Genomic DNA, 54582 nt, shown 5'->3' with positions numbered 1-54582 from the left:
CAGGACTACGTGCTGCACCCTCACCTCGACGTGCACGACAACCTGGCCTTCGCGACCCGGCTGCGACGCGGTCACGACAAGGTCGAGCTGGCCGAGCGGATCGACGAGGTGGCGGCCTTCCTGGCGCTGGACTCCCTGCTCGACGCGAAGCCGGCCGATCTGGAGCCGGCCCAGCGCCAGCGGGTGGCGATCGGCCGGGCGCTCGTGCGCGACGCCCTCGGCTACCTGTTCGACGACCCGTTCAGCGCCCAGGCCGACCGCGTGCGCACGCACGTGCGGTCGGTGACCACCCAGTGGCAGCGCGACGAGCAGCGCACGTCGCTGTTCACCACCTCGCGCGCCGACGAGGCTCTGACCATGGCCGACCGCGTGGCCGTCATGCACCGCGGCACCGTCCACCAGACCGGCACGCCGGACGAGGTGTACGCCGATCCCGACGACCTCTTCGTGGCCGCGTTCCTCGGGCAGCCGCCCATGAACCTGCTGCCGGCCACCGTCGGCGACACGCACGTGGCGACTCCCGTGACCTCCCTGCCGCTCGACGACGCCCTGCGGGCTGCGATCGGCGAGCGCACGACCGTCATCGTCGGCATCCGGCCCGAGCACTGCCAGGAGCCCTCGACCGATCCCGCCCCCGCCGCGGCGTCGGCGGGCGAGCCCCTCACGGCCGGCGCCATCGCCGCGCAGGCCGAGGCGGGTCGACAGGTGACGGTGGCCGGTCGCGTCGACGACGCGGAGTGGCGTGGCGGCACCCAGCTCGTGTACGTGGGCTACGACCTCGACGAGGACGTCGAGGTGATGCTCGAGGAGATCGAGGACCGGCTCGACTTCGACCTGTTCCAGAACTTCTTCGTGGCCGAGCTGCCCTCGACCGACCGCCGTTCCGCCGGCCAGGACGTGCAGTTCGTGGTGCCGCGCGAGCGCGTGCTGCTGTTCGACGTCGAGACCGGCGCGCGGCTCCGTACGCCGTGACCGGCCACGACGTCGGCCGGCGGGAGCCGTCGCTCGACGGACCGGACGCCTCGGCGACGCCCGACGGCGGGGGTGGCGCGGTGCGCGGACCCTCGTCGGGCGGCTGGGTGCTGCCGGTCCTGTGGGCCCTCGGGTGCACCGCGGCCTACGCCGCCCTCTCCCTGCTGCGGTTCCGCCGGTTCGAGCCGACGTCGTGGGACAACGCCATCTTCGAGCAGGCGGTGCGGGGCTACGCCGGGCTCGGCTGGCCGATCGTCGACATCAAGGGACCGGGCTTCAACATCCTGGGCGACCACTTCTCGCCCATCACCGTGCTGCTGGCGCCCGTCTACGCGGTCGTCCCGGCGGCGCAGACCTTGCTCGTGGCGCAGGCGGTGCTGCTCGGCGTCTCGGTGCTGGTGGTCGGCAGGCTGGCGTCGCGCCACGTCGGGCCGTGGGCCGCAGGTGCCCTCACCGTGGCCTACGGGCTGTCCTTCGGCGTGTCCGCGGCGGTCAGGTCGGACTTCCACGAGGTCGCGTTCGGGGCTCCGCTCCTGGCGCTCGCGGGAGCGGCCTACGTGGACCGTCGGTGGCGGGCCGTGGTCGGGTGGTCGCTGCCGCTCCTGCTCGTCAAGGAGGACATGGGGGCCACGGTCCTCATGATCGGCCTCGTGCTGATGCTGGCGGGGGAGCGCCGTCGCGGCACGCTCCTCGCGGCCGTGGGCGTGGTGGGTGCGGCCCTCGTGGTGCTCGTGGTGCTGCCGTCGGTGAACCCCGGCGGCGTGTACGACTACGCGTCCAGCGTCGGCGGCGACCGTGGCGTGCTCGCCACGCTGCTCGACGAGCCGGGCAGGAAGCTGTGGACCGTGGTGCTCACGCTCGCGGTCACCGGCTTCGCGGCGCTCGGGTCGCCGTGGGTGCTGCTGGTGCTGCCCACGTTCGCGTGGCGCTTCCTCGGCGACAACCCGTTCTACTGGGGCACCGACTGGCACTACTCGCTGCTGCTCATGACCGTCGTCGTCGTCGCGGCGATCGACACGATGCGTCGGATCCCCGTCGCTCGATGGCTCGCCGTGCCGGCTCTTGCGTTCACGGCGGTGATGCTGCCGTCGACGGCCCTGTGGGCGCTCACCGAGCCGCAGACGTACGAGGTCCCGCCCCGGGCCGAGGTGGCCCAGCAGGTCGTCGACCTGGTGCCCGAGGGCGCCTCGGTAGTGACCGACATCGGCCTCATCACCCACCTCGCGACCGACCGCGACGTGTACTGGCTGGGCACGGTCGGGAACGGCGCGATGCCCACCGGCGACCCGCAGTACGTGCTGCTCGACCAGCTGGCCGGCGTCGGCTCGCCGCCGGACGCCCGGGCCTACGCCGAGGAGACCTTCGGCGGCTCCTGGGTGACGGTCTGGGACGCCGACGGCTACCAGCTGGCCCGACGCGACTGACGCCCACCGTTCGCGGAGAGGCCCTGACTGACAGGTCCGGAGAGTGCGCGGCATCGGTGGTCGAGCAGCGCTGGCCGCGAGGTACGAGCGTGCCCCGTGCGTATCGAGACCACGGCGAATGGTTCGTGGGGGCCGGTGCCGGGTGGTCTCGACACGTCCGGTCGAGCTCCTTCGTCGCCGTCCGGACTACTCGACCACCGGTGTGGGCTCGGTGATCAAGCAGCTGCTCGGCCAGCGGTCCTCGACTCGACGCCGGGGGGAGCGTCAGGGGTGGGTCATGCTCATGACGTCGAGGGCGGCGTCGAGGTCGGGCTCGGAGAGGTCGCCACGCTCGACGTAGCCCTCCTCGAGCACGACCTCGCGGATCGTCTTGCGCTCCTTGACCGCCTTCTTGGCCACGGCCGCAGCGTTCTCGTAGCCGATGTGGCGGTTGAGGGGCGTGACCACCGAGGGGCTCGACTCGGCGAGCTCGAGGCACCGCTCGACGTTGGCCGTGATGCCGTCGACGCAGCGGTCGGCGAGGACCCGGGAGGTGTTGCCCAGCAGCCGGATCGACTCCAGGACGTTGCGGCCGATGACCGGCAGCTGCACGTTCAGCTCGAACGACCCCGACGCACCCGCGTACGTGATGGTCGCGTCGTTGCCGATGACCTGCGCGCACACCATGAGCGTGGCCTCGGGCAGCACCGGGTTCACCTTGCCGGGCATGATGCTCGACCCGGGCTGCAGGTCCGGCAGGTTGATCTCGCCGAGACCCGTGCGGGGTCCGGATCCCATCCAGCGCAGGTCGTTGCAGATCTTGGTGAGGCTGACGGCGACGGTGCGCAGCGCCCCGGACAGCTCGACGATCCCGTCCCGGGCGCCCTGGGCCTCGAAGTGGTCGGTGGCCTCGGTGATCGGCAGGCCCGTGTCGGCCGCGAGCAGCTCGATGACCCGCTGCGGGAACCCGACCGGGGTGTTGATGCCGGTGCCGACGGCGGTGCCGCCGAGGGGAACCTCGGCGGCCGACGGCAGGGCGCGCTCGATGCGGGCGATGCCCTTGCGCACCTGGGCCGCATACCCGGCGAACTCCTGGCCGAGGGTCACGGGGGTGGCGTCCATCAGGTGCGTGCGGCCGGACTTCACGACCTCGGCGAACTCGTCGGCCTTGCGCTCGAGCGACTGCGCGAGGTGGTCGAGGTCGGGCAGCAGCTCGTTCGCGACCGACGCGGTGGCCGCCACGTGGATCGAGGTCGGGAAGACGTCGTTGCTGGACTGCGACGCGTTGACGTGGTCGTTCGGGTGCACGTCCTTCCCGAGGGAGCGCGTGGCGAGGGTGGCGATGACCTCGTTGGTGTTCATGTTGCTCGACGTGCCCGACCCGGTCTGGAACACGTCGATCGGGAACTGGCCGTCGTGGGCGCCGGTGGCGACCTCGGCCGCGGCGGCGACGATCGCCTCGGCGACGTCGGCGTCGAGGATGCCCAGCTCGGCGTTGGCCTTCGCGCAGGCGCCCTTGATCTGGGCCAGGGCCTTGATCTGGGCGGGCTCGATGGGCGTGCCGGAGATCGGGAAGTTCTCGACGGCGCGCTGCGTCTGGGCTCGCCAGAGGGCGTCGGCGGGCACCTTCACCTCGCCCATGGTGTCGTGCTCGATGCGCCAGGTCGTGTCGGTCTCGGTCATGCCTCCACGCTAGCGCGGACCCGCGCAGGGGCTACTCGGCCGAGCGGACCCGCAGCCCGGAGACCGGGACGGTCACGGTGCCGGACGGGTCGGTGAAGAAGTCGTTGCCCTTGTCGTCGACGACGATGAACGCCGGGAAGTCCTCGACCTCGATCTTCCAGACCGCCTCCATGCCCAGCTCGGGGTACTCCAGCACCTCCTGGCTGCGGATGCAGTCCTGGGCCAGACGGGCGGCCGGGCCACCGATGGAGCCCAGGTAGAAGCCGCCGAACGCGTCGCACGCCTCGGTGACCTGCTTGCTGCGGTTGCCCTTGGCGAGCATGACCAGGGAGCCACCGGCCTCCTGGAAGCGGCGCACGTAGGAGTCCATGCGGCCGGCCGTCGTCGGACCGAACGACCCGGACGCCATGCCCTCGGGCGTCTTGGCCGGTCCGGCGTAGTAGACGGGGTGGTCCTTCAGGTACTGCGGCATCGGCTTCCCGGCGTCGAGCAGCTCGGCGATCTTGGCGTGCGCGATGTCGCGGGCCACGACGAGCGGACCGGTGAGCGACAGCCGCGTCTTGACCGGGTACTGCGACAGCTGGGCGCGGATCTCGTCCATCGGTCGGGTGAGGTCGACCTGCACGACCTCGCCGCCGCTGATGTCCTCGGCCACGCCCGCGTCGGGCATGTACTGCGCCGGATCGGTCTCGAGCTGCTCGAGGAACACGCCCTCGGGGGTGATCTTGGCGCGGGCCTGGCGGTCGGCCGAGCAGGAGACGGCGATCGCCACGGGACAGGAGGCGCCGTGGCGCGGCAGCCGCACGACGCGGACGTCGTGGCAGAAGTACTTGCCGCCGAACTGGGCGCCGATGCCGAACGACTGCGTCAGCTCGAAGACCTGCTGCTCCAGCTCGACGTCGCGGAACCCGTGCGCGCTCATCGAGCCCTCGGTGGGCAGCTCGTCGAGGTAGTGCGCCGACGCGTACTTGGCGGTCTTGAGCGCGAACTCCGCCGACGTGCCGCCGATGACGACCGCCAGGTGGTACGGCGGGCAGGCCGCGGTGCCGAGGCTCTTGATCTTCTCGTCGAGGAACTCCAGCAGCCGCGTGGGGTTCAGGATCGCCTTCGTCTCCTGGTACAGGAACGACTTGTTGGCCGACCCTCCGCCCTTGGCCATGAACAGGAACGAGTACTCGGGGGTGGGCTTGGTGCCCGGCGTGGAGTACAGCTCGATCTGCGCCGGCAGGTTGGTGCCGGTGTTCTTCTCCTCGTACGTGGTGAGGGGAGCGAGCTGGCTGTACCGCAGGTTGAGCGTCGTGTAGGCGTCGTGCACGCCCCGGCTGATGGCCTCGGCGTCGTCGGCGCCGGTGAGGACGCCCTCGGACTTCTTGCCCATGACGATCGCGGTGCCGGTGTCCTGGCACATGGGCAGCACGCCGCCGGCGGAGATGTTGACGTTCTTCAGCAGGTCGAGCGCCACGAACCGGTCGTTGCCGGAGGCCTCCGGGTCGTCGATGATGCGCCGCAGCTGGGCGAGGTGCGCGGGCCGCAGGTAGTGGCTGATGTCGTGCATCGCCTCCGCGGTGAGCCGGCGGATCGCCTCGGGCTCCACGTGCAGGAAGGTGCGGGTGCTGCCGTCCGGCAGGGTGACCTCGGACGTCGAGACACCCTCGGTCGTGACGAGGCGGTACGGCGTCTCGTCGGGCCCGGTCGGGAGCAGGTCGGTGTAGAGGAAGTCTGCGGCTGCCACGGGGCGACCATAGCGTTCCGGCTCAGCGGGCGTGGCCGGTGAGGACCCAGTAGTGCTCGGCGCGGCCCTGGAGGTCGACGGGCACGGCGACGGCGCGGACGTCGTCGAGCACCTCGCCGAGCCGCTCGCGCAGGGGCGCGGAGTCGGCCATCGACCACACGGCCAGCGTCCCGCCCGGCCTCAGTGCACGGGCGCACGTGCGCAGCCCGGTGGCGTCGTAGACGGCCGCATTGGCGTCGTGCACGAGAAAGTCCGGCCCGTTGTCGACGTCGAGGAGCACGGCGTCGAGCGACGCCGCGGGCTGGGCCGTGACGACGTCGAGCACGTCGCCGACCACCACGGTGCAGCGCGGGTCGTCGAGCACGTCGGGACCGGCGCCGGCACCGTCGCGCACCGCCCGGACCACGCCGTCGTGCAGCTCCGCCACCACCAGCCGCTCGACGCGTCGACCACCCTCGGCCGCGAGCAGCGCGCGGGCGGTGAACCCGAGTCCCAGGCCTCCGACGAGCACCTCGCGGGCTCCGGCGTCGAGCGCGTGCTCCGCGAGCACCCGCTCGGAGGAGGTCTCGACGTCGTCCATGACGAACACGCCGTTGACGCGCAGCTCCGTGGCACCGTCGGCCCGCGTCCGCACCACCACCTCGTCGTCCACGTCGGCCAGCCTAGGACGGTCGTCGCGGGCCGGGGTGTCGGTGGTCGGGGCTAGCGTCGCGGTCATGACGCACACCCACCACGGCATCGACTACGTCGAGCTCCCGGCCCCGGACCTGCAGGCGGCGAAGGCCTTCTACGGTGCGGCCTTCGGGTGGTCCTTCACGGACTACGGCCCGGCCGACGACCCCGCCTACGTCGGGATCCAGGCGCTCGACGGCGACGGTGAGGTCGGCGGACTCGACCCGTCCGGGACCCCGGGGACGAGCGGTCCGCTCGTGCAGATGTGGTCGGCCGACCTCGAGGCCACGCACCGCGCGGTCCTCGACGCCGGCGGCTCGGTGGTCGACGACATCTTCGCCTTCCCCGGGGGGCGGCGGTTCCACTTCACCGATCCCGCGGGCAACCAGCTCGGGGTGTGGAGCGAGTCCTAGGACGCGTCAGCGCCGGGACGACGCACGGTCGGCCGTGCGCACGACCGCGTCGATGATCGTGTCGTAGAGCTGGCTCGGCAGGTCGTGGGCCATGCCGGCGATCTCGAGGTGCTCCGAACCCTTGAGCGCGGCCGCCGTGGCGCGGCCGCCGGAGCGGTGCACGAGCGGGTCCTTCAGGCCGTGGATCACGGTCGCCGGCACGTCGAGCGCCTCGAGGTCCACGGTGCGGTCGGGCTGCGTGAGGATCGCCATGAGCTGGCGCGTGACACCGCCGGCCGACCAGCCGCGGTCGTACGTCTCGTAGGCGCGGTTGCGGGCGAACTCCTCGTCGGTCGGGAAGTCCGGCGACGAGATCATCGACGTGCCGCGCAGGGAGCGGGCCACGTACTCGTCGCGGGTGTGGCCGGCCTTGCTCAGCAGCGCCGGGAGGATCTTGGGGTTCTGGTAGCCGACGGTGCGCTTCCCGGTGGTCGACATGATCGACGTCAGCGACAGCACGCGGTCGGGCTCGGCCACGGCCATGGTCTGCACGATCATCCCGCCCATCGACACGCCCACGACGTGCGCGGCGTCGATGCCGAGGTGGTCGAGCAGGCCGAAGGCGTCGGTGGCCAGGTCGCCCATGGAGTACGGCGCCTTCGCCAGGCCCGCCACCGCCTTGAGGATGTCGATCCGGCTGACCCGGTGCTGGCGCAGCTTGGTGGAGCGGCCGGTGTCGCGGTTGTCGTAGCGGACCACGAAGTAGCCGCGGGCCACCAGGCGCTCGCAGAACTCGCTGTCCCACCAGCCCATCGGACCGCCCAGGCCCATGACGAGCAGGACGGGTGGATCGCCCGGGTCACCGAACGTCTCGAAGCAGAGGTCGATGCCCGAGGGCAGGTGCGCGAACTGTTCTCCAGAACCGGCCATGGACCCGATCGTACGGTTTCGGGACCAGCCGAGCGCGTGGAACCGTCGCGCGCCCGGACCGCCGGGCGGCCGGTCTAGGGTCGGTCCATGGCCACTCCGGAGGAGATCGTCGCGTTCGCCGAGGCCGAGCCGCCGCCCGGCGCAAGCCCCTGGGTCGGTGGTGCGGGACCGGGCCGCGAGGTGGCGGTCGTCGACCCGGACCCGACCTGGCCGGAGCAGGCGGCCGGCCTGGTCGCGACCGTGCGCGCGGCGCTCGGGCCGACCGCCGTGAGCCTCGAGCACGTGGGGTCCACGTCGGTGCCCGGGCTCCCGGCCAAACCGATCATCGACCTGCTCCTGGTGGTGCCCGATCCCGCCGACGAGGACGCCTACGTCCCGGCGCTGGAGCAGCAGGGCTTCGTCCTGACGGTGCGCGAGCCGTGGTGGTACGGGCACCGCCTGCTGCGCCACGGTCGGCCGCGCACCAACCTGCACCTGTTCGAGCGCGACTCGGCCGAGGCGGAGCGGATGCTGATGTTCCGCGACTGGCTGCGCAGCCACCCCGACGACCGAGAGCTGTACGCCACCGCCAAGCGGGTGGCAGCGACGGCCGCGGCCGAGGCGGGCGAGCACGTCATGCAGTACAACGCACGCAAGCAGACGGTGGTGCGGGAGATCTACGCGCGGATCTTCGCCGCCGCGGGCCTGCCCCGACCCCGCTGACGGCACCTCACGGGCGGCGGAAGAGCGCGGTGAGGAGGAACTCCTCGCCGAACAGCGCCGTCTCCGGGCCCTGGGCCATCATCGGCCGAGCCTCGACGGGCTCGAGGTCCTGGAAGATCCAGCGCAGCGACTCCGGCGTGAACGCCAGCCCGCCCTCGAGCCCGCCGCGCACGTACAGCTCGGCGTCCGGCACGCTCGTGCCCATCCGCCCGTCGGCGAAGCAGACGACGCCGAGGACACCGCCCGGCGCGATCACGCGGTCGAGCAGGCGCAGGTAGGCGATGCGTCGGTGCGGGGGCAGGTGGTGCAGGCATCCGGAGTCGTAGACGAGCTCGTACGGTCCCGTCAGGGCCGCGCCGGCCTCGCCGAGTGCGTCGCCGACGTGGAAGCGCGGTGCTGGTCTCTGGGCTGGCTCTCGGGCTGGCTCCTGGTCGGGTGCGTGCTCGCGGGCCCACGCGACGGCGGTCTGCGACAGGTCGATCCCGTCGACCTGGAAGCCGCGCGACGCCAGGTGGCGGGCGTTGCGCCCTGCGCCGCAGCCCAGGTCGAGCGCGCGGCCCGGAGGAACCAGCCCGGCGTCGAGCCAGGCGACCAGGTTCTCGTCGGGCTTGTCGACGAAGAACGGCACCGGGCGCGACCGGTCGGCGTAGAAGTCGTCCCACCAGGACCGGCCCGCCCCGTCGGACCACCGGTCGGCGGTCGACTCGAACAGGGTGTCCATGAGGGCCAGCACGTCGTCGACGCTGCGCACGTGGCGAGCGCGTCCCTCGTCAGACGTCTCCACGGATCCCCCGATCGTCGGCCACGCTGCGTTCGGCGCAGGCTCAGTGCTCGTAGTCGATCGACGAGTAGGCCTTGAGCTTCGTGAGCTGGTGCTCGCTGGTGATCTTGCGGATCGTGCCGCTGCGCGAGCGCATGACGATCGACTCGGTGAACGCCTTGCCGGCCGAGTAGCGCACGCCGGACAGCAGCTCGCCGTCGGTGATGCCGGTGGCCACGAAGAAGCAGTCGTCGGCGACGACGAGGTCGTCGGTGAGCAGCACACGGTCGAGGTCGTGGCCGGCGTCGATCGCACGCTGCCGCTCGTCGTCGTCGGTGGGGGCGAGGCGGCCCTGGATCACGCCGCCGATCGCCTTGATCGCGCACGCCGTGATGATGCCCTCGGGCGTGCCGCCGGTCCCGACGAGCAGGTCGACGCCGGAGTCGGGCTGCACGGCCACGATGGCCCCGGCGACGTCGCCGTCGCTGATGAACTTGATGCGCGCGCCCGCGTCGCGGATCTGCTGCGTGAGGTCGGCGTGGCGGGGTCGGTCGAGCACGCAGACCGTGACGTCGCTGTTGCTGATGCCCTTGGCCTTCGCCACGCGGGCGATGTTCTCGGCCACCGGCAGGCGGATGTCCACCGCGTCGGCGGCCTCGGGGCCCGCCACGAGCTTCTCCATGTAGAAGACCGCCGACGGGTCGTACATGGAGCCGCGGGGAGCGACGGCCATGACCGCGATGGCGTTGGGCATGCCCTTGGCGCACAGCGTGGTGCCGTCGATCGGGTCGACCGCGACGTCGCACTCCGGGCCCGTTCCGTCGCCGACGTGCTCGCCGTTGAACAGCATGGGGGCTTCGTCCTTCTCGCCCTCGCCGATGACGACGACACCGTCCATCGCGACGGTGTTGATGAGGCTCCGCATCGCGTTGACGGCCACGCCGTCGGCGCCGTTCTTGTCCCCGCGCCCGACCCACCGGCCGGCGGCCATGGCGCCGGCCTCCGTGACTCGGACGAGGTCCAGGGCGAGGTTGCGGTCCGGGGCTTGGGCGGCGGGCTGCAGGCTGTCCACGAGTGCACCCTACCGGCGACGGGCGTCGATCAGAGCCCGTGGACCTGGACCTCGCTCGCCTTGACCACCAGGTGGACGCGTCGGCCGGGCTCCAGTCGCAGCTCGGCGACGGCGTCGACGGTCACGTCGGCGCTCACGACGTCGGTCCGCACGAGCGCGCGACGGCCGCGCGGCTCGACCGCCGTGACGGTGGCGGGCCACACGTTGCGCGGGCTCCCGACGGGTGCGTCGAGGTGCACCGCGACCGCCGCCGGGTCGAGGACGGCCACGGCCGGGCTGCCGTCGGTCAGCGCGGCCGTGGCGGCGTGCACCACGAGCCCGTCGTCGCCGTGCAGGCCCGGGCCGGTCGCGGTCCCGCGCACCAGGTTGAGTCCGGCGAGGTCGGCGGCGAACCTGCTCCGTGGCTGCTCCAGGACGCGAGCCGTGGGGCCGACGTCGACCAGGCGACCGTCCTCGACGACCGCGAGCCGGTCCGTCAGCAGCAGGGCGTCGAGCACGTCGTGGGTGACCAGGACGGCCGTCCCGCCCTCCTGTCGACGTCGGCGAAGCACCTGCGCGAGCGCCGAGCGCAGCAGCGGAACGGTGCCCGCGTCGAGGGCGGCCATCGGCTCGTCCAGCAGGAGCAGACGCGGGTCGGGGGCCAGCGCCCTGGCCAGGGCGACCCGAGCGGCCTGCCCGCCTGACAGGGTGCCGGGCCGGCGGTCCGCCAGGTCCGCGCAGCCCAGCTCGCCGAGATGGTCGCGGGCGGTCTCCCGTGCCGCGGCCCTCGAGGCCCCCGCGCTGCGCGGCCCGAAGGCCACGTTGTCGAGGACGCTGAGGTGGGGGAACAGCAGCGGCTCCTGCGCCAGCAGGCCGACGCCGCGCTCGTGCGGGGCTCGCCACGTGCCGGAGGTGGTGTCGAGCAGCACCTCGCCGTCGACGACCACGCGTCCGTGGTGCGGACGCAGCGTGCCGGCGAGCGTGGCGAGCACGGTCGACTTCCCGGCACCGTTGGGCCCCACGAGGCCCAGGGTGGTGCCCGGCTGGACGTCGAGCTCGAGCGTGACGCCGCGGTCGGGGGCGTCGACGACCAGCTGCACGCTCACAGCGAGGACCCCCGTCCGCGGACCAGCGCGATCACGGCCACCGCCGCGACGACGAGCAGCAGCGACAGCGCGACGGCGGCGTCGGGATCGGTCTCGCGCTGCAGGTAGATCTCGAGCGGCAGGGTGCGCGTGACCCCCTGCAGGCTGCCGGCGAAGGTGATCGTGGCGCCGAACTCGCCCAGGGCACGGGCGAACGCCAGCACGGCGCCGGAGAGGAGGCCCGGGAGCACGAGAGGGACGCTGATCCGGCGCAGGACCGTGGTGGGGCGTGCCCCGAGCGTCGCGGCCACCACCTCGTAGCGGCGGCCCGCCGTGCGAAGGCTGCCCTCCAGGCTGATCACCAGGAACGGCAGGGCGACGAACGTCTGCGCCAGCACCACCGCGGTCGTGGAGAACGCCACCTGGATGCCCAGCACGTCCAACGACTCGCCGAGCAGTCCCCGCCGACCGAACGTGGCCAGCAGTGCGATGCCACCCACGACCGGCGGCAGCACCAGCGGCAGCAGGACGAGCGCGCGCAGGAGCGCTTGGCCGGGGAACCGGGCGCGCGCCAGGACGAAGGCCATGGGCACGCCCAGCACGACGCACAGCACCGTTGACACCGCCGCCGTCCGCAGGCTCAGCCAGAGGGCCGACCGCGCCGACTCCGACGTCAGCAACGACGGCAGGTCGGCCCACTCGACGCGGGCCAGCAGGGCCACGAGCGGCAGCACCACCAGGGCCGCGCCGGCCGCAGCGGGCACCCAGATCCAGCCGGGCAGGTCGCCGGAGGTGGGGGAGCGGTCCTCGCGGGCCCGGCCCGCCTCACACCGCCCCGCGGTGGCCTGCGCGGGAGTCGGTGTGGTCACGGCGGGCCGAAGCCGGCGTCGTCCAGCACCTTCTGACCCTCGTCGCTCGTGACCCACTCGATCCAGTCCTGGGCGAGCCCGGGCTGGCGGGCGTCCGCGAGCGCCGCGATCGGGTAGGTGTTGACCACGTCGTCGGCGCCGGGGACCTCGACGGTCTCGACGTCGTCGCCCGCGGCCTCGGCGTCCGTCACGTAGACCAGGCCCGCGTCGGCCTCGCCGGCCGCGACCTTGGCCAGCACGTCGGTCACCGACTGCTCCTCGCTGTCGGGAGCCAGCGTGACACCGGCCTTCTCCGCGAGCTTCTCGGACGCGGCGCCGCACGGCACCTGGGGCGCGCAGACCACGACGTCGAGGTCGGGGTTGCCCAGGTCGGCCAGCGAGGTGACGTCGCCCGGGTCGTCCGGAGGGGTCACGATGACGAGCGTGTTGGTGGCGAAGGCCTCCGGCTCGCCCTCCACGAGGTCCTCGTCGACCAGCGTCGTCATGTTCCTCTCGTCGGCCGAGGCGAACACGTCGGCGGGGGCACCCTCGGCGATCTGCGCGGCGAGGTCGGACGACCCGGCGAAGCTCAGCTCCACGGTGACGCCCTCGTTCTGCTCCTCGAAGCGGTCGGCGAGCTCGGTGAACGACCCCTTCAACGAGGCCGCCGCGAAGACGGTGAGCGTGCTGTCGACGTCGGCCCGGGGGTCCACGGCGTCGCTGTTGCCGCAGCCGGACAGGCCCAGGGCGAGGGCCGGGACGAGCAGGGCGAGACGCTTCACGGTGTGACCTCCAGCGAGACGTTGGTGGACTTGACGGTGGCCCAGGCGATGGCGCCGGGCTCCAGGCCGAGGGCGTCGACGGACTCGCGACTGACGAGGGAGACCACGCGGTAGGGCCCGCAGACGAGCTCGACCTGGGCCATCACGGTGTCGGCCGTGACCCGGGTGACGATGCCGCGCAGCCGGTTGCGCGCGCTCGTGTGCTCGGGTCCGTGGTCGGGGGTCGCCGCGTGGTCGGCGGCGAGCCTCGCGAGGTCCACGCCCTCGATGCCGGCCCGGCCGTCGACGTCGACCGGGTTGAACCGGCCCTGCTGCTGCCAGCGTCGTAGGGTGTCATCGCTGACGCCGACGAGCGCGGCGGCGTCGGAGAGCCTGTGCACGACCATGCCGGGCAGCCTAGCCGCACTCGCGGCCGAATACCGACGAACAAGCCGCAGGTGCGGCAGGAAAGAGCAGGGGAGGACGCATGGCCGGCTCCAGTCGGGGCAATCCCAAGCTGGGGGACATCCTCCGCTCCGTCGGAGTTCTCGGCGCAGCCCTGCTGTTGGTCTGGGCCGCGACGCAGTTCCTGTTCGGCAACACGCCCGACACCCCCGACGTGCCCGAGGTCGACTACGCCGCGGTGCTGCCCGGCGCCGAGCGCGAGACCGGGGCCGACCTGTTGGCGCCCACGTCGCTGCCGGAGGGCTGGAAGGTCACGTCGTCGCGGGTGCGCGACGGCGTGTGGAGCCTGGGGACGCTGACCGCCGACACCGACTTCATCGGCCTCACGCAGGCGCCCGAGGGCGAGGACGCCGCCGTCGACGAGTACGCCGAGGGCAGCGAGCGGGCGGACGACGTGCAGGTCGGTGGCCAGACCTGGACCCGCTGGACGTCACCGGGTGGCGAGACCACCTACTCGCGCGAGGTGGACGGCCCCGAGCAGCGCACCACCGCCGTCGTGACCAGCGACGTGGACCGCGAGACGCTCGAGCGCTACCTGGCCTCGCTCTCCTGAGCGGGAGGGGCGCCGGGTCAGGCCTCGTCGTCGTCGCCGTCGTGCCCGGCGGCGCGGTCCAGCCGGGCGCGGGCACCGTCGAGCCACCGCTGGCAGACGGCCGCCAGGTGCTCGCCGCGCTCCCACAGGGCCAGCGACTCCTCGAGGCCGACGCCACCGTTCTCGAGCCGCTGGACGACGCTGACCAGCTCGTCGCGCGCCTGCTCGTAGGAGAGCTCCTGCCCGTCAAGTTCCGTCTCGGGGGCGGGGTCAGTCGTCATGGCGGGTCTCCTCGGTGCGGTCGGTGGTGACGTGCGCGCTGCCGTCGGCCAGGCGCACGACGAAGGCGTCGGGCACGTCGTGGACCGACGTGAGCACGTGCCCGTCGGCGGTCTGGGCCACGGCGTAGCCGCGCTCGAGCGTGGCCAGGGGCGAGAGCGCCCTGACCCGCGCGAGGTGGTGGCCGACGGCGTCGCGCTCGCGATCGAGCCGGTGCCCGAGCGCCCGGTGGGTGCGTTCGCGCAGGTGCACCAGGGCGTCCTCCTGGGCATCGACGAGCGTGAGCGGCGCGGCGAGCACTGGGCGGGAGCGCAGCTGGGCCAGCGCGTGCGCCTCGTGCTCGACGAAGCCCGAGACGGCCCGGCGCAGGCGGGCGCGGGCACCGGCGAGCCGGTCGTTCTCCTCGGCGGCGTCGGGGACGACCCGCTTGGCGGCGTCGGTGGGAGTGGACGCGCGGACGTCGGCCACGAGGTCGAGCAGCGGGGTGTCCTGCTCGTGGCCGATGGCACTCACCACCGGCACGCGGCAGGCGTGGACGGTGCGCACCAGGGCCTCGTCGGAGAACGGCAGGAGGTCCTCGAGCGACCCGCCGCCGCGCGCGACCACGATGACGTCGACCTGCGACGCGAGCTCCTCGACGGCGGCGGCCACGGCACGGGCCGAGCCGCTGCCTTGCATGAGGGCGTGCCGGACCTCGAACGTCACCCCGGGCCAGCGCAGCCGGGCGTTCTCGAGCACGTCGCGCTCGGCGGCCGAGGCGCGACCGGTCACGAGCCCGACGGTGCCGGGCAGGAACGGCAGCGGCTTCTTGAGCCGGGCGTCGAACAGGCCCTCGGCAGCCAGCAGCTGCTTGCGGCGTTCGAGCTGGGCCAGCAGCTCGCCCTCGCCGGCGGGCCGGATCTCGCGGATCTGCAGCGTCAGCGACCCGTTGGGCTCGTAGAACTCCGGCTTGGCGTGCACGACCACCCGCGCGCCCTCGGTGACCGGGGCGGGGGACGCATCGAGCACCGAGGCGTGGCAGGTGGCCCGCACCGAGAGGGTGGCGCGCAGGTCGCGCAGGACGAGGAAGCAGATGCCGGGGCGACGGGTCAGCTGGGCGACCTCGGCCTCGACCCACACCGGCCCGAGCCGGCCGACCCACTGCCCGATGAGCGTGGAGACCTGGCGCAGCGGCGCGGGGGAGTCCGCGCTCGTGTCCAGGCCCATGGCCCACACCCTAGGAGGTCCCCCCGACGCGCCGTGCCACCCACGGCCTCCCCGTCCGGCTCCGTCGGAGGTAGGTGAGGCACCGAACGGGCCGTCAGAGGTAGGTGAGGCACCGAACGGGCCGCCCGGAGGTAGGTCTGGCACCTCATCGACCGCCGATGGGGTGCCAGACCTACCTCCCGGGCCGGAGGGAGGCGGCGGACGTCCTCGACGTCTGCCCCCGGTCGTTACGATGAGGTCATGACGACCAACGTGCACCTCGGCATGCCCCCCGTCGGCGGGAGCGTCCTGCTCGCCGACCCGCGCGGCTACTGTGCGGGCGTCGACCGCGCCGTCATCACGGTCGAGAAGGCGCTCGACCTCTACGGTGCGCCCGTGTACGTCCGCAAGCAGATCGTGCACAACAAGCACGTCGTCAACACGCTGGCCGACCGCGGCGCGATCTTCGTCGAGGAGCTCGACGAGGTGCCCGAGGGCGCCACCGTGGTGTTCTCCGCCCACGGCGTGTCGCCGATGGTGCACGCCGAGGCGGCCGAGCGGAGCCTCAAGACCATCGACGCCACCTGCCCGCTGGTCACCAAGGTGCACCACGAGGCCCGCCGCTTCGCCGCCGACGACTACCGCATCCTGCTCATCGGCCACGAGGGCCACGAGGAGGTCGAGGGCACCGCGGGCGAGGCCCCCGAGCACATCACGCTCGTGCAGAGCCCGGCCGACGTCGACGACCTCGAGTTCCCCGAGGGCACCAAGCTGTCGTGGCTGTCGCAGACCACCCTGAGCGTCGACGAGACCATGGAGACGGTGCGCCGGCTGCGCGAGAAGTTCCCGCAGCTGGAGGACCCGCCGTCCGACGACATCTGCTACGCCACGCAGAACCGTCAGGTCGCGGTCAAGGAGATCGCCAAGGACGCCGACCTGGTCATCGTCGTCGGCTCGTCGAACTCCTCGAACTCGGTCCGCCTCGTCGAGGTCGCGCTCGAGGCCGGCGCCAAGGCGTCGTACCGGATCGACGACATCAGCGAGATCGACGAGGCCTGGCTCGACGGCGTCGAGACCGTGGGCGTCACGTCCGGCGCCTCGGTGCCCGACGACCTCGTGCAGGACGTGCTGACGTACCTGGCCGAGCACGGCCACCCCGACGCCGCCGCCGTCCGCACCGCCGACGAGACCCTCACCTTCGCCCTCCCGCCCGAGCTGCGCAAGGACATGAAGGCCGCCGGCCTCGTCTGAGCGGTCCCACGATTCCCATCACTTGATGGGAATCGCCCACTTACCTCGGTGTTCCCTCCATGGTGAGTGGGGGAGAACCATGGTGAGTTCGTGATTCCCATCAGGTGATGGGAATCGCCAGCCCGGGCCGGCGCGCTCAGCGCCGCCGGTCGGGCTTGACGACCAGGGCGGTGCCGCCACCGCGGCGCTCGGGCTCGGCGACCGCGGTGAGCCGACCGCGCCGGTCCTGCTCGATCGCGGCGGCCGCGCCGATCTCGGCCTGCGAGGTGAAGGCATCACCCGACGGCGTGAGCTGCTGGCCGAACGGGGCGAGCAGCGAGCCGTACTGCTCGATGAACGCGGGCTCGGCGGGCGTCACCGCGACGTTGCGCTGCGATGCCCGCGGCGCGGCCACGGCCTGGGGCAGGGTCATGCCGAGGTCGATCCGGTTCACCAGCACCTGCAGCACGGTCGTGATGATGGTGGCGCCACCCGGCGAGCCGACGACGTACTTCACCCGGCCGCGGTCGAGCACGATCGTCGGCGACATCGACGACCGAGGACGCTTGCCCGGCTCGATGCGGTTGGGGTCCTTCGGGTCGTAGACGGCCGTGAAGTCGGTCAGCTCGTTGTTGAGCAGGAAGCCGCGGCCGGGCACGGTGATGCCCGACCCGCCGGTCTGCTCGATCGTGAGCGTGTACGAGGCGGCGTTGCCCCACCGGTCGACGACGGACAGGTGCGTGGTGGAGATGTTCTCGGTGTCGGGCTTCTCCTCGTTGGCCACGGTCTCGCAGCCCTTGCCGTCCAGCGCGCCGGCGGCGACGGGGCGGGTCGACGCCTTCGTGGGGTCGATGGTGCAGGCCCGCGCGTCGGCGAAGCGCTGGCTGAGCAGCGTCGACGTCGGCACGCCCGGCACGTCGCCGACGTAGGCGGCGCGGTCGGCGAACACGCGGGCCGACGCCTCGAGGAACAGGTGCAGCGACGTGCCGAGGCGCTGGCCCCCACCGAGCCGGAACCCCTCGAGGACGTTGAGCGCCTCGCCCACCGCGATGCCACCGGAGGACGACGGCGCCATGCCGTACACGTCGAGACCGCGGTAGCGGGCCCGCGTCGGCGCCTGACGGTCCACGCGGTACCCGGCGAGGTCGCGCTCGGTCATGGAGCCCGCGGGTGCGGGCAGGTCGGAGGCAGGGTCCTTGGGGGGCGTCTGCACGGTGCGGGCGACGTCGCGGGCGAGCGCACCGGTGTAGAAGGCGCGCGGTCCCTTCGCCGCGAGGAGCGAGAGGGTGCGGGCGAGGTCGGGGTTGCGGAACGTGCTGCCGACCTTCGGTGCGTCGCCGCCCGGCAGGAACAGCTTCGCCGTGGCGGGGAAGGCCGCGAAGCGCTCGGCGTTGTCGAGCGTCTGGCTGCGGAACGTCTCGTCGACGCGGAACCCCCTCGAGGCCAGGGCGATGGACGGCGCCAAGGCCTTGCGCAACGACCACCTGCCGTGGTCGCGCAACGCCGCCTCCCAGGTGGCCGGGGTGCCGGGGACACCGACGGCGACGCCGGACGAGACGAGGTCGGGCGTGAATGGGTAGGGCTCGCCGGTCGCGGGGTCGATGAACGCGTCACGCGTGATGCCGGCCGGTGCGGTCTCGCGACCGTCGATCGTGGAGACCTTCTTGCGCTTGGCGTCGTAGTAGACGAAGTAGCCGCCGCCACCGATCCCGGCGCTGTAGGGCTCGGTGACGCCGAGCGCCGACGCGGTGGCCACGGCGGCGTCGGCCGCGTTGCCGCCACGCTTCAGCACCTCGAGGCCCACGCGGGACGCCTCGGCGTCGACGGACGACACGGCTCCGCCGGAGCCGACGGCGGTCGACGAGGCGGCGGGTGGTCGCGGGGCCGGCTTGCGGGCCTCGGCGGCCGACGTCGTGGCGACCAGCGCGGTGGTGGCCAGGCCGGCGGCGAGCAGGCCGGTGGTGAGGCGGACGGACGTGCGTGCGGTCATGGCGCGACCTGCTTCCCCCGAAGTCGGCCCTGGCTGGGCCGGGTCGCTCCTACGCTAGGCAGCACCCGTGACCACGGCAACCCCGGAGCGAGCGTCCGAAGGGCCGCCGCTCCTGAGGAGGACCCATGACCGAGCTGCGCCTGTCCACGACGCTGGAGCCACGTGGGCCGGCAGCGGCCGTCGTGCTCACCGACGATGAGGTCGCCCAGCTGGGCGACGGCAAGGCGTTCCCGGTGACCGTGACGATCGGCGGGACGACGGTGCCCTTGCGGCTCGCCCGGATGGGTGGCGAGAACCTGGTGGGCCTCAGCAAGGCCGCTCGCGCCACGTTGGGCGTCGAGGTCGGGCAGACCGTCGACGTCGTGATCCGGCGCGACGACGCGCCGCGCGAGGTCGAGGTGCCACCGGCGCTGGCTGAGGCGCTGGGGTCCGCCGGTCTCCGCGCCGCCTTCGACGCGCTCGCCCCGTCGCGGCGCAAGGAGCACGCGCGCAGCGTGGCTGACGCGAAGGGGGACGACACCCGGGCTCGCCGCGTGCAGAAGGTGCTGGACGCCCTCAGCGCCTGAGGCTCGCCACGACCGTGAAGCTGGCGGCCAGGCGCTCGGGACGATCGCTCAGCCGTACCTCGCCCGGATGGTCGGGGTGCGGCGTCATGTGGCCCGGCAGTGCCACCCACGGCACGCTGTCGTGCTCCAGCACTGTCTCGAGGACCATCCCGTTGGCCATGAGCGCGGTGAGGATCTCCGCGAGACCGTGCGCCCACTCCCGCGACGGCAGCCCCGGGAGCGAGTGGTCGGTCGGGTCGACGTAGGACGCGGTGTCCTCGAAGACGAGCGGCTCGACGTGCTCGGCGTACGGGTAGACCAGCTCGATGCGGTCGTCGACGACGTCGAGGGTGCCGAGCATGGGGTGGCAGTCGCGGAACACCAGCCGACCGCCGGGACGCAGGAGCGCCGCCACGGTGGCGGCCCACCGGTCGATGCTGGGCAACCAGCAGATGGCGCCGATGCCGGTGTAGACGAGGTCGAAGCGTTCGCGGCCCAGGGCCTCGGGTGCGTCGAACACGTCGGACTCGACGTAGCCGATGTCGGCGCCCACCTCGGCCGCGAGCGCGCGTGCCTCCGCGAGCGACGCGGGGGAGAGGTCGAGCCCGGTGACGGTGGCCCCGAGTCGGTGCAGGCTGAGGGTGTCGGTGCCGATGTGGCACTGCAGGTGGACCGTGTCGAGGCCGCCGACGTCGCCGAGACGTGGGAGGTCGAACCGGACAACGTCGCTGATCGCCTCCGGGTCACGGCGGTAGCGGTCGAGGTCGTAGGACGCGGAGGCGGCATGGCGTGCCGCGCGGCTGTCCCACATCGCGCGGTTGAGCCGCAGGTACTCCTCCACGGCTCAGGCCGGGGGCCGGGCGGTGCGGGCGACCCGGGTACGGCGGGGATGACGGGGGTCGGTCACGATGCGAGCCACGACCGCGGCGAGGGCCAGTCCGTGGCCGACCATGAGCGTGACCCCGCGGTCGATGACACCGGTGAGCGTGCGTCCGAACCAGCCGGTGCCCTCGGGCAGGCCGGAGACCTCCACCGCGTCGGGTGATGCGGCCGCCACGACGCCCACGAACACGAGGAGCAGCACGGGCGGCAGGACACCGGCCGGCAGCAGGGAACGGACGTCGACCGCGAGGGGCACCGTGACCACCACGAGCACGAAGCCCACGGAGAAGATGAGGCCGAGGCGACCGTCGGTGACGACGTCGAGCGTGGTGATGGCGGCGAGGGCCATCGTGGCGAACAGGATCGACTGCCGGGCCCCGAGATCGTGACGGGCCAGTCCGGCAGGCGAGGATGCCACAGAGGCTGCCATGCCAGCGACGCTAGGGCATCGGACCGACAGAGTCGTGGCGGCGCGCTGGAACGGCGGGTCTCAGGCGGGGTTGCCGGTCGATCCTCCGGCGACCTGGTAGGACCAGACCTCGCTGTGGGTCGAGACCGGCTTGGGCGCGTCGCCGCCACCGCGCTCGGACTCCGACCGGTGGCCGTGCGCGAACGACGGCGACGCGAGCCAGGCCTGGAAGGCGTCCTCGTCGCGCCAGCGGGTGATGACGAGCCACTGGGTGCGCTCGTCGGTGGGCTGCAGCAGCTCGAAGCCCTCGAACCCGTCGGCGTCGTCCACGGCCCCGGCGCGGGCGGCGAAGCGGTGGGCCAGCTCGTCGCCGGCGTCGTCGGGCACGGTGATGGCGTTGATCTTGATGACGGTCATGCGGCCATCGTGGCACCCGGGTCCGTACGCTCGGGCGCATGTTCGCCGGTCAGCCCTTTCCCGATCGCGTCGAGACGGCCCGGCTGGTGGTGCGTCGCTTCGCGGACGCCGATGCCCCGAGAGTGCTGTCGATCCTGTCGCGGCTCGACGTGATCCGGTGGCTCGACAACCCGCCGTTCGTGCCCATGGCCGACCTCGACCAGGCGCGGCAGTGGGTGACGAAGGTCAACCGTCGGGAGGTCGACGACCCGCTGCAGGCGTGGCGTTGCCTGGAGGTGCGGGAGACGGGCGTGATGGCCGGGACGGTGCTGGTCCCGCGGTTGGAGCGTATCGACGGTGGCTTCGTGGGGGAGTACGAGCTGGGCTGGCACCTGCACCCCGACAGCACGGGCCGCGGGTACGCCACCGAGGGTGCCGCTGCCCACGCGCGCAGCGCCTTCGCCGCCGGGCACACGTCGTTGGTCATCGGCATGTACCCCGACAACGCGCCGTCGGCGGCCGTGGCACGGCGACTCGGCGCGGAGGACCTCGGCGAGGTGCCCGACGACCCCTGGTACGGCGGGGTCAGCCGACACTTCACGCTGCGTCCCGAGCACCTCGACGCCACCCAGGTGCGGGAGTAGGTTCGCCGCATGAGCACGTGCGTGCAGTGCGGCAGACGTCCCGGCGCCCACGAGACCGTGTCGGGGCGGGTGCTGTGCGGCGACTGCTACCGCCGGCTCGCCGAGTTCTCGGGTGCGGGCTCGGCCATGGTGGGCGGCGCGTCGCCCGAGCAGGCCGTGGGCACCGGGCTGGCCACGGGCGGGTGGGCCGGCGCTGCGGACGGGGAGACCGCTGCCCTGCGCCGACGTCGGGCCAAGCTGGCCGCCACCGAGGGCTTCTGGCGTCGCCTGTGGGTGTGGGTCTGGGGCTGACGCGCGCCGTCGGACCGCGCGAGCCGGACCAGTAGGCTGGTCTCTCGTGGCACTCAGCATCGGCATCGTCGGACTCCCCAACGCGGGCAAGTCGACCCTCTTCAACGCCCTGACCAAGAACGACGTCCTCGCGGCGAACTACCCGTTCGCGACGATCGAGCCGAACGTCGGCGTGGTCGGCGTGCCGGACTCGCGGCTCGAGAAGCTCGCGGAGATCCACGGGTCGGCCAAGATCCTCCCGGCCACGGTCCAGTTCGTCGACATCGCCGGCATCGTCCGCGGCGCGTCGGAGGGCGAGGGCATGGGCAACGCCTTCCTCTCGCACATCCGTGAGTCCGACGCGATCTGCCAGGTCACCCGGGTGTTCCGCGACGAGGACGTGACGCACGTCGACGGCAAGGTCGACCCGAGCAGCGACATCGAGACCATCTCGACCGAGCTGATCCTCGCGGACCTGCAGACCGTCGAGAAGGCGGTGCCGCGGCTCGAGAAGGAGTCGCGCAAGGACAAGTCGCTGGCGGCGCAGCTGGCCGAGGTGCAGAAGGCCCAGACCGCGCTCGAGGCCGGCACGGGCGTCCTCAACGCCGGGCTCGACCTCGCGCTCCTGCGCGACCTGCACCTGATGACCGCCAAGCGGTTCCTCTTCGTCTTCAACTGCGACGCCGACGAGCTGGCCGACGAGGCCCTCAAGCAGAAGATGCGCGACATCGTGGCCCCCGCCGAGGCCGTGTTCCTCGACGCCAAGAGCGAGGCCGAGCTGGTCGAGCTGGGTGACGACGAGGAGGCCGAGGTCATGCGGGCGGAGATGCTCGCCGAGATGGGCGTCGAGGAGCCGGGCCTCGACGCGCTGGCCCGCGTCGGCTTCGACACCCTCGGCCTGCAGACCTACCTGACCGCCGGGCCCAAGGAGACGCGCGCCTGGACGATCCCGAAGGGTGCCACCGCCCCCGAGGCCGCCGGCGTGATCCACACCGACTTCCAGAAGGGCTTCATCAAGGCCGAGATCGTGTCCTTCGACGACCTCGTCGAGGCCGGGTCCATGGCGGCGGCGAAGTCCGCCGGCAAGGTCCGCATGGAGGGCAAGGAGTACGTCATGACCGACGGCGACGTGGTGGAGTTCCGCTTCAACGTATAGCCCAGGCGCTCGCTCGGCGTGTCAGGCCGCCCTTCTCTACGCCTAGGATCGAGCGGTGCCACGGATTGACCTCTTTACCGAGATCCCAGTGTTGCCCGAGAAGTGTTTTGAGTTGAGCCTGTCCGTGGACGCGCATCAAGTGTCGATGTCTGGCTCCGGGGAACGCGTCGTGGGCGGCGTGAAGTCAGGCGTTATGCGGCTGGGCGACACGGTGACGTGGAGGGCCAGCCACTTCGGGATCCCGTTCACGATGACATCTCTCATCAGTGCGTACGACGCTCCCCGACGATTCGTCGACGAGCAGACGTCCGGGCCTTTCCGGCACTGGTGGCACGAGCATCGCTTTGAAGCGACTCCCAGTGGCATGCTCATGACCGATGTCGTTGAGTTCGAATCGCCGGTCGGTCCCGTGGGTCGGTTGGTGAACCACCTCGTCTTGACCCGGTACATGACCCAGCTTCTGGAGAAGCGGAATGCGTGGTTGGTGGATGCCCTTTCCTGTCCGGGCTCATAGCTTTTCGGCACCTGACCCGGTGGAGTTCCGCTTCAACGTCTGACCGGCCGCCCTCAGGCGTGGATGCGGACGTTCACCACGTGACCACCGATGTCGCGGTGGAGGACGACGGACGCCCCGCGGCTCGGACGTGAGCGGCTGGACGACCTCCGGCCCGGGCGGCAGCGGGCCACGGTGGACCGCCCCGGCGCCGACGTGTGAGGGTGTCGGCATGAGCCGTCCGGAGGTCGCCGCGGTCCCGATCCTGCGCGTCGCTGACGTCGACGTGTCGCTGCCGTGGTGGGCGCGGCTCGGGTTCGTCGAGGAGTTCCGCCACGTGTTCGAGTCGGGGTTCCCGCGATTCGTGGGCATCGTGCGCGACGGTTGCCGGGTGTACCTCTCCGAGCACACGGGTGACGCGCCCGGACCGTCGCTCGTCTACCTGTGGGTGCCTGATGTCGACGCGATCGCGGCCGACCTCGGCGCGGAGGTGGAGGACAATCCGTGGGCACGCGACTGCGAGGTCGCCGACCCCGACGGCAACCGGGTGCGGGTGGCGACGGCTCCGTGACCACGCCCGGCGTCGTTCGCCCGGAGGTGGTGGCCCTGCGTCGCTACCCGGTGAAGTCGATGGGCGGCGAGGCGCTGCGCAGCGTCCAGCTCGACGCGCGCGGTCTGGTGGGTGACCGCTGGTACGCCGTGGAGGACGAGGACGGTCGCTTCGCGTCGGGCAAGGACAGCCGTCGCTTCCGTCGCCGCGATGCGGTGTTCGACCACGCGGCGAGGACCACGGACTCCGGTGAGATCGTCGTGTCGAGCGGTGCTGGAGCGTGGACCGTCGGCGAACCGGCTCTCGACGCCGAGCTGAGCACCGCCATGGACGCGGCGGTGCGGGTGCTGCCGGAGGCGGGTGTCGGGCACCAGGACCAGGGGGCGGTGTCGCTGGTCGGCACGGCCACCCTCGCGTGGTGCGCGGAGCGGTGGGGCCTCGACGCGGACCCGCGTCGGCTGCGCGTCAACGTCGTCGTCGACACGGACGAGCCGTTCGTCGAGGAGGCCTGGGTGGGTCGTGCGCTCACCGTCGGGGGTGTGGGCCTTCGCGTCGCCGAGCGGGTCCCGCGGTGCCGGATGGTCGACGTCGCGCAGGACGGGACGTCCGCCGAGGGGTCGTTGCTGAAGCACCTCGGCGCGGAGCGCGACCTCTGTCTGGCGGTGTACGCCGACGTCGAGACGCCCGGCGTCCTCGCGGTCGGAGACACCCTGCACCTCGCCTGAGGGATGCGGCCGCGGGCAGTGCTTCTTCCTTCACGCGGCACGGTCCACGCGAAGGGAGAAGCCCTGATCGCGCAGAGGGAGAATCGTGCGTGGGTCGCGGGTCAGCCGAGGGCGAGGAGCGACAGGACGAGGCCGGTCCACGCGGCGGCCGTGCGGGCCAGGTCGGAGCGCAGGAGTCGGCGCAGGAGGTCCGGGGTGGGACCGTCCGACCCGAGCCGTCCGTGGGTCGGGGCGGCGACCGAGGCCGTGACCAGCAGGGCGACGCCGTGCGCCGCCACCGCGGCCAGGACGAGCGGACGCGAATCGGCCAGCGCAGCCCACCCGCCCACGGCGAGGAGAGCGGCGTAGAGCGGGGCGACGAGCGCGACGATGCGCCGCGAGTGCGCGTCGTGCGCGGCGGCGAACCCCTCGTCTCGGACTGCGGCCAGGGCGGGGTAGACCACGACCGACACGGTCGTCTGGAACGCAGCGTGGGCGGCGCCGACCACCGCCAGGGCGACGACGGGCTCGACCACGCTCAGTCCGTGCCGACGGGGCGCTGCGCGATGAGCTGCTCGACGAGGATGTCGCCGTGCCCGGCGTGCCGGGCCAGCTCGGCGATCATGTGGCCGTAGACGTACCGCAGGGAGACCGGCCCGTCGTGCCACGGCCAGGTCTCGTCGAGGTCGTGCTCGGCGGCCACGACGCGCGAGCGGTCGCAGGCGTCGTCGTAGTCGGCCCGCACCGACTCGATGGTGTCGCCCTCGGACAGCTCGAAGCTCTCGGCCGGCGTGCGGGGCAGCCGTAGGTCCTCGCGCGGCACGCCCGCCACGCGCGAGTGGAACCAGACCTTCTCCACGAACGTCGCGTGCTTCACGAGGCCCAGGACGGTGGTCATCGACGACACGAGCCGGGTGCGCGCCTCGGCGTCGTCGAGCTCGTCGAGCAGCAGGGCGATCTCGGTCCGCTGCGCGTCGAGCAGACCTTCCAGGACGGTGCGCTCGTCGGCGGTGTGCAGGCTCATGACCGCCACGCTACGCGCCCCGGCGGTGCGCACCCCGTGTGCGACCGCCGGGTGCGAGGATGGGCCCGCCATGTCGACCGAAGCCCCGCAGACCGCCGTCGTGATCATCCACACCGACGGGGGCTGCACGCCGAACCCGGGGCCGGGCGGCTGGGGTGCGGTGCTGCGCTACGGCGAGCACGTGCGCGAGCTGTGCGGCGGGGAGTCGGGCTCGACGACCAACAACCGGATGGAGCTGACCGCGCCGATCATGGCGCTGGAGATGCTCAACCGACCGAGCACGGTGCACCTGCACACCGACAGCACCTACGTGCGCAGCGGCATCACGTCGTGGCTCGCCGGGTGGGAGCGCAACGGCTGGCGCACGGCGGCGAAGCAGCCGGTCAAGAACGTCGACCTCTGGCAACGGCTCAAGGCCGCCTGCGACCGGCACGAGGTGGAGTGGTTCTGGGTGAAGGGTCACTCCGGGGTCAGCGACAACGAGCTGGCCGACCAGCTCGCCACCCGCGGCATGCGCGAGGCGATGGGTGTACGACGAGCCTGAGGCTCAGGCGCGGCGGGAGCCGGACCGCAGGGCGTCGAGGGCCTGGGCTCCCATGAACGCGTAGAAGCCGATCGTGCTCGCGAGGATCGTGCGGGCGGTCTGCATCCCTCGACGGTAGGGCCCTTCGTCCCGGGCCGCCTCCCGAGGACCGCGACTGGGACGACCGTCCCAGGACGAGGACGTCGAGGAACCGGGTCGACCGGACGCCGTCAGTCGGGCGTCGGAGGACGGGAGATCCGGATGGATCGGGGCGACCCGTCGGGGTTGCGGCGCACCTGGCCGTGGCGCTCGTCGTCGTCCTCGTCGGGCGACGGCATGACGTGGGCGGCGCGCTTCTGCCGCTCGAGCTCCTCCTTGGCGTCGGCACGTGAGGGGCTGAAGAAGTTGTCCATGACGCCCATGCCGTTGCCCATGGTGCCCAGGCCCTCGCGGCCTCCGGGCTTGTCGAGGGAGCGCTGGAACAGGTACAGCGCCAGCACCAGCACGGCCAGCACGCCCACGGCGAACAGCACGATCCCGACCCACTCCATGTCCTGAGCGTACGCACGCCACCGCGCCACGGCTGGCGTCCTGACGCCTTCGCGTCGGTTCGTCCGACGCAGATCGACCTGAACGCGTCGAGACGCGGCGTGGGAAGGGTGGGGTGGGGGAGTCAGGCGCTGGCGCGGCGGTGGCCGCCCGCATGCTCGGGCTCGTCCTCGGCGGCGGGGGCCAGGGCGACGGCGATCGCGGTCGTCACGGGCACCGCGAGGACGAGTCCGATGGCACCGACGAGGGTGCGGACGATCTCCTGGCCCAGCTCCTCGGTCGACGCCATCTCGCCCAGAGGCCGGGAGTAGGCCGTGATGAGCAGCAGCACCGTCATCGCAGACCCGGCGTACGCGAACACGAGCGTGTACACGCTGGAGGCGATGTGGTCGCGGCCGATCCGCATGGCCGACGTGAACAGCTTGGCCGCGTTCGCGGTCGGCTGGAGCGCGCGCATCTCCCACACCGCGCTGGCCTGCGTGACGGTCACGTCGTTCAGCACGCCGAGCCCCGCGATCACCATCGTCGCGGCCACGACCCCCGACATCGACAGGTCGGGCACGGTGGCCACCAGCGTCCGGTCGTCCTCGGAGCCGATGCCGGTCAGGCTCGACCAGTCGGTGGCCAGCGCGCCCATGACCGCCGTGGCCACGATGCCGAAGTACGTGCCGAACAGGGCGCTGGTGGTGCGGATGCTCACCCCGTGGGCGAGGTAGAGCACCAACGTCATGATGACCGTCGAGCCCACGATCGCGACCGGGAGCGCCGACCTGCCGGCCAGCAGGGCGGGAAGGATGAACTGCATGAGCGCCAGCAGCGTGACGCCGATGCCGACGAGCGCGAACAGGCCACGCCAGCGGGCGACCGCCACGACCAGCACGGCGAACGCGATGGCGAGGGCCAGCAGCGGGAAGCTGCGCTGGAAGTCGTAGAACTCGAACGTCGCCTCCTGGCCCGCGGGCGCGATGCGGATGACCTCGATGTCGTCGCCGACGTCGATCCCGGCCTGGAAGCGCGCGGAGTCGAGCACGAAGGAGGCGTCGCCGTCGTCGGTCTCGGCGGTCACGTTGGCGCAGTCGCCCGCCACGGTCGGCAGGTTGTCCGGCCCGACCCCGCCCGAGCCGCAGTCGAACGGCTTGACGGCGGTGACGGTGGCGTCGACCAGGGTCACACCCTCGCCGCTGAGCGGGTTGGCGTCGCGGGGGACCTCCGACGCCGACGGCCACAGGATGACCATGGCGACGACCGCCACGAGCGAGATGGCCCCCACCACGACGGCGAGGGTCGCGGCCAGGCCCCGGCGGGGCGGGCCGACGTCGAGGTCGTCCAGGGAGCGCGCGTGTCCGTGAGCCACGGGAGACAGCGTGCCACGATGGGCCACGTGAACGACGCACAGGACACGGGACCGGACGACGGAGGAAGCCCCGACGTCGAGCACCTGCCGGGTGCCGTCGGGGGAGCGATCCGCATCGGACGCACCGTCCGCCGCCCCACCGGACCCTGGACACCGGCCGTCCACGCCCTGCTCGACCACCTCGCCGCGGAGGGCCTGGGCGGCGTCCCACGGGTCGAGGGCCTCGACGAGGAGGGCCGCGAGGTCCTCAGCTACGTCGAGGGTCGCGGCGTGCCGGTCGACCAGGAGGTCGTGCTCGACTCGGTGCTGGTCGAGGCCGTCACGTGGCTGCGCGAGTACCACGACCTGGTCGAGGGCTTCCGTCCCGACGAGCCGCTGCGGTGGCGTGGCACCGGCGACGAGCCGGTGCTCCTGGAGGCCGACCAGATCATCTGCCACCACGACCCCGGCGCGTACAACTGGATCATCCAGAGCGGCCACTTCGTCGCGATGATCGACTGGGACATGGCGGGCCCGGGGCGCGCGATCGACGACCTCGCCTTCCTCATGTGGACGGGCATCCCGCTCTACCGCGACATCGGCGCGCAGGAGACCGCGCGACGTCTGGACCTCGTGGTGGAGGCGTACGGGGAGTGGGGTCCGGTGACGCTCCTCGACGCCGTGGTGGCGCGGATGACGACGGCCAGCGAGCGCATCGCCGCGGGCATCGCCCGAGGGGACGCCGGCATCGCGAACCTGCAGAAGGTGGGCGAGCCGCAGCGCACCCGCGACCGCGTGGCGGCCTTCCGGGAGCGGATCCCCGCGATCGTCGACGCCCTTCCCTGACGGCCGGCCGCCGGTCCGCGCGTCGGAGCCGTGCCCGGAGCGCCGCCCCTGATGTGACCCGCATCACTCCTAGGCTTCGGCCATGGACTCCGCGCTCTCGACCGTCGGGCTGCCCATCGCGCTCGGGATCATCATGTTCGGGCTGGGCCTCTCGCTCACGCCCGAGGACTTCCGCCGCGTGGCCCGCCACCCGAAGGCGGTCACGGTGGCCCTGGGGTGCCAGCTCGTGCTGCTGCCGGTCGTCTGCTTCGGCCTGGTCACCGCGTTCGACCTCGACCCGCTGCTCGCCGTCGGCATGCTGCTGCTCGCCGCGTCGCCGGGCGGCACGTCGGCCAACCTCTACAGCCACCTGTTCCGGGGCGACGTCGCCCTGAACGTGTCCCTGACCGCGATCAACTCGATCATCGCGATCGGGTCGTTGCCACTCATCACGAACCTCGCGATCGCCCACTACGGGCTCGACGACGAGGTGTCGCTGCAGTTCCGCAAGGTCGTCGAGGTCTTCGTGGTCGTGCTCGCCCCCGTGCTCGTGGGCATGCTGGTGCGGGCGAAGAGCCCGGGCCTCGCCCAGCGCGCCGACAAGCCGGTGCGCATCGCGTCGGCCGTGATCCTGCTGGTCCTCGTGCTCGGCATCCTGGCCAGCACCGGCTCGGACGCAGGTGACTACCTGGCGCAGGTCGGCGTGGCCGCCACGCTGTTCTGCGTGGTGAGCCTCGTGGTGGGTTTCTTCGTGCCGAGGCTCGTCGGCCTCACGCCGGCGCAGGCGGTGGCCAGCTCGTTCGAGATCGGCGTGCACAACGCCACCCTGGCCATCTACGTGGCGGTCGAGGTGCTCGACGACACCGCCATCTCGGTGCCGGCGGCCGTCTACGGGCTGCTGATGTTCCCGCTCGCCGCCGTGTGGGGCGTGGTGCTCACCCGCGTGCTGCTGCCCGGCGAGGGACGCCGCCGCGCGGAGTCCCGAAGGTCGTGAAGGTGCCCTCGGACCACAGCACCGACGTCGGCTCCGTGGCCGCCAGGCCGGGAAGGCCGGCCGCCTCGACCAGGGTGTCGTCGAGCGAGACCAGCTCGGCGCGGTGCAGCGGCCACGCCCGGTGCGTGTTGGGCACCCACCAGGTGCGGCCGAGCACCCGGGTGTGCAGCCCGAACCGGGCGGTCACGAAGTGCTCCAGCTCGCTCGGCTCGTGCAGCGGCTCGGTGGGGCGCACCTCGATCCGCCCGCCGGCGCCGCGCGGACCCGGCCACCGACGACGCGACGTGTAGCGGTGCCGGTCGTCGTCCTGGTCGACCCGCATCCGGGCCCAGGTGTACGGCGTGCCGAAGACGATCCTGGCCAGGGCCGACACGAGCAGCCGTGAGGACTCGAGCGACAGGAACACCACGCCGTGGCGCCCCGCGTCGTCGACGGAGTAGAGGCGCACGTTGGTCTCGTGGAACGTGCCCAGCCACGGCACCGCGGGCCCCACCCCGAACCCGGCACGCTGCATCCGGAAGGGGATGAGGCCCACGTAGGTGCTGCCGTCGAGCACGTCGGGGCGCACCCCGGGCGGCATGAACCGCTCGACGGTCGACGGGTCGACCGCCCAGTGCACGAAGGCGATGTCGGCCCACGTCTGGCGCATGATGCTCGGTCCGTCCAGCGGGGGTCCGTCGGGGTTCACGCTCCTAGTCTCGTGCGGGTCGCACCGGCCCGCTGGGCGACGGGAGCGTCACGCGACGGTCGAGCTCGAGCTCGTCGAGGAACCGCTCGTCGTGGCTGACCACCAGGAGCGCCCCCCGGTAGCCGCGCAGCGCCTCCACGAGGTGCCCGACGCTCACGAGGTCCAGGTCGTTGGTCGGCTCGTCCAGGAGCAGCAGCTGGGGCGCGGGGTCGGCCAGCAGCACGCACGCGAGCGCCGCGCGCAGCCGCTCGCCCCCGGACAGCGTCGACACGATCCGCTCCGCCGCACGTCCGCGGAACAGCAGCCGCGCCAGCTGGGCCCGTACGTGCTGCGGGTCGGCCTCCGGAGCCACCCGACGCACGTTCTCGACGACGGAGGCGTCCTCGTCCGGGAGCGTCGGCCGCTGGGCGAGCCTGCCGACGGGCACGCTCACGTTCGCGGACCCGGCGGCCGGTGCGAGCCGGCCGAGAGCCACCTCCAGGAAGGTGGTCTTGCCGCTGCCGTTCGGCCCCGTCAGCGCCACACGCTCCGGCCCCCTCAGGTGCAGGACCACCTCGGTGCCGACGTGCGGGAGCACGAGCCCCTCGGTGACCAGCACGTCACGGGTGCGCGGGACGGCCGTGTCGGGCAGCTCCAGTCGGATCTCGCGGTCGTCGCGGACCCGCTCCTCGGCCGCTTCGAGGTCGGCGCGTGCGCGGGCCACGTGCTCCTCGTGCGCCCCGCGCAGCTTCCCGGCCGACACCTCGGCCGACATGCGCCGACCGTGGGCGACGATCTTCGGCACCCGCTTCTCTGCCTCGGCCTTGTGCGCCGTCCGCTTCCGTTGGGCGAGCTTGGCACGGGCCTCCACGAGCTCACGTTCCTGACGCCGCACGTCCGCCTTGGCGTCGCGGACCGCACGCCCTGCCGCCTCCTGCTCCGCCGCCACCACCTCCTCGTAGACGGAGAACCCGCCCGTGACGGTGCGCACCCGTCCGGCGTGCACCTCCACGATCGTGTCCATGCCCTCGAGGAGCTCGCGGTCGTGGCTCGCGACGAGGGCCACCCCGCCGAAGGCACCGAGCGCCGACGTCAGGTGCGCGCGGGCGCGTCGGTCGAGGTTGTTGGTGGGCTCGTCGAGCAGCACCACGTCGGGCCGGCGCAGCAGGCGGGCGGCCAGCGCCAGCAGCACGAGCTCCCCGCCGGAGAGGCTCGACGCCTCGCGCGACAGGCCGAGCGAGCCGAGCCCGAGCCGAGCGAGCCAGGCCTCGGCTCGTTCCTCGACGTCCCAGTCGTCCCCGACCCGGTCGAAGTCGGCCTGGTCGGTGCTGCCCGCCTCGATGGCGCGCAGCGCGACGAGCGTGTCGGCGACGTCGAGGACGTCGGCGACGGTGAGCCCCTCGACGGTGCGCACCGGGTCCTGCGGCAGCAGCTCCAGCGACCCCGTGGCCAGGACGGAACCGCTCGTGGGGACGAGGTCGCCGTGGGCGAGGCGCAGCAGCGTGGACTTGCCGCTGCCGTTGCTGCCGACGAGCCCGTGCAGCCCGGGCCCGAGGTCGAGGTCGACGTCTGACAGGGCGGGTGCGCCGTCGGGCCAGGTGTGGGCGACGTGGTGGAAGGACAGGGATGCAGCCATGGGGGCCTCCTGAGGGTCGTGGCGGGCTGGAGCGGTGTGAGCCGCGCGAGCGCGCCGTCAGGAGGACACGACGTCAGGACGTCCCGAGCGTCCGGGCAGGACCCGGATCCGCGGAGGAGACCGTGAACGAGGTCGACGAGGCGCGCAACGTCGAGCGGACGCGCGCAGGGCTCGGACCTCAGAGCTTCACGGTGGCAGATCACCTCACGGATCGGGGACCTCCAGGCTACTACCGTGCGGCCATGAGCTCCACCCCCTCCGAGGCACCCGCCACCGCACGTCGGCTCGGTCTCGAGCCCCATCCCGAGGGCGGGTGGTACCGGCAGACCTGGCGCTCGCCGGTCGACGTCACGCTCCCCGACGGACGGGTCCGCCCCACCGCGACCCTCATCTGGTTCCTGCTTCCTGCCGGCGAGTCGTCGGCGTGGCACCGCGTGGCGTCCGACGAGTTGTGGCTCGCGCACACCGGGACCGTCGTGCTGGAGCTCGGGGGCGACGGCCAGGCGCCCGCCGCGGGGGAGCGGCACCACGTCGGCGTCGGGGCGGGGGAGTCGAGCCAGGTGCTCGTCCCGGCAGGGTGCTGGCAGCGCACGGTCCCCGCCGCCGAGGAGGCGCTCGTCAGCTGCATGGTGTCGCCGGGCTTCGACTTCGACGACTTCACGCTGCACCGCGGCTGAGCCACGCCCCGCCGGACCCCGTCCTACGATCGTCGCCATGAGCGAGATCTGGTTCGACGAGCGCGACGACGCCGACGAGCTCGTCAAGGCGCTGGAGGCCGAGGGCTACACGGTGACCGCCCGACGCGAGGGCTTCGCGGGCGAGGACGACGCCGAGGACCACGCGTGGGCCGTCGTCGTCGAGCCCTTCGACGAGCGGGTCGTCGAGATGGTCGACGTCTACGGCGGCTGGCTGCCGGGCGACGAGCGGCTGTCCGGCGATGCTCCGGCCCCCGACCTCCCCGACGGCCCGAAGCGGCTGAAGCGGGAGGGGTAGGGGTCGTCCTTGTCCTGGGGCTGCGCTGCCTCGGTCGTCGCTCGTCCTGCGGCTGCGCTGGCGCGGCTTCTCCGTGGAGGAGGGTCCCGAAAGGGCCTCGTCCGGGGATCTGGGTGCGTCGTGGCCTGGGTTCTCGGGCCTCCGGGGCGATCGGAGGTAGGAGACGCACGGAACGACAGGGTCAGAGGTAGGCCTGGCACCTGTCCGGGCCGCTGTTGGGTATCAGGCCTACCGCCGTGATCCTCGACAGGTGCTGCACCTACCTCTGACCCTCCACGACGGGCGGCCGGGCCCGGAGTGATCGCCGAGCCGGGCCCAGCCGCCCGGTCGAGGCCTTTGCGGAGCGCAGGTCGAGACGGAGCCGCGCCGGCGCAGCCGCGGGTCGAGCCGCAGCCGCAGCCACGACGCCGAAGCCCGCGCCCAGCCTCAGGCGCCGAGGTGCGTCCGCAGGAAGTCCACCTGCAGCACCTTGAGGTTCTCGGCCACGACCTCCTGGGGCGTCATGTGCGTGACGCCCGACAGGGGCAGCACGGTGTGGGCGCGGCCCGCGGCGAGCAGCGCCGACGACAGACGCAGGGTGTGCGCGGCGACCACGTTGTCGTCGGCCAGGCCGTGGATCAGCATGAGCGGACGCTCCAGGCGCGGGGCCAGCGGCAGCAGGGAGTTGCGGTCGTACACGTCGGGCCGCTCGTCGGGGTGGCCGAGATAGCGCTCGGTGTAGCAGGTGTCGTACAGGCGCCACTCGGTCACGGGAGCGCCGGCCACCGCGGCGTGGAAGACGTCCGGCCGCGCCAGCACGGCCAGGGCGGACAGGTAGCCGCCGTAGGACCATCCCGTGATGCCGACGCGCGAGGTGTCGACGTCGTCGGGGAACTGATCGGCCACGCCGGCGAGCGCGTCGACCTGGTCGGCCAGGGTGACCTCGGCGAACGCGTCGAGGATCTCCCGCTCCCACACGGCCCCGCGACCAGGCGTCCCGCGACCGTCGGCGACGATCACGCAGAAGCCCTGGTCGGCCAGCCACTGCGCCTCCAGGAACATGCGGGCCGAGGCGAGCACGCGCTGGGCGTGCGGACCGCCGTAGGGGTCCATGAGCACCGGCAGGCGGCGTGAGCCCCGCACGTGGTCGCGCGGGAAGAGGACCGCGGCGCGGAGCTCGCGCTCACCGACCGACACGACGGTCACGTCGGGCTCGAAGGGCGCCGGCTCGGCAACGACGGACAGCTGCGTGGTCGCGTCCGTGCCCTCGCGGTGCACCGTCAGGGTGGTGCCGACGACGTCGAGCGCGGAGCGGCTCACCACCGTGGTCCCACCACCGACGACCGCACCGTGCACGGCCTGGCCCGACGTGAGCGGCTCGACGTCGGACGTCCCGCCCAGGCCGACGCGCAGCACCTGCACCTCGGTGGGCTCCGCCGACGCGGTCACGACCACCGCGTCGGGGTGGGTGCTGACGATGCCGCGCACCTGCCACTGCGACGACCCGACGGGCGTGCCGTCGACGACGAGCCGACGCGAGCCGTCCACGTCCTCCACGGTGACCAGGCGGCCGCCGGGCGCACGGCGCGGCGCGCTCGTGACCTCCACCCACGCCGCGTCGGAGAGCTCACGGAGCGTCTCGGTGGAGCCGTCGCCGACGTCGACCGACAGCACCCGGGCGCTGCGCTGGTCGCGGCTCATCACCTGCACCACGGGGGCGCCGTGCTCGGTCCACGTGACGCTCGACAGGTACTCGAACCGCTCGCGGTCCCACTGCACCTCGGTGCGGGTGCCGTCGAGCGTGACGTGCCAGAGCGTCACCTCGCTGTTGGGGGTGCCCGCGGCCGGGTAGCGCTGGGCGACCGGCTCGCGGTCGGGGTTCTCGGGGTCGGCCACGTGCCAGACCTGCACCGGGGCGTCGTCGTAGCGCTCCACGAGCAGCGAGGCGCCGTCAGGGGCCCACCAGAAGCCGCGGTACCGACTCATCTCCTCCGCGGCGATGAACTCGGCCTGGCCCCAGACCTGGGTCGCCGTCTCCGGAGCCGCCAGCACCTGCTCGTCGCCCGTCCTCTCCTCGCCCTGCAGGTCGACGACCCGGAGGGCGCCGTCGGCAGCGGCGTGGGCCACCCGACGCCCGGTGGGGTCGACCCGCGGGTCGATCACGCCGTCGACGGTGGGCAGCTCGTGCACGGCACCGGCAGCCAGGTCCACCGCCCACGCCTTGCCCGAGAGGGCGAAGGAGGCCCACCGTCCCGCCGTGTCGACGGCGTAGTCGACCACCCCGGCGCCGGTCTCGCGCGAGCGCTCCCGTCGGGCACGCTCGGCCGCCGACAGCTGCTCGCCACCGGCGAGGAGGGCGTCGGGGTCCACCAGGACCCGCTCCTGGCCGGTGGCCACGTCGTGGGCCCACAGGGCGCCGGTGCGGCTGACGCCGTCGGCGGTGCGCACGAACCACACGGTGCCGCCGTCGGGCGAGACCGTCACGTTGCGTGGGATGCCGAGCGTGAAGCGTGCGGTGCGGGCGGCGAGGCGAGGGTAGGAGACCGTCATGCCACCCATCTCACCATCCGTGTCCGCGCGCCCCTCCTGCGCTCCCGCGCCCACGCTCGTGCCGCGTCGATACGCTGGCACCATGGCCCTGCCCGCACGTCGTCTCCTGCTCGTCCACGCCCACCCCGACGACGAGACCATCAACAACGGCGCCACCATGGCGAAGTACGTGAGCGAGGGTGCCCACGTCACCCTCGTCACCTGCACCCTCGGCGAGATGGGCGAGATCCTCGTCCCCGAGCTCGAGCACCTGGCGGCCGACCAGGACGACGGGCTGGGCGCGCACCGGCTCACCGAGCTCACCGACGCGATGGGGATCCTGGGCGTCACCGACTTCCGCCGCCTCGGTGGCGACGGACGCTTCCGCGACTCCGGCATGAAGTGGGACGAGAACGGCAACGCCACCGCCGCCGACGAGATCCACGCGAACGCGTTCTGGCACGCCGACCTGCTGGAGGCCACGAACGAGCTCGTCGCCGTGATCCGCGAGATCCGGCCGCAGGTCCTCGTGACCTACGACGAGTTCGGCAACTACGGCCACCCCGACCACGTGCAGGCCAACCGCGTGGCGCACTACGCCGTCGCCCTCGCGGCGGCCCGGTCCTACCGCCACGACCTCGGCGAGGCCTGGGACGTGGCGAAGGTCTACTGGACGGCGATGTCGGAGTCGGCCATGCGCCAGGGGATCAAGGAGATCCGCGAGGCCGGGGACCTGCAGTTCATGGAGGGAATGGACCCCGACAACCTGCCGCCGTTCGCGATCCGCGACGAGGACCTCGATGCCGTGGTCGACGGCAGCACCTGGGTCGACGCCAAGCTCGACGCCATGCGGGCCCACGCCACGCAGATCGCCGTCGACGGACCCTTCTTCGCCCTCTCCAACGACGTCGCCCAGCGCGCGTGGGGCACCGAGCACTACCGCCTCGTCAAGGGTGTCGCGGCGCCGGCGCCGGGCACCACGTTCGAGGACGACCTCTTCGCCGGCACCGGGGTGTGAGCGCGGCGGCGGCCCTCGCCCGCCTGGTCGTGGTGCTGCTCGGCGTCTGGGTGGGGGTCCTGGGGTCCCTCGTGCACCGCACGACCTTCGAGGTGGTGGGGGCCGACCTGCCCGGCGGCCTGGTGCTCAGCCTGGCCACCGTGGCGCTCGTGGCCGTGGCCTGCGGCCGCGTGGTGCGGGTGGGGGCCGCCTGGTTCGGGCTCGGCTGGACCCTGGTGCTGCTGCTCCAGCAGCTGCAGCCGTCGGGCTCCTACCTCGTGGCCGCCGACGTGATCGGCTGGACCTGGATGATCGGGGGCCTGGGGGTGTGCGCGGCCGCGGTCCTGCTCGCTCCTAGGCTGGAACGATGACCACGTCCGTCGACCAGCGTGCCTTCCGCGACGCCCTCGGCAGGTTCGCGAGCGGTGTCACGGTGGTCACCACCGTCGTCGACGGCGTCGACCACGCCATGACGGCCAGCGCCTTCTGCTCGGTGTCGTTGGAGCCCCCGATGGTGCTGGTGTGCTCGCACCGGACGAGCCGCTTCCACGACGCGGTGCTCACCACGGGCACGTGGGGCGTCTCGATCCTCACCGAGGAGGCGCGAGACGTCTCGGCATGGTTCGCCGACCGCGGCCGACCGCTGGAGGACCAGCTCGCCGGGGTGCCGTTCCACCGCGGCGTCAACGGGGCCGCGCTGCTCGACGACGCGCTGGCCTGGCTGGAGTGCACGACGCACGCCGTGCACGACGGTGGCGACCACTCCGTCATCATGGGTGCAGTGACGGGCGCTGCGGTGCGCGACGCAGTGGACGACCCGTTGCTGTACTACCGATCGCACTACGGGACGATCGTGCGGTCGCCCCTCAGCGAGAAGACCATCCAGGAGAAGGCATGAGCGACGAGCGACCTGAGCGGCCGGACGTCGAAGGACCCGACTCCGCACCTCGACAGGCTCGGCGACCGGACTCGCACCCCCTCGAGGGGGAGACGACCGAGCAGGAGGCGTTCGAGGCGACGGGAGACCGGCACCTCGACGACACCTTCACCGACGCCGAGCCCTTCGCCGAGCACGACGACGCCGAGCTCGACCTCGGTGACGCGACCCCGGCGGACGACACCGGCGTCGAGGCGCAAGAGGGCCCCGTCCTCGAGACCCCGGACGAGGTCGTCGCCGACGACGACCCGGAGGGGGAGCCGCTCGAGGACGAGGACGACCTCGACGAGGACGACGTCGACGACGACTCGGTCCCGCCGCCGCACGCGATCGACGCCGACCCCGCCGAGGACGAGCAGGACGACCCGCACGAGGACCCGGACGCTGACCCGGACGCCGGCCGTCGTGAGGAGACGCGCACGCGATCGGCCGTCGCCGCGGCCCTCGCCGGCTCGGCGCTGAGCACCCCGCCGCCGGACGAGGAGCTGCGGGACGAGCCCGAGGACGAGGTGTTCCCGCTCCACGGCGGCCCGCACGAGGAGTCCTCCGCGGACCACCACAACGGGGACGCCGGCATCCCGCCGGCCGGGGGAGAGGGGTCGGCGCAGGACCGCCCGCGCCGTCGGGGTCGCTGGGCCCTGCTCGCCGCCGCCGTGGTCCTGGGCGGCCTCTACGTGGGCGGCTACTTCCTGACGGGCACCCGCATGCCCGCCGACGCGAGCATCGGCGGCGTCGACGTGGGCGGGCTGTCCCCGGCCGCCGCCCGCGCTGCGGTCGACGAGGAGCTCACCCCGCGTGAGGGCGACCCCGTCACCCTCACCCACGGCGACGAGTCCTTCGAGATCGACCCGGCGGAGGCCGGGCTGGCTCTCGACGTCGACGCGTCGGTCGACCAGGCCGGTGGTGCCCGCAGCTGGGACCCCCGCGACATGGTGGCCCTGTTCTTCGGCAGCCACGAGCACGCGCCTGCCCTCGACGTCGACGACGCAGCCCTGAAGGCAGCCGTCGACGGCGTCGCCGAGGCCGTCGACGTGCCGGTCACCGAGGCCCTCATCACCTTCCCCGAGGCGAAGCCGAAGCCCCGCGCACCCAAGCCCGGCCTTGTGGTCCGCAAGGGCGACACCGCCCAGCTCGTGCAGGACCAGTACCTCGTGCAGACCGACCCGGCGAAGGTCCCCACCGCTGTCGTCGAGCCCGCGGTCGACGAGGACGGTCTGGAGCGGGCGATGACCGAGGTCGCCGAGCCCGCGGTCGCCGAGCCCGTGACCATCGAGGTCGGCGACAAGGACGTGGACCTCCCGGTGACCGCGTACGCGCCCGCGCTCACCGTCGAGCCCGTGGACGGAGCGATGGCCCCGGTCATCGACCCCGAGAAGCTGGCCGAGCCGCTCACCGACGCCACGACCGGCATCGGCAAGAAGGCGGTCGACGCCACGGTCGAGATCCGCGACGACAAGCCCGTCGTGGTGCCCGGGAAGGAGGGCGTCGGCCTCCAGCCGCAGGAGATGGCCGAGAAGCTCGTGCCGGTGCTCACCGAGACCGGCGACCAGCGCACCGTCCAGGTCGAGGCCAAGGTCGTCGAGCCGGTGTTCACCACCGAGGACGCCAAGGCGCTCAAGATCGTGGAGAAGATCGGTGAGTTCACCACCGAGTACCCGCACGCCGAGTACCGCAACGTCAACCAGGGCCGAGCGGCCGAGATCCTCAACGGCACCATCCTGAAGCCGGGCGAGACGTTCTCCTTCAACGACACCGTCGGCGAGCGCACCGCGGCCAACGGGTTCACGACCGGCTCGGTCATCAACAACGGCCGCTTCCAGGACGAGCTGGGCGGGGGGGTGTCGCAGGTGGTCACCACCACCTACAACGCAGCGTTCTTCGCCGGCCTCGAGGACGTGGAGCACCACCCGCACGCCTTCTACATCGACCGCTACCCGGTGGGTCGCGAGGCAACCGTGTACTTCGGCTCGCTCGACCTGCGCTTCCGCAACAACCTGCAGAGCGGTGTGCTCATCCGCGCGTTCGTGGAAAAGAGCAGCCCGGGCGGTGTCGGTCGCACCACGGTGCAGATGTGGGGCACCAAGGAGTTCGAGGTGAAGGCCGGCCAGTCCGAGCGCCGCAACTTCCGTGCTCCGGCCACGCGCTACGACGACTCCGACGACTGCGTGCCGCAGGCTCCGCTCCAGGGCTTCGACATCGACATCTACCGCACGCTCAGCAAGGGCGGGAAGGTCGTCAAGCGCGAGACGAACACGGCCAACTACCAGGCGGCGGCGCGGATCGTCTGCGGCGAGGAGCCGAAGGACGACTGAGGCCCGCCCGCGGGTGCCGCACCACCCTCGGCGGTCAGATCGGGACGCGCAGGGAGGCGGTGTAGCCGCCGGCGACGGAGCCGCTGACCTTGGCGAGCTGCAGGGAGTAGCCGTCGCTGAACACGTTGTCGGAGTCGAGCGAGACCTGGGCCAGGTTCGAGACGCTGCGCTCGTACCCGTCCGTGGCGTACACGTCGCTGCAGACGTCCGCGGGGAAGGCCAGCTGCGAGGTCCGCAGCCGGTTGCTCGCCGACGTCGCGTCGTCGAGGCTCGGGTACACCTCGAAGTGCACGTGCGGCCACCGCCCGGTGTAGCAGGCCGGGAAGATCGACGTGAAGGTCACCGTGCCGTCGGCGTCGGCCTCCTGCACGCCCCGCAGGTAGTTCTCGTCCGCCACGTCGTCGGAGTACATCGAGTACCCGCCGTCGCGGTCGCAGTGCCACACGTACACCGCCGCACCGGCCGCAGCGGTGCCGGCGTCGTCGGCGCTGCTCACGTCCACGACGGTGAGCGTCAACGTCAGGGGAATGCCCTCGGCGACCCCGCTCGCACCGCCGAAGCTCGAGCGGATGTCGCTGCGCACGATGCCCGACTCGGTGAGGACGTTCACGCCGTTGGTGCCGTCCGCGGGGTAGGGTCCGTTCGTCTCCTCGGGGATCTCGCCGTCGCCGACCTCGGCCGAGCTGCCGGCTCCGCCGCCCGGGGGTGGCCCACCCGACGGTGCGCCCGTGGCGGTCGTGGATCCCGTGGAGTCGGTGGAGCAGGCGGCCAGGGCGACCGCCGCACCGGCGCCGCCGAAGAGGCCGAGCAGGCGGCGGCGGTGCCACAGGGTCGGGAGGTCGTGGGAGAGGCCGAGGTCGTGGTCCTCGACCTCGTCGTGGTGGGTGCTCATGCGGTCACGCTAGGCGCCGGCGCTGTGAACCCCGCTGGATCGGCTGTGGGCCTCCTGTGAGGGCTCCAGGTAGCGGTACTCGTGGTGGGTGACGAAGCCGTGGGGCTCGTACAGGCTCAGCGCAGCCGTGTTGTCGGGCATGGTCTGCAGGTACACGCGCGTCGCGCCGCGCTCGTGCGCCCACGCCAGGCACGTGCGCACGACGGCGTCCGCGAGGCCGCGGCGCCGGTGGTCGGGAAGGGTCTCCACGGCGGCGACACCGGCCCACTCCCCGGTCACCACCACGCGTCCGACGGCCGCAGCAGGCACCCCGCCGTCCTCCAGCTCGGCGAACCCGACCGTGCGCGGCCCTTCCAGGACGGCTCGGGCGGCAGCGGCGTCGGCCACCCGCCCGTAGCGCGAGAGCCAGCGGTCGGACGCGGTCCCCACCACGTCCACGCGAGGGTCGGCCTCGGGTGCGTCGACGAGGTCGGCGACCTGCACCACCGCGCCACCGCGGTAGCCCGCCCTCGGCACCCACCCGGCATCGAGGAACCGGCGCTCCCAGTCCGAGTCGACCACGACCTGGGCTTGCGGCGGCAGTCCGCGCGCGGCGTAGAACGCCAGGACACGAGCCATGGCCTCCGCGGGTGGCAGGCCGGGCTCGCCCACGACGGCCACCGAGTTCGCGCGCCCGGTGAACGAGCCCGCGGCCCTCAGCTCCCAGTCGCCGATGTGCTCCACGTCCGGCGCCGGCCACCCTCGCGACGTGACACGGACCAGCTCGTCCACGCCCACGTCGAGGGCGCGACGGCTCCGTGCGGGCCGGGGCGGCACGACCTTCAGCGCCACGACGCGGTCGGCGGCGACCACGACCTCGGACCCGTCACGACGCTCGACCGTCACGCCCTGCGGACCGGCCTCGACGACGCGCCCGACCACGTCGGTGGCACTGCCGTCGTCGAGCCGGTGGCGCAGCGTCACGCGCTGCCCGACCAGGATCTCCGCGTCGCTCACGGCAGTACCGTCTCATGAGGCAGACCTGGGTGCGGACGCCCTTGCCCGAGGCGCGATACTGGTCGTCGGCCTGCCCGTGAGCCCTCGGGTCGTGCAGCCCTGCTCGTGTCGAAGGAGTCTCCCGTGACGTACGTGATCGCCCAGCCGTGTGTGGACCTCAAGGACCGCGCGTGCGTGGACGAGTGTCCCGTCGACTGCATCTACGAGGGCAAGCGGATGCTCTACATCCATCCCGACGAGTGCGTCGACTGCGGTGCCTGCGAGCCGGTGTGCCCGGTCGAGGCGATCTTCTACGAGGACGACACCCCGTCGGAGTGGAAGGAGTACTACGACGCCAACGTGAACTTCTTCGACGACCTCGGGTCTCCCGGTGGTGCGGCGCGCACGGGCGTCATCGACAAGGACCACCCGTTCATCGCTGCGCTCCCGCCGCAGAACCAGGAGTGATCCGCGGCCGATGAGCAGGCAGTGATGGAGCGGCCCCGGCTGTCCGCGCGGTTCCCGGACTTCCCGTGGGACACGCTGGCCGACGCGAAGCAGCGCGCGAACGCCCACCCCGACGGCATCGTCGACCTGTCGATCGGCACGCCCGTGGACCCCACGCCCGCGGTCGCCCGCGAGGCGCTCGCGGCGGCGTCGGACGCCCCCGGCTACCCGACGGTGCTCGGACCCGACGCGGTCCGCCAGGCGGCGGTCGACTGGCTCGGCCGTCGGCTCGGTGTCACGGGACTCGCCGCCGACCAGGTGCTGCTCACCGTCGGCTCCAAGGAGCTCATCGCCAACCTGCCGACCCAGCTCGCGCTGGGGCCGGCCGACACCGTCGTGCTGCCGTCGCTCGCCTACCCCACGTACGAGGTGGGTGCCCGCTTCGCCGGTGCCCGCGTGGTGCTCGGTGACCCGGTCGCCGACGGGCTCACCGACGTGCCGTCCCTCGTGTACGTGAACTCCCCGGCCAACCCGCACGGTGAGGTGCTCGGTGCCGAGCACCTGCGAGCGGTGGTGCGCTGGTGCCGTGAACGAGGCGCGCTCCTCGTCTCCGACGAGTGCTACGCCGACTTCGGCTGGGACGCCGAGCCGGTCTCGGTGCTGCACCCCGACGTGTGCGAGGGCAGCCACGAGGGCCTGCTGGCGGTCCACTCGACGTCCAAGCGGTCCAACCTGGCGGGCTATCGCGCCGGGTTCGTGGCAGGCGACCGCGCGGTGGTGGCCGAGCTGCTGGCGGTGCGCAAGCACCTCGGCTTCATGGTGCCCACACCGGTGCAGCACGCCTTCGCCGCGGCGATCGCCGACGACGAGCACGTGGAGCTGCAGCGTCGGCGCTACGCCGAGCGCCGCGACGCCCTGCGCCGCGCCCTGGAGTCGGCCGGCTTCACGATCACCCACTCCGAGGGAGCGCTCTACCTCTGGGCCACCCGCGGCGAGGGTTGCCGCGACACCGTGGCCTGGCTCGCCGAGCGCGGCATCCTGGTGGCACCCGGTGACTTCTACGGCGAGCGCGGTGCGCACCACGTGCGGGTCGCGTTCACCGCCACCGACGAGCGCATCGCCGCCGCCGTGGCCCGTCTCACGGCCTGAGGTCACGCGGCGTCAAGAACGCGTCAAGAGCCGTCAGGGGCTCGTCAGGACGGGCGGCAGGACGCCACGTCGGGTGTGGGCTGGGGGCATGTCCCTGATCACCGCCCTCCAGCTGCTCGGCGTCCTCGCCGTGCTGGTGTACCTGGTCGCGGCGCTCGTGCGCCCCGACCGGTTCTGAGCCGCCATGTCCGACACCCTCTCCGGGCTGCTGACGATCGCAGCCCTCCTCGGCCTGCTCGCCCTCGTGTACGTCCCGTTCGGTGACTACATGGCGCGGGTCCTCGCGTCCCCCCGTCACCTGCGCGCCGAGCGCGTCCTCTACCGCCTCGGCGGCGTCGATCCCGACGCAGAGCAGAGCACGCGCGGCTACGTGCTGAGCCTGCTGGCGTTCTCGGTGGCCGGCATCGTCCTGCTTGTCGCGATCCTCCTGGGGCAGGCGGCCCTGCCCTGGGACCGGGGGCTTCCCGGCGTGCCGTGGGACATGGCCGTCAACACCGCCGTCTCCTTCGCCACCAACACGAACTGGCAGTCCTACGCCGGCGAGTCCACGCTCGGCTTCGCGGCGCAGGCGCTCGGCCTCGCCGTGCAGAACTTCCTCTCCGCGGCCGTCGGCATCGCCGTGGCCGCGGCCCTCGTCCGCGGGTTCACCCGCACGGAGTCGAGCACCCTGGGCAACTTCTGGGTCGACACGGTGCGCGTGACCGTGCGGATCCTGCTGCCGGTCGCGGCCGTCGCGGCCGTCGTGCTGCTGCTCGGCGGCGTCGTGCAGAACCTGTCGGACGTCACCGTGCGCACGCTCTCGGGGGGCAGCCAGGTCGTCCCCGGCGGCCTCGTGGCCAGCCAGGAGGCCATCAAGGAGCTGGGCACGAACGGGGGCGGCTTCTTCAACGCCAACTCCGCCCACCCGTTCGAGAACCCGACGGCGTGGACCAACCTGCTCGAGATCTTCCTGCTGCTCGTCATCCCGGTCTGCCTGACGCGCACGTTCGGCACCTTGATCGGCAACCGTCGCCAGGGGCTGACGCTCCTCGGGGCCATGGGCTTCCTGTGGGCGCTCTCGCTCGCGGTCGCGACGTGGGCCGAGGTGAGTGGGCAGGGCCAGGCGGCGCAGGCTGCCGGCGCCGCGATGGAGGGCAAGGAGACCCGGTTCGGCGAGTGGGCCTCGGCGCTGTTCGCCGTCTCCACCACCGGGACCTCGACGGGAGCGGTCAACAGCGCCCACGACTCGATGTCACCACTGGGCGGCGGCACCGTGCTGGCGAACATGATGCTCGGCGAGGTCTCGCCGGGCGGCGTCGGCGCCGGCCTCTACGGCATCCTCGTCGCGGCCGTGCTCGCCGTCTTCGTGGCCGGGCTGATGGTCGGCCGCACGCCGGAGATCCTCGGCAAGAAGATCGGCTCGCGCGAGATGACCTACGTCGCGCTGCACACGCTCGTCGTGCCCGCGCTCGTCCTCGTCGGGGTGGGCGTCGCGATCGCGCTGCCGTCCACGGCGGACGCGATGGGCAACCCGGGGGGCCACGGCTTCACCGAGGTGGTCTACGCCTTCACGTCCGCCGCCAACAACAACGGCAGCGCGTTCGGCGGCATCACGGTGACGTCGACGTTCTTCCAGCTGGCCCTCGCGCTGGCCATGCTGCTCGGCCGCTTCCTGCCGATCGTGCTGGTGCTGGCGCTGGCCGGTTCGCTGGCGAAGCAGCGCCGTGTCCCGACCACCGCCGGCACCCTGCCCACCGACACCCGGTTGTTCGCCGTGCTCGTCGTCGGTGTCGTGGTGCTCGTCTCGGCGCTCACCTTCTTCCCGACCCTCGCCCTCGGCCCCGTGGCCGAGGCCCTGACAGGAGCCTCGCGATGACCCGCTCGTCCGCCGCGACCCCGTTGTCCCGGCAGCTCGTCGCGCAGCTGCCCTCGGCGCTGCGCAAGCTGGACCCGCGCCACCTGTGGCGCAGTCCTGTCATGTTCCTCGTGTGGATCGGCTCGCTCGTCACGACGGTCTCGGCCGTCGTCGACCCGAGCGTGTTCGCCGTCGCGATCGCCGTCTGGCTCTGGCTCACGGTGGTCTTCGGCAACCTCGCGGAGGCCGTGGCCGAGGGCCGCGGCAAGGCCCAGGCCGACTCCCTGCGCGCGGCCCGGACCGATGTGACGGCCCGCCGGGTCGGCGACGACGGCACCGAGTCCGTCGTGGCCGGCACCGAGCTGAAGGTCGGCGACCGGGTTCGCGTCAGCGCCGGCGAGGTCATCCCCGGCGACGGAGACGTCGTCGAGGGCGTGGCCACGGTCGACGAGTCGGCCATCACCGGCGAGTCCGCCCCGGTCGTCCGTGAGGCCGGTGGTGACCGGTCCGCGGTCACCGGCGGCACCCGGGTGCTGTCCGACGAGATCGTCGTCCGCGTCACGGCGGCACCGGGCGAGACGTTCCTCGACCGCATGATCTCGCTCGTCGAGGGCGCCGAGCGCCGCAAGACGCCGAACGAGATCGCGCTGTCGATCCTGCTCGTGAGCCTGACGATCATCTTCCTGCTGGCCGTCGTGACCATCAAGCCGATGGCCGAGTACGCCGGCGCCCCGCAGTCGACCGTCGTCCTGGTGGCCCTCCTGGTCTGCCTCATCCCGACGACGATCGGCGCCCTGCTGTCCGCGATCGGCATCGCCGGCATGGATCGGTTGGTGCGGGTGAACGTGCTCGCGATGTCCGGCCGTGCGGTCGAGGCCGCCGGCGACGTCAGCACCCTGCTGCTCGACAAGACCGGCACGATCACCTACGGCAACCGTCGCGCCTCGCGCTTCGTGCCTGCCGAGGGCGTGACCCTGGCCGAGCTCACGGAGGCCGCCCGGGTGGCCTCGTTGGCCGACCTGACGCCCGAAGGACGCTCGATCGTCGACCTCGCGGTCGCCGAGACCGGCGGCAGCGGCACGGGCCCGGCCCTGCCGAGCGGCGCGGAAGCGGTCGAGTTCACGGCGCAGACCCGCATGTCCGGTGTCGACCTGCCCGACGGCCGCTCGCTGCGCAAGGGTGCGGGCAGCGCGGTGACCGCGTGGGTCGAGACGCCGCTGTCGCCGACCGTGACCGAGACGATCGACGAGATCTCCCGCTCCGGTGGCACTCCGCTCGTCGTGGCCGAGCGCCACGGTGAGGACGGCCCGGCCCGTGCTCTCGGTGTCGTCCACCTCAAGGACGTCGTCAAGGAGGGCATGGTCGAGCGCTTCGCCGAGCTGCGACGCATGGGCATCCGGACCGTCATGGTCACGGGTGACAACGCGCTCACGGCCCGGGCGATCGCGGCCGAGGCAGGCGTCGACGACGTGCTGGCCGAGGCGACGCCCGAGGACAAGATGCGCCTCATCCGCGAGGAGCAGCAGGGCGGTCGGCTCGTGGCGATGACGGGCGACGGAACGAACGACGCACCTGCGCTCGCTGCTGCCGACGTCGGTGTCGCGATGGCGTCGGGCACGTCGGCGGCCAAGGAGGCCGGCAACATGGTCGACCTCGACTCCGACCCGACGAAGCTCATCGACGTGGTGCGGATCGGCAAGCAGCTGCTCATCACCCGCGGCGCCCTCACGACGTTCTCGATCGCCAACGACCTCGCGAAGTACTTCGCGATCGTGCCGGCCATGTTCGTCGCGGCCTACCCGTCGCTCGACACGCTCAACGTCATGCGGCTGGCGACGCCGGAGTCGGCCATCCTGTCGGCCGTCATCTTCAACGCGCTCGTCATCATCGGGCTGATCCCCGTCGCCCTGCGCGGTGTGCGGACCCGCGCGGCCGATGCCGGCACCGTCCTGCGGCGCAACCTGCTCGTCTTCGGGCTCGGCGGCGTCGTGGTGCCCTTCGTCGGCATCAAGCTCATCGATCTCGTCGTCTCCACCATCCCAGGAATCGGGTGACCCCCATGATGCGTGACCTCTCCCGCCAGCTCGTCGCAGCGGCGCGCCTGCTGCTCGTCCTCACCGTCCTGCTCGGCGTCCTCTACCCCGCCGCCGTGTGGGCGGTCGGACGGGCCGTGCCCGACCGGGCGGACGGCAGCCTCCTGCGCGTCGACGGCACCGCCGTCGGCTCCCGACTCCTCGGCCAGGGCTTCGAGGGCGACCAGTGGTTCCAGAGCCGGCCGTCCGCCGGCGACTGGGACGGCCTCGCGTCGGCTCCCTCGAACCTCGGACCGTCCAACCCGGACCTGCTGGAGGCCGTCGACGAGCGTCGGGCCGAGGTGGCCGAGCGCGAGGGCGTCGACCCCTCCGAGGTGCCGCCGGACGCGCTCACGGCGTCGGCGTCCGGCCTCGACCCGCACGTCAGCCCGGAGTACGCCGACCTGCAGGTGCCGCGGGTGGCTCGCGAGCGAGGGTTGTCCGAGGACACGGTGCGCGCCCTGGTGGACCGCGCGACCTCCGGCCGCGCCCTGGGGTTCCTCGGTGAGCCCGCGGTGAACGTGCTCGAGCTCAACGCGTCGCTCGAGCGGGCAGAATAGGACTCGTGGACGATCGCGAGCGGGGGCGGCTGCGCGTCTACCTCGGAGCCGCTCCCGGGGTGGGCAAGACCTTCGCGATGCTCGACGAGGGCCGGCGGCGGCTCGAGCGAGGCACCGACGTCGTCGTCGCCATCGTGGAGACGCACGGCCGCCCCCGCACCGCCGAGCAGCTCGAGGGGCTGGAGGTGGTGGCCCGGCGTACGGTGCAGCACGGCGCGACGGAGCTGACCGAGCTCGACCTCGACGCCGTGCTCGCCCGTGCACCCAAGGTCGTCCTCGTGGACGAGCTCGCCCACACCAACGCGCCGGGGTCCCGCAACGTCAAGCGCTGGCAGGACGTCGACGAGCTGCTCGAGGCCGGGATCGACGTCGTGACGACGGTCAACGTGCAGCACCTGGAGTCCCTCAACGACGTGACCGAGGCGATCACCGGCGTGCGGCAGCGCGAGACGGTGCCGGACGCGTTCGTGCGCTCCGCGGAGGCGATCGAGCTCGTCGACATGAGCCCGTCGGCGCTGCGACGCCGCCTCGCGCACGGCAACGTCTACCCGGCTGACCGCGTCGACGCCGCGCTCTCGCAGTTCTTCCGCGAGGGGAACCTGGCAGCGCTGCGTGAGCTGGCGCTGCTGTGGCTCGCGGAGCGGGTCGACGAGGGGCTGGAGCGCTACCGCGAGCGGCACGAGATCGACGCGACCTGGGCCACGCGCGAGCGGATCGTCGTCGCGGTGACGGGGGGCCCGGAGTCGGAGCCGCTCATGCGACGGGCCGCGCGCATCGCCAGCCGCGCGCGCCCGGGCGACGACGGCGCGCCGTGGACGGCGCTGTACGTGTCCCGCGGCGACGGCCTGCGCCAGACCGGTCCGGCCCGGCTCGAGGAGCTGCGGCGGACGGCCAAGGAGCTCGGCGGCTCGTTCCACACGGCCGTCGGGGACGACGCGGCGACCGCGATCCTCGACTTCGCGCGGGGACGCAACGCCACGCAGGTGCTGATCGGCGCCAGCCGACGGGGCCGGCTCTCGACGCTGCTGCGCCCAGGCATCGGGGAGACGATCGTCGCCGAGTCGGGAGACATCGACGTCCACATCGTCACGCACGACGAGGCCCGGCGCCGGGACGCCCGGGTGCGCGAGCAGTCGGCGCTCGGGCCGCGCCGCACGGTCGCCGGCTTCGTCCTGGGCCTGCTCGGTCCGTTCGTCCTCGCGAGCGTGCTCCTTGCGACGTCGGACCTGCACGGCCTGCCCACCGAGGCGATGCTCTTCATGGTGCTGGTGGTCGCGGTCGCGCTGCTCGGCGGGTTGTGGCCGGCCGTGCTCGCGTCGTTGGTGAGCGGCGGCGTCCTCAACTACTACTTCACGCCACCGACCAGGACCCTGCAGATCGCGAGCGGCGAGAACGCCGTCGCGGTGGTGCTGTTCGTCCTCGTCGGCATCTCCGTGGCCCTGGTCGTCGACCGCGCGGCCCGGGTCGCGGGCCTGGCCGCGCGGGCGCGTCAGCAGGCCGACACGCTGTCGGTGCTCGCGCACCGCCTGGTGCACGCGGGCAACGACCTCGACCGGCTGCTGCGCAGCACCGTGGAGCTCTTCGGCCTGCGAGGCGCTGCCCTCCGATCGAACGATGGCGCGGTGCTGGGTTGCCACGGCGACCCGACCGGGCCGGAGCAGGAGGTGCCGGTCGGGCCCGACCACGTGCTGGTGCTCCACGGCGATGCCTCGCGCACCGCGGACGAGCCGCTCATCGCGGCGCTGGTGGCGCACGCGACGGTGCTGCTGGAACGGCGCACGGCCATGGCCGTCAAGGCCGAGCAGCGCTACCTCGCCGAGGGCGAGCGCACGCGCACTGCCCTCCTCGCCGCCGTCTCGCATGATCTCCGCACCCCGCTCGCCGCCGTGAAGGCGGCAGTGAGCAGCCTGCGCGACCCCGGGATCACGTGGTCCGACGAGGACCGCGCCGACCTGCTCGAGACCATCGAGGACGGTGCCGACCGCCTCGACGCGCTCGTCGTCGACCTGCTCGACATGAGCCGGCTGCAGACCGGTGCGGTCGTCGCACGGCAGGAGTCGGTCGACGTCAGCGCCGTCGTCGCCCGGGTCGTCGGCGGGACGGCCATCGAGGTCGATGTGGCCGACGACCTGCCGGAGGCGCGGGCGGACGCGGCGCTCCTGGAGCGGGTGCTGGCCAACGTGGTCGAGAACGCGCTGAAGCACGCCGGCGGGACCTCGGTGCGGGTAGACGCGACGTGCGTGGGGGACCGGGTCGTCGTGCGGGTCGTGGACCGCGGCCCAGGGGTGCCGGAGTCGCGTCGCGAGGAGATGTTCGAGCCGTTCCAGCGCCTCGGTGACGTGCCGCGCGGCAACGGCGTCGGGCTGGGCCTCGCCGTGGCGCGGGGGCTCACAGAGGCGATGGGGGGCACGCTGACGGCGGAGGACACCCCGGGTGGGGGCCTGACCTTGCTCGTCGAGCTGCCCGGCGAGGGCATCTCGTCGTGGCCCGCCCCCCTCGACAGCAACCGGGAGGCACCGGCATGACGGTCGTGCTCGCGGTCGACGACGACGCCGCAATCCTGCGCACCCTCGGCATCGCGATGAGGGCCCGCGGCTACGAGGTCGAGACCGTCGCGGACGGCAGGTCCGCGCTGCAGTCCCTCGCCGAGCGGGTGCCCGACGTCGTGCTGCTCGACCTCGGCCTGCCCGACCTGGACGGGACGGAGGTGCTCCGCCGCATCCGTCAGACGTCGCAGGTGCCGGTCGTCGTGCTCTCGGCCCGCCACGAGTCCGACGACAAGGTCGAGGCGCTCGACCTCGGTGCCGACGACTACGTCACGAAGCCGTTCGGCATGGAGGAGCTGCTGGCGCGCGTGCGCGCCTCGGTGCGCCGGGCCCAGCCGACGCCCGCGCCCGTGGTGAGGGTCGGTGACCTGGAGCTCGACATCGAGGACCGCAGGGCGGCCCGCGCGGGTGAGACCGTGCACCTGACCCCGACCGAGTGGAAGATCGTCGAGGTGCTGGCTCGGGCCGAGGGGCGGCTCGTACGGCAGAGCACGTTGCTGACGGAGGTGTGGGGCCCGTCGTACGAGCGGGAGACCCACTACCTGCGGGTGTACCTCGCGCAGCTGCGGCGCAAGCTGGAGGACGATCCGGCCCATCCCCGGATGCTCATCACGGACCCGGGGCTCGGCTACCGCCTGCTCTCGGACCTGTCCTGACAGGATCCCGACGCGACGCTCCCTGGATTCCTGACGTCGGTGCGCTCAGGCCGCCAGCACCCGTGCGACGTCGAGTGACTCGAGGTCGAGCGCCTCGGCCACGGGGCGGTTGTACAGCTGTCCGGCGTGCGCGTTCAGCCCGAGGGCCAGGGCGGGGTCGGCCGCCAGCGCCGCCTGCCAGCCGTGGTCGGCGAGGGCCAGGGCGTAGGGCATCGTCACGTTGGTCAGCGCGTACGTGGAGGTCCGCGGCACGGACCCCGGCATGTTCGCCACGCAGTAGAAGACCGAGTCGTGGACCCGGAACGTCGGAGCGTCGTGGGTGGTGGGACGTGAGTCCTCGAAGCAGCCGCCCTGGTCGATCGCGATGTCGACGAGGACGGAGCCGGGCCGCATGGCCGCGACCAGGTCGTTGCTCACCAACGTGGGGGCCTTCGCGCCCGGCAGCAGCACGGCGCCGATGACGAGGTCGGACGACGTGACCGTCCGCTCGATCTCGGCGGCGTTGGAGTGCACCGTGCGCACCCGGCCGGCGAACCGTGCGTCCAGCTCGCGCAGCCGCGGCACGCTGAGGTCCAGGATCGTCACGTCGGCCCCCAGGCCGACGGCCATGGTGGCGGCGTGCTCGCCGGAGACGCCACCACCGATGACGGTGACGGCCGCGGGCAGGGTGCCGGGGACGCCGCCCATGAGCACGCCGCGCCCGCCGTCCTGGCGCATCAGGTGGTAGGCGCCGACCTGGGTGGCGAGGCGGCCGGCCACCTCGGACATGGGCGCGAGGAGCGGGAGGGAGCGGTCGGCGCGCTGCACGGTCTCGTAGGCGATCGCGGTGGTGCCGCTGTCGAGCACCGCGCGGGTGCACGCTGGGTCGGCGGCGAGGTGCAGGTAGGTGAACAGCACCTGGCCCTCCCGCATGCGGTGCCACTCCGGCTCGATCGGCTCCTTGACCTTCATGACCATGTCGGTGGTGCCCCACACCTCGTCGGGGTCGTCCAGCACGGAGGCGCCGGCGGCCCGGTACTCCTCGTCGGGCATCGAGGACCCCAGGCCGGCACCGGCCTGCACCACGACGTCGTGGCCGTGGGCGACCAGCTCGCGGACGCCCTCCGGCGTCATCGCGACGCGGTACTCGTGGTTCTTGATCTCCGTAGGAACGCCGATACGCATGGATCTATCGTGAACTTTCGACGCGAAAGACCGCAAGAAACCTGAAGATCATTCTGTAGAGTGCCACTCGTTCCGTGTGCTGACCGACTCCCAGTCCCGCGAGGTGGCGCCGTGCCGAAGGATGTTCGACCACTCGACGACGTCGACCGGCGGCTGGTCGCCCTGCTCCAGCAGGACGGCCGCCTCCCGAACAACGAGCTGGCCCGCCGGGTGGGCGTCGCGCCGTCGACCTGCCTGGGCCGGGTGCGGTCGCTCGTGGAGCGCGGGGTGGTGCGCGGCGTCCACGCCGACGTCGACCCGGCGGTGCTCGGGCTCGAGATCCAGGCCATGATCGCGGTGTCCCTGACGCGCGACTCGCGCACGTCGCTGCCGGACTTCGCGCCCGTCATGGCGTCGCGCGCCTACGTGCTGAACACCTTCTACGTGTCCGGCTCCTACGACTACCTGCTCCACGTGGGATGTGCGGACACCGAGGACCTGCGCGACATCGTCAACGAGGTGAGCGGCCTGCCGCAGGTCGCGGGCACCGAGACCCACCTGATCTTCGAGCACCGGGCGGGCCGGGCCGCCACCTCCGCGGCGCCCTGAGGCGTCAGTCGAGGTCGTCGGACCGGACGAGCCGTCGGCGCACCGAGAGCAGCTCGAGCTCGGGTCGGGAGGCGAGCATCCGCTCGGCCCGGTCGAGCACGGACTCGGCGTGCGACCGGTCGCCCGAGGTGAGGGCCACCCCGACGAGCGCGCGCCGGTAGAGGTCGAGGTGGCCGACCTCGGCCACGGAGACCTCGAGCGCACGACGCAGCTCGTGGACCACGGGCCGCACCACGCCACGCTTGGCCTTGAGCGAGTGCACGTCGCCGAGCAGCAGCTCGGCCTCCAGCCAGCCCACCCACATGCGCGTCATCGCCTGGTCAAGCGCGCGAGGCCCGCAGCTCGTCGACGAGGGACGGGCGTGACGGCGTCCAGCCGAGGCTCCGCGCCTTGGCGCCGTCGGCCTGCTGGTCGAGCAGGAGGGCGTCGCCGAAGGACTCGCCGAGCCGCTCGTGGACCGTCTCGGTGGTGGTGCCTGCCACCGCGTCCGCGAGGGCCAGGCCGAGGTCGCGCACGCTGGGGGAGTGGCCGCTGACGCCGAGCAGGTGTCCGTGGCCCTCGCCGGAGGTGAGGACGAGTGCGTAGAGCTCGGCGAGGTCGTCGACGTGCACCGTGGCCCAGTGCTGCTCGCCGCTGCCGACGAGCTCGAGAGCGCCCTCGCCGGTGCGCTGGGCGTGGACGAGGAGCTGCGCGATGCCCTGGTCCGGGGCGTGGACGACGCCCGGCTCGACCACCGTGGCGCGCACGTCGGCATCGAGCAGCCGCTGCTCGCGCTCGCGTCGCCAGGCCGTCAGGGCGGGTGGGGCCGGAGGGGTCTGCTCGGTGATCGCGTCGCCGTCGCCGTAGGTCCAGACCCCGCCGGTGTGGACGAAGGGCCGGGACGTCCCGCCGAACGCCGAGACCACGGCGTCGACGACCGCGTCGTCCAGGGCCGGCGACGTCGCGTCCCCCGGTGAGGCGGTGTGCACCGCACCGTCGTGCTCGCGCAGGGTCGCGGAGAGCCATGCGACGTCGGTGAGGTCGCCCTCGAGGGCGGTGGCACCCGCGGCCGCCACGGTCTCGGCCGAGTCGGCGCTGCGCACCACGGCCGTGACGTCGTGGCCGTCGTCGACGAGGCGGCGCAGCACGGCGCCGCCGATGAGCCCGGTTCCCCCGGTCAGCAGGATCTTCATAAAGAGGTCAACGCCGACCCCGACGCGACTGTTCCGCGGCGTCGGTCAGCCGAGGATCTCCATGAGCCAGTGCTCCTTCTTCTTCGGCTTGCGGTACCGGTCGCCCCGATACTTGTCGTCCCTGTACTTGTCGTCCCGGTACCGGTCGTCGGGGCGCTCGTAGCCGAACGTGCGGTCGTCGTCGCGGTGCGCGACACGAGGCGCCGCCGGGGGAGCGGGAGCAGGGGCGGTGTCGGCGGCGACGCGGTCGAGGATCTTGTCGAGCTCGCCGCGGTCGAGCCACACGCCTCGGCACTCGGGGCAGTAGTCGATCTCGACGCCGGACCGCTCGCTCATGGTCAACGTGGCACCGTCAGTGGGGCACTTCATGGTGGAACCTCCTGCCGGGCACAACGTCCGGGAGGTGGTGTCGGTTCCCGCGCCCCCTGCGTCCGACGAGACCGGAAAAAACGACGTGGCTCCGGCCGCTTCTCGGCGGCACGGAGGTGGTGAACTACGGTGGGTTCTT

Annotated in this window: 60 protein-coding genes (1 of these 60 only partly in view); 31 read left to right on the top strand and 29 right to left on the bottom strand. The window is 72.7% G+C overall.

Going from position 1 to position 54582, the window contains the following annotated elements; translation table 11 throughout:
- A protein-coding gene (locus tag NUV38_RS06140) for an ABC transporter ATP-binding protein (RefSeq protein ID WP_257728270.1) crosses the window boundary here: on the top strand, positions 1 to 972 show its 3' portion. It extends 246 nt beyond the left edge of the window; only the last 972 of its 1218 coding nucleotides appear in the window; its start codon lies beyond the left edge, outside the window; the stop codon is at positions 970 to 972.
- Entirely contained in the window at positions 969 to 2396 is a 1428-nt protein-coding gene (locus NUV38_RS06135; protein ID WP_257728269.1) for a DUF2079 domain-containing protein, read from the top strand. Before NUV38_RS06140 ends, NUV38_RS06135 begins: the two co-directional genes overlap by 4 nt.
- 264 nt (positions 2397 to 2660) lie before the next feature.
- Here the strand turns inward: NUV38_RS06135 and NUV38_RS06130 are convergent, their stop codons facing one another.
- The 3 genes from NUV38_RS06130 to NUV38_RS06120 are packed head-to-tail and all read right to left on the bottom strand — an operon-like array spanning position 2661 to position 6508.
- A complete protein-coding gene (locus tag NUV38_RS06130; RefSeq protein WP_257728268.1) occupies positions 2661 to 4058 on the bottom strand; it encodes an aspartate ammonia-lyase in 1398 nt (465 codons plus the stop codon).
- Positions 4059 to 4089: 31 nt separating this feature from the next.
- Positions 4090 to 5790 (bottom strand): fumarate hydratase, encoded by a 1701-nt coding sequence (locus NUV38_RS06125; protein WP_257728267.1) that lies wholly within the window; start codon positions 5788 to 5790, stop codon positions 4090 to 4092.
- A gap of 22 nt (positions 5791 to 5812) precedes the next feature.
- Positions 5813 to 6508 (bottom strand): hypothetical protein, encoded by a 696-nt coding sequence (locus NUV38_RS06120; RefSeq protein ID WP_257728266.1) that lies wholly within the window; start codon positions 6506 to 6508, stop codon positions 5813 to 5815.
- Here NUV38_RS06120 and NUV38_RS06115 point away from each other — a divergent pair.
- Entirely contained in the window at positions 6507 to 6875 is a 369-nt protein-coding gene (locus tag NUV38_RS06115) for a VOC family protein (RefSeq protein ID WP_257728265.1), read from the top strand. The genes NUV38_RS06120 and NUV38_RS06115 overlap by 2 nt on opposite strands.
- A 6-nt stretch (positions 6876 to 6881) precedes the next feature.
- Here NUV38_RS06115 and NUV38_RS06110 read toward each other — a convergent pair whose 3' ends face one another.
- Positions 6882 to 7784 carry an alpha/beta fold hydrolase gene (locus NUV38_RS06110; RefSeq protein WP_257728264.1) on the bottom strand — a complete coding sequence of 301 codons (903 nt, stop codon included), beginning with the start codon at positions 7782 to 7784 and terminating at the stop codon, positions 6882 to 6884.
- 87 nt (positions 7785 to 7871) lie between these two features.
- Here NUV38_RS06110 and NUV38_RS06105 point away from each other — a divergent pair, with 87 nt between their 5' ends.
- Positions 7872 to 8486 carry a GrpB family protein gene (locus NUV38_RS06105; protein ID WP_257728263.1) on the top strand — a complete coding sequence of 205 codons (615 nt, stop codon included), beginning with the start codon at positions 7872 to 7874 and terminating at the stop codon, positions 8484 to 8486.
- A 7-nt stretch (positions 8487 to 8493) separates the two neighbouring features.
- On the opposite strand, the gene NUV38_RS06100 is transcribed toward NUV38_RS06105, so the two are convergent.
- The 6 genes from NUV38_RS06100 to NUV38_RS06075 form a co-directional block, all read right to left on the bottom strand.
- Positions 8494 to 9270 (bottom strand): class I SAM-dependent methyltransferase, encoded by a 777-nt coding sequence (locus tag NUV38_RS06100; RefSeq protein WP_257728262.1) that lies wholly within the window; start codon positions 9268 to 9270, stop codon positions 8494 to 8496.
- 40 nt (positions 9271 to 9310) lie between these two features.
- A complete protein-coding gene (gene glpX, locus NUV38_RS06095; protein WP_257728261.1) occupies positions 9311 to 10318 on the bottom strand; it encodes a class II fructose-bisphosphatase in 1008 nt (335 codons plus the stop codon).
- Positions 10319 to 10347: 29 nt separating this feature from the next.
- Positions 10348 to 11403: a sulfate/molybdate ABC transporter ATP-binding protein gene (locus NUV38_RS06090; protein WP_257728260.1), complete on the bottom strand. Its 1056-nt coding sequence runs from the start codon at positions 11401 to 11403 to the stop codon at positions 10348 to 10350.
- Positions 11400 to 12164: an ABC transporter permease gene (locus NUV38_RS06085; protein WP_257728330.1), complete on the bottom strand. Its 765-nt coding sequence runs from the start codon at positions 12162 to 12164 to the stop codon at positions 11400 to 11402. Before NUV38_RS06085 ends, NUV38_RS06090 begins: the two co-directional genes overlap by 4 nt.
- A gap of 83 nt (positions 12165 to 12247) precedes the next feature.
- Entirely contained in the window at positions 12248 to 13012 is a 765-nt protein-coding gene (gene modA / locus NUV38_RS06080) for a molybdate ABC transporter substrate-binding protein (RefSeq protein ID WP_257728259.1), read from the bottom strand.
- A complete protein-coding gene (locus NUV38_RS06075) occupies positions 13009 to 13398 on the bottom strand; it encodes a molybdopterin-binding protein (protein ID WP_257728258.1) in 390 nt (129 codons plus the stop codon). The genes modA and NUV38_RS06075 overlap by 4 nt, the downstream gene beginning before the upstream one ends.
- 80 nt (positions 13399 to 13478) lie before the next feature.
- On the opposite strand from NUV38_RS06075, the gene NUV38_RS06070 reads away from it, so the two are divergent.
- A complete protein-coding gene (locus NUV38_RS06070) occupies positions 13479 to 14009 on the top strand; it encodes a DUF4245 domain-containing protein (protein WP_257728257.1) in 531 nt (176 codons plus the stop codon).
- Positions 14010 to 14026: 17 nt separating this feature from the next.
- Here NUV38_RS06070 and NUV38_RS06065 read toward each other — a convergent pair whose 3' ends face one another.
- The gene (locus NUV38_RS06065) at positions 14027 to 14269 is read right to left on the bottom strand and encodes an exodeoxyribonuclease VII small subunit (RefSeq protein WP_257728256.1); all 243 of its coding nucleotides are present in this window, start codon (positions 14267 to 14269) and stop codon (positions 14027 to 14029) included.
- Positions 14259 to 15473, bottom strand: a complete 1215-nt coding sequence (xseA, locus tag NUV38_RS06060; RefSeq protein WP_257728255.1) for an exodeoxyribonuclease VII large subunit — start codon at positions 15471 to 15473, stop codon at positions 14259 to 14261. Before xseA ends, NUV38_RS06065 begins: the two co-directional genes overlap by 11 nt.
- Positions 15474 to 15713: 240 nt before the next feature.
- Here xseA and NUV38_RS06055 point away from each other — a divergent pair, with 240 nt between their 5' ends.
- Entirely contained in the window at positions 15714 to 16703 is a 990-nt protein-coding gene (locus tag NUV38_RS06055; protein WP_257728254.1) for a 4-hydroxy-3-methylbut-2-enyl diphosphate reductase, read from the top strand.
- Between the two features lie 136 nt (positions 16704 to 16839).
- Here the strand turns inward: NUV38_RS06055 and ggt are convergent, their stop codons facing one another.
- Entirely contained in the window at positions 16840 to 18672 is a 1833-nt protein-coding gene (gene ggt / locus NUV38_RS06050; RefSeq protein ID WP_257728253.1) for a gamma-glutamyltransferase, read from the bottom strand.
- A 125-nt stretch (positions 18673 to 18797) separates the two neighbouring features.
- On the opposite strand from ggt, the gene NUV38_RS06045 reads away from it, so the two are divergent.
- Positions 18798 to 19238 carry a YdeI/OmpD-associated family protein gene (locus tag NUV38_RS06045; protein WP_257728252.1) on the top strand — a complete coding sequence of 147 codons (441 nt, stop codon included), beginning with the start codon at positions 18798 to 18800 and terminating at the stop codon, positions 19236 to 19238.
- On the opposite strand, the gene NUV38_RS06040 is transcribed toward NUV38_RS06045, so the two are convergent.
- From NUV38_RS06040 to NUV38_RS06030, 3 genes are read right to left on the bottom strand one after another with little or no spacing between them, the layout of a single operon-like run.
- Positions 19228 to 20058 carry a bifunctional 2-polyprenyl-6-hydroxyphenol methylase/3-demethylubiquinol 3-O-methyltransferase UbiG gene (locus tag NUV38_RS06040; RefSeq protein ID WP_257728251.1) on the bottom strand — a complete coding sequence of 277 codons (831 nt, stop codon included), beginning with the start codon at positions 20056 to 20058 and terminating at the stop codon, positions 19228 to 19230. The two genes, NUV38_RS06045 and NUV38_RS06040, sit on opposite strands and share 11 nt — an antisense overlap.
- A gap of 3 nt (positions 20059 to 20061) precedes the next feature.
- On the bottom strand, positions 20062 to 20529 hold the full coding sequence (locus tag NUV38_RS06035; RefSeq protein WP_257728250.1) for a DUF6542 domain-containing protein: 468 nt from the start codon (positions 20527 to 20529) through the stop codon (positions 20062 to 20064).
- 60 nt (positions 20530 to 20589) lie between these two features.
- Entirely contained in the window at positions 20590 to 20925 is a 336-nt protein-coding gene (locus tag NUV38_RS06030) for an antibiotic biosynthesis monooxygenase (protein ID WP_257728249.1), read from the bottom strand.
- Between the two features lie 38 nt (positions 20926 to 20963).
- On the opposite strand from NUV38_RS06030, the gene NUV38_RS06025 reads away from it, so the two are divergent.
- The 6 genes from NUV38_RS06025 (at position 20964) to NUV38_RS06000 (ending at position 24742) form a co-directional block, all read left to right on the top strand.
- Complete coding sequence (locus tag NUV38_RS06025; RefSeq protein ID WP_257728248.1) at positions 20964 to 21548, top strand: GNAT family N-acetyltransferase; 585 nt, start codon at positions 20964 to 20966, stop codon at positions 21546 to 21548.
- A 9-nt stretch (positions 21549 to 21557) separates the two neighbouring features.
- The gene (locus NUV38_RS06020) at positions 21558 to 21839 is read left to right on the top strand and encodes a hypothetical protein (protein WP_257728247.1); all 282 of its coding nucleotides are present in this window, start codon (positions 21558 to 21560) and stop codon (positions 21837 to 21839) included.
- 46 nt (positions 21840 to 21885) lie between these two features.
- On the top strand, positions 21886 to 22974 hold the full coding sequence (gene ychF, locus NUV38_RS06015; RefSeq protein WP_257728246.1) for a redox-regulated ATPase YchF: 1089 nt from the start codon (positions 21886 to 21888) through the stop codon (positions 22972 to 22974).
- 55 nt (positions 22975 to 23029) lie between these two features.
- Positions 23030 to 23488, top strand: coding sequence for an SRPBCC family protein (locus tag NUV38_RS06010; RefSeq protein ID WP_257728245.1), 459 nt, complete (start codon positions 23030 to 23032; stop codon positions 23486 to 23488).
- Between the two features lie 211 nt (positions 23489 to 23699).
- The gene (locus NUV38_RS06005) at positions 23700 to 24038 is read left to right on the top strand and encodes a glyoxalase superfamily protein (RefSeq protein WP_257728244.1); all 339 of its coding nucleotides are present in this window, start codon (positions 23700 to 23702) and stop codon (positions 24036 to 24038) included.
- Positions 24035 to 24742 carry an MOSC domain-containing protein gene (locus NUV38_RS06000; RefSeq protein ID WP_257728243.1) on the top strand — a complete coding sequence of 236 codons (708 nt, stop codon included), beginning with the start codon at positions 24035 to 24037 and terminating at the stop codon, positions 24740 to 24742. Before NUV38_RS06005 ends, NUV38_RS06000 begins: the two co-directional genes overlap by 4 nt.
- 101 nt (positions 24743 to 24843) lie before the next feature.
- Here the strand turns inward: NUV38_RS06000 and NUV38_RS05995 are convergent, their stop codons facing one another.
- Entirely contained in the window at positions 24844 to 25257 is a 414-nt protein-coding gene (locus tag NUV38_RS05995; protein ID WP_257728242.1) for a hypothetical protein, read from the bottom strand.
- A 2-nt stretch (positions 25258 to 25259) separates the two neighbouring features.
- Entirely contained in the window at positions 25260 to 25745 is a 486-nt protein-coding gene (locus NUV38_RS05990; protein ID WP_257728241.1) for a DinB family protein, read from the bottom strand.
- Between the two features lie 70 nt (positions 25746 to 25815).
- Between NUV38_RS05990 and rnhA the strand changes: the two genes are divergently transcribed.
- Positions 25816 to 26289: a ribonuclease HI gene (gene rnhA, locus NUV38_RS05985; protein WP_257728240.1), complete on the top strand. Its 474-nt coding sequence runs from the start codon at positions 25816 to 25818 to the stop codon at positions 26287 to 26289.
- Positions 26290 to 26498: 209 nt separating this feature from the next.
- Here rnhA and NUV38_RS05980 read toward each other — a convergent pair whose 3' ends face one another.
- Entirely contained in the window at positions 26499 to 26819 is a 321-nt protein-coding gene (locus NUV38_RS05980) for a hypothetical protein (RefSeq protein WP_257728239.1), read from the bottom strand.
- Positions 26820 to 26941: 122 nt separating this feature from the next.
- Entirely contained in the window at positions 26942 to 28171 is a 1230-nt protein-coding gene (locus tag NUV38_RS05975) for a YibE/F family protein (protein WP_257728238.1), read from the bottom strand.
- 27 nt (positions 28172 to 28198) lie between these two features.
- Between NUV38_RS05975 and NUV38_RS05970 the strand changes: the two genes are divergently transcribed.
- Both NUV38_RS05970 and NUV38_RS05965 read left to right on the top strand, forming a co-directional pair.
- Positions 28199 to 28996 (top strand): phosphotransferase, encoded by a 798-nt coding sequence (locus NUV38_RS05970; RefSeq protein WP_257728237.1) that lies wholly within the window; start codon positions 28199 to 28201, stop codon positions 28994 to 28996.
- Between the two features lie 82 nt (positions 28997 to 29078).
- Positions 29079 to 29969, top strand: a complete 891-nt coding sequence (locus tag NUV38_RS05965; RefSeq protein WP_257728236.1) for a bile acid:sodium symporter family protein — start codon at positions 29079 to 29081, stop codon at positions 29967 to 29969.
- Here the strand turns inward: NUV38_RS05965 and NUV38_RS05960 are convergent.
- Positions 29911 to 30657, bottom strand: a complete 747-nt coding sequence (locus NUV38_RS05960) for a YqjF family protein (protein ID WP_257728235.1) — start codon at positions 30655 to 30657, stop codon at positions 29911 to 29913. The two genes, NUV38_RS05965 and NUV38_RS05960, sit on opposite strands and share 59 nt — an antisense overlap.
- Before the next feature lie 4 nt (positions 30658 to 30661).
- The gene (locus tag NUV38_RS05955; RefSeq protein ID WP_257728234.1) at positions 30662 to 32272 is read right to left on the bottom strand and encodes an ATP-binding cassette domain-containing protein; all 1611 of its coding nucleotides are present in this window, start codon (positions 32270 to 32272) and stop codon (positions 30662 to 30664) included.
- Between the two features lie 242 nt (positions 32273 to 32514).
- On the opposite strand from NUV38_RS05955, the gene NUV38_RS05950 reads away from it, so the two are divergent.
- Positions 32515 to 32949: a cupin domain-containing protein gene (locus NUV38_RS05950; RefSeq protein WP_257728233.1), complete on the top strand. Its 435-nt coding sequence runs from the start codon at positions 32515 to 32517 to the stop codon at positions 32947 to 32949.
- 37 nt (positions 32950 to 32986) lie between these two features.
- Complete coding sequence (locus NUV38_RS05945) at positions 32987 to 33265, top strand: hypothetical protein (RefSeq protein WP_257728232.1); 279 nt, start codon at positions 32987 to 32989, stop codon at positions 33263 to 33265.
- Between the two features lie 426 nt (positions 33266 to 33691).
- On the opposite strand, the gene NUV38_RS05940 is transcribed toward NUV38_RS05945, so the two are convergent.
- Positions 33692 to 35794 (bottom strand): prolyl oligopeptidase family serine peptidase, encoded by a 2103-nt coding sequence (locus NUV38_RS05940; RefSeq protein WP_257728231.1) that lies wholly within the window; start codon positions 35792 to 35794, stop codon positions 33692 to 33694.
- Positions 35795 to 35876: 82 nt separating this feature from the next.
- On the opposite strand from NUV38_RS05940, the gene mshB reads away from it, so the two are divergent.
- The 4 genes from mshB to NUV38_RS05920 are packed head-to-tail and all read left to right on the top strand — an operon-like array spanning position 35877 to position 40019.
- Positions 35877 to 36791, top strand: a complete 915-nt coding sequence (gene mshB, locus NUV38_RS05935) for an N-acetyl-1-D-myo-inositol-2-amino-2-deoxy-alpha-D-glucopyranoside deacetylase (protein ID WP_055964811.1) — start codon at positions 35877 to 35879, stop codon at positions 36789 to 36791.
- Positions 36788 to 37141 carry a DUF6113 family protein gene (locus tag NUV38_RS05930; protein ID WP_257728230.1) on the top strand — a complete coding sequence of 118 codons (354 nt, stop codon included), beginning with the start codon at positions 36788 to 36790 and terminating at the stop codon, positions 37139 to 37141. Before mshB ends, NUV38_RS05930 begins: the two co-directional genes overlap by 4 nt.
- Complete coding sequence (locus tag NUV38_RS05925; protein WP_257728229.1) at positions 37138 to 37668, top strand: flavin reductase family protein; 531 nt, start codon at positions 37138 to 37140, stop codon at positions 37666 to 37668. The genes NUV38_RS05930 and NUV38_RS05925 overlap by 4 nt, the downstream gene beginning before the upstream one ends.
- Positions 37665 to 40019: a VanW family protein gene (locus tag NUV38_RS05920; RefSeq protein WP_257728228.1), complete on the top strand. Its 2355-nt coding sequence runs from the start codon at positions 37665 to 37667 to the stop codon at positions 40017 to 40019. The genes NUV38_RS05925 and NUV38_RS05920 overlap by 4 nt, the downstream gene beginning before the upstream one ends.
- A 34-nt stretch (positions 40020 to 40053) precedes the next feature.
- Here the strand turns inward: NUV38_RS05920 and NUV38_RS05915 are convergent, their stop codons facing one another.
- Positions 40054 to 40911: a 3,4-dioxygenase subunit beta gene (locus tag NUV38_RS05915; protein WP_257728227.1), complete on the bottom strand. Its 858-nt coding sequence runs from the start codon at positions 40909 to 40911 to the stop codon at positions 40054 to 40056.
- A 9-nt stretch (positions 40912 to 40920) separates the two neighbouring features.
- The gene (locus tag NUV38_RS05910; RefSeq protein ID WP_257728226.1) at positions 40921 to 41907 is read right to left on the bottom strand and encodes a GNAT family N-acetyltransferase; all 987 of its coding nucleotides are present in this window, start codon (positions 41905 to 41907) and stop codon (positions 40921 to 40923) included.
- Between the two features lie 123 nt (positions 41908 to 42030).
- Between NUV38_RS05910 and fdxA the strand changes: the two genes are divergently transcribed.
- The 8 genes from fdxA to NUV38_RS05870 all read left to right on the top strand — a co-directional run bounded on the left by fdxA (position 42031) and on the right by NUV38_RS05870 (position 51150).
- Positions 42031 to 42354, top strand: coding sequence for a ferredoxin (gene fdxA / locus NUV38_RS05905; RefSeq protein WP_055964831.1), 324 nt, complete (start codon positions 42031 to 42033; stop codon positions 42352 to 42354).
- Between the two features lie 24 nt (positions 42355 to 42378).
- Complete coding sequence (gene dapC / locus NUV38_RS05900; RefSeq protein WP_257728225.1) at positions 42379 to 43482, top strand: succinyldiaminopimelate transaminase; 1104 nt, start codon at positions 42379 to 42381, stop codon at positions 43480 to 43482.
- Between the two features lie 88 nt (positions 43483 to 43570).
- Positions 43571 to 43660, top strand: coding sequence for a potassium-transporting ATPase subunit F (locus tag NUV38_RS05895; RefSeq protein WP_257728224.1), 90 nt, complete (start codon positions 43571 to 43573; stop codon positions 43658 to 43660).
- 6 nt (positions 43661 to 43666) lie between these two features.
- Positions 43667 to 45337, top strand: coding sequence for a potassium-transporting ATPase subunit KdpA (gene kdpA, locus NUV38_RS05890; RefSeq protein ID WP_257728223.1), 1671 nt, complete (start codon positions 43667 to 43669; stop codon positions 45335 to 45337).
- Positions 45334 to 47370, top strand: a complete 2037-nt coding sequence (gene kdpB / locus NUV38_RS05885; protein WP_257728222.1) for a potassium-transporting ATPase subunit KdpB — start codon at positions 45334 to 45336, stop codon at positions 47368 to 47370. The genes kdpA and kdpB overlap by 4 nt, the downstream gene beginning before the upstream one ends.
- A 5-nt stretch (positions 47371 to 47375) precedes the next feature.
- A complete protein-coding gene (kdpC, locus tag NUV38_RS05880) occupies positions 47376 to 47948 on the top strand; it encodes a potassium-transporting ATPase subunit KdpC (RefSeq protein WP_257728329.1) in 573 nt (190 codons plus the stop codon).
- A gap of 5 nt (positions 47949 to 47953) precedes the next feature.
- Positions 47954 to 50473, top strand: a complete 2520-nt coding sequence (locus NUV38_RS05875; RefSeq protein ID WP_257728221.1) for an ATP-binding protein — start codon at positions 47954 to 47956, stop codon at positions 50471 to 50473.
- Positions 50470 to 51150: a response regulator gene (locus tag NUV38_RS05870; protein WP_257728220.1), complete on the top strand. Its 681-nt coding sequence runs from the start codon at positions 50470 to 50472 to the stop codon at positions 51148 to 51150. Before NUV38_RS05875 ends, NUV38_RS05870 begins: the two co-directional genes overlap by 4 nt.
- A 45-nt stretch (positions 51151 to 51195) precedes the next feature.
- Here the strand turns inward: NUV38_RS05870 and ald are convergent, their stop codons facing one another.
- Positions 51196 to 52314 carry an alanine dehydrogenase gene (gene ald, locus NUV38_RS05865; RefSeq protein WP_257728219.1) on the bottom strand — a complete coding sequence of 373 codons (1119 nt, stop codon included), beginning with the start codon at positions 52312 to 52314 and terminating at the stop codon, positions 51196 to 51198.
- A 111-nt stretch (positions 52315 to 52425) separates the two neighbouring features.
- Between ald and NUV38_RS05860 the strand changes: the two genes are divergently transcribed.
- Complete coding sequence (locus NUV38_RS05860) at positions 52426 to 52902, top strand: Lrp/AsnC family transcriptional regulator (RefSeq protein ID WP_056580318.1); 477 nt, start codon at positions 52426 to 52428, stop codon at positions 52900 to 52902.
- Positions 52903 to 52906: 4 nt separating this feature from the next.
- Here the strand turns inward: NUV38_RS05860 and NUV38_RS05855 are convergent, their stop codons facing one another.
- Genes NUV38_RS05855 through NUV38_RS05845 form a run of 3 tightly spaced genes read right to left on the bottom strand, consistent with a single transcriptional unit; the run spans position 52907 to position 54443 of the window.
- The gene (locus NUV38_RS05855; RefSeq protein ID WP_257728218.1) at positions 52907 to 53215 is read right to left on the bottom strand and encodes a DUF503 domain-containing protein; all 309 of its coding nucleotides are present in this window, start codon (positions 53213 to 53215) and stop codon (positions 52907 to 52909) included.
- Positions 53216 to 53222: 7 nt separating this feature from the next.
- On the bottom strand, positions 53223 to 54074 hold the full coding sequence (locus NUV38_RS05850; RefSeq protein ID WP_257728217.1) for an NAD-dependent epimerase/dehydratase family protein: 852 nt from the start codon (positions 54072 to 54074) through the stop codon (positions 53223 to 53225).
- A gap of 45 nt (positions 54075 to 54119) precedes the next feature.
- Positions 54120 to 54443, bottom strand: coding sequence for a zf-TFIIB domain-containing protein (locus NUV38_RS05845; RefSeq protein ID WP_257728216.1), 324 nt, complete (start codon positions 54441 to 54443; stop codon positions 54120 to 54122).
- Positions 54444 to 54582 lie beyond the last annotated feature (139 nt).

The organism is Aeromicrobium sp. 50.2.37 (assembly GCF_024655735.1).
Classification (GTDB): domain Bacteria; phylum Actinomycetota; class Actinomycetes; order Propionibacteriales; family Nocardioidaceae; genus Aeromicrobium.
This window is presented reverse-complemented; position numbering and strand designations above follow the sequence as displayed.

What these genes read in the sequence shown, in the direction of transcription:
- NUV38_RS06130 (WP_257728268.1), bottom strand. Translation starts at nt 4,058, where the DNA reads ATGACCGAGACCGACACGACCTGGCGCATCGAGCACGACACCATGGGC.
- NUV38_RS06115 (WP_257728265.1), top strand. Translation starts at nt 6,507, where the DNA reads ATGACGCACACCCACCACGGCATCGACTACGTCGAGCTCCCGGCCCCG.
- NUV38_RS06120 (WP_257728266.1), bottom strand. Translation starts at nt 6,508, where the DNA reads ATGACCGCGACGCTAGCCCCGACCACCGACACCCCGGCCCGCGACGAC.
- NUV38_RS06110 (WP_257728264.1), bottom strand. Translation starts at nt 7,784, where the DNA reads ATGGCCGGTTCTGGAGAACAGTTCGCGCACCTGCCCTCGGGCATCGAC.
- NUV38_RS06105 (WP_257728263.1), top strand. Translation starts at nt 7,872, where the DNA reads ATGGCCACTCCGGAGGAGATCGTCGCGTTCGCCGAGGCCGAGCCGCCG.
- NUV38_RS06075 (WP_257728258.1), bottom strand. Translation starts at nt 13,398, where the DNA reads ATGGTCGTGCACAGGCTCTCCGACGCCGCCGCGCTCGTCGGCGTCAGC.
- NUV38_RS06070 (WP_257728257.1), top strand. Translation starts at nt 13,479, where the DNA reads ATGGCCGGCTCCAGTCGGGGCAATCCCAAGCTGGGGGACATCCTCCGC.
- NUV38_RS06065 (WP_257728256.1), bottom strand. Translation starts at nt 14,269, where the DNA reads ATGACGACTGACCCCGCCCCCGAGACGGAACTTGACGGGCAGGAGCTC.
- xseA (WP_257728255.1), bottom strand. Translation starts at nt 15,473, where the DNA reads ATGGGCCTGGACACGAGCGCGGACTCCCCCGCGCCGCTGCGCCAGGTC.
- NUV38_RS06055 (WP_257728254.1), top strand. Translation starts at nt 15,714, where the DNA reads ATGACGACCAACGTGCACCTCGGCATGCCCCCCGTCGGCGGGAGCGTC.
- ggt (WP_257728253.1), bottom strand. Translation starts at nt 18,672, where the DNA reads ATGACCGCACGCACGTCCGTCCGCCTCACCACCGGCCTGCTCGCCGCC.
- NUV38_RS06045 (WP_257728252.1), top strand. Translation starts at nt 18,798, where the DNA reads ATGACCGAGCTGCGCCTGTCCACGACGCTGGAGCCACGTGGGCCGGCA.
- NUV38_RS06035 (WP_257728250.1), bottom strand. Translation starts at nt 20,529, where the DNA reads ATGGCAGCCTCTGTGGCATCCTCGCCTGCCGGACTGGCCCGTCACGAT.
- NUV38_RS06030 (WP_257728249.1), bottom strand. Translation starts at nt 20,925, where the DNA reads ATGACCGTCATCAAGATCAACGCCATCACCGTGCCCGACGACGCCGGC.
- NUV38_RS06025 (WP_257728248.1), top strand. Translation starts at nt 20,964, where the DNA reads ATGTTCGCCGGTCAGCCCTTTCCCGATCGCGTCGAGACGGCCCGGCTG.
- NUV38_RS06020 (WP_257728247.1), top strand. Translation starts at nt 21,558, where the DNA reads ATGAGCACGTGCGTGCAGTGCGGCAGACGTCCCGGCGCCCACGAGACC.
- NUV38_RS06005 (WP_257728244.1), top strand. Translation starts at nt 23,700, where the DNA reads ATGAGCCGTCCGGAGGTCGCCGCGGTCCCGATCCTGCGCGTCGCTGAC.
- NUV38_RS05990 (WP_257728241.1), bottom strand. Translation starts at nt 25,745, where the DNA reads ATGAGCCTGCACACCGCCGACGAGCGCACCGTCCTGGAAGGTCTGCTC.
- rnhA (WP_257728240.1), top strand. Translation starts at nt 25,816, where the DNA reads ATGTCGACCGAAGCCCCGCAGACCGCCGTCGTGATCATCCACACCGAC.
- NUV38_RS05980 (WP_257728239.1), bottom strand. Translation starts at nt 26,819, where the DNA reads ATGGAGTGGGTCGGGATCGTGCTGTTCGCCGTGGGCGTGCTGGCCGTG.
- NUV38_RS05965 (WP_257728236.1), top strand. Translation starts at nt 29,079, where the DNA reads ATGGACTCCGCGCTCTCGACCGTCGGGCTGCCCATCGCGCTCGGGATC.
- NUV38_RS05955 (WP_257728234.1), bottom strand. Translation starts at nt 32,272, where the DNA reads ATGGCTGCATCCCTGTCCTTCCACCACGTCGCCCACACCTGGCCCGAC.
- NUV38_RS05950 (WP_257728233.1), top strand. Translation starts at nt 32,515, where the DNA reads ATGAGCTCCACCCCCTCCGAGGCACCCGCCACCGCACGTCGGCTCGGT.
- NUV38_RS05945 (WP_257728232.1), top strand. Translation starts at nt 32,987, where the DNA reads ATGAGCGAGATCTGGTTCGACGAGCGCGACGACGCCGACGAGCTCGTC.
- NUV38_RS05940 (WP_257728231.1), bottom strand. Translation starts at nt 35,794, where the DNA reads ATGACGGTCTCCTACCCTCGCCTCGCCGCCCGCACCGCACGCTTCACG.
- mshB (WP_055964811.1), top strand. Translation starts at nt 35,877, where the DNA reads ATGGCCCTGCCCGCACGTCGTCTCCTGCTCGTCCACGCCCACCCCGAC.
- NUV38_RS05925 (WP_257728229.1), top strand. Translation starts at nt 37,138, where the DNA reads ATGACCACGTCCGTCGACCAGCGTGCCTTCCGCGACGCCCTCGGCAGG.
- NUV38_RS05920 (WP_257728228.1), top strand. Translation starts at nt 37,665, where the DNA reads ATGAGCGACGAGCGACCTGAGCGGCCGGACGTCGAAGGACCCGACTCC.
- NUV38_RS05915 (WP_257728227.1), bottom strand. Translation starts at nt 40,911, where the DNA reads ATGAGCACCCACCACGACGAGGTCGAGGACCACGACCTCGGCCTCTCC.
- dapC (WP_257728225.1), top strand. Translation starts at nt 42,379, where the DNA reads ATGGAGCGGCCCCGGCTGTCCGCGCGGTTCCCGGACTTCCCGTGGGAC.
- NUV38_RS05895 (WP_257728224.1), top strand. Translation starts at nt 43,571, where the DNA reads ATGTCCCTGATCACCGCCCTCCAGCTGCTCGGCGTCCTCGCCGTGCTG.
- kdpA (WP_257728223.1), top strand. Translation starts at nt 43,667, where the DNA reads ATGTCCGACACCCTCTCCGGGCTGCTGACGATCGCAGCCCTCCTCGGC.
- kdpB (WP_257728222.1), top strand. Translation starts at nt 45,334, where the DNA reads ATGACCCGCTCGTCCGCCGCGACCCCGTTGTCCCGGCAGCTCGTCGCG.
- kdpC (WP_257728329.1), top strand. Translation starts at nt 47,376, where the DNA reads ATGATGCGTGACCTCTCCCGCCAGCTCGTCGCAGCGGCGCGCCTGCTG.
- NUV38_RS05870 (WP_257728220.1), top strand. Translation starts at nt 50,470, where the DNA reads ATGACGGTCGTGCTCGCGGTCGACGACGACGCCGCAATCCTGCGCACC.
- ald (WP_257728219.1), bottom strand. Translation starts at nt 52,314, where the DNA reads ATGCGTATCGGCGTTCCTACGGAGATCAAGAACCACGAGTACCGCGTC.
- NUV38_RS05855 (WP_257728218.1), bottom strand. Translation starts at nt 53,215, where the DNA reads ATGACGCGCATGTGGGTGGGCTGGCTGGAGGCCGAGCTGCTGCTCGGC.
- NUV38_RS05850 (WP_257728217.1), bottom strand. Translation starts at nt 54,074, where the DNA reads ATGAAGATCCTGCTGACCGGGGGAACCGGGCTCATCGGCGGCGCCGTG.
- NUV38_RS05845 (WP_257728216.1), bottom strand. Translation starts at nt 54,443, where the DNA reads ATGAAGTGCCCCACTGACGGTGCCACGTTGACCATGAGCGAGCGGTCC.